At 63.3% G+C, this 52,512-nt stretch carries 47 protein-coding genes and 1 tRNA gene (1 of these 48 running past the window's edge); 20 read left to right on the plus strand and 28 right to left on the minus strand.

Annotated features, from left to right (window positions below; translation table 11 throughout):
* The 4 genes from hisG to NKI52_RS11770 all read right to left on the minus strand — a co-directional run.
* A protein-coding gene (hisG, locus tag NKI52_RS11755) for an ATP phosphoribosyltransferase (protein ID WP_352698052.1) crosses the window boundary here: on the minus strand, positions 1–104 show its beginning. Its footprint begins 598 nt before the window's first position; the window shows 104 of its 702 coding nt (coding positions 1–104); it begins with the start codon at positions 102–104; its stop codon lies off the left edge, out of view.
* On the minus strand, positions 101–1,219 hold the full coding sequence (locus tag NKI52_RS11760) for an ATP phosphoribosyltransferase regulatory subunit (RefSeq protein WP_352698054.1): 1,119 nt from the start codon (positions 1,217–1,219) through the stop codon (positions 101–103). Before NKI52_RS11760 ends, hisG begins: the two co-directional genes overlap by 4 nt.
* 168 nt (positions 1,220–1,387) lie before the next feature.
* On the minus strand, positions 1,388–2,947 hold the full coding sequence (gene hisS, locus NKI52_RS11765; RefSeq protein ID WP_352698056.1) for a histidine--tRNA ligase: 1,560 nt from the start codon (positions 2,945–2,947) through the stop codon (positions 1,388–1,390).
* Between the two features lie 247 nt (positions 2,948–3,194).
* Positions 3,195–3,830 (minus strand): DNA-3-methyladenine glycosylase I, encoded by a 636-nt coding sequence (locus tag NKI52_RS11770; protein ID WP_352698058.1) that lies wholly within the window; start codon positions 3,828–3,830, stop codon positions 3,195–3,197.
* 222 nt (positions 3,831–4,052) lie between these two features.
* Here NKI52_RS11770 and NKI52_RS11775 point away from each other — a divergent pair, with 222 nt between their 5' ends.
* Both NKI52_RS11775 and NKI52_RS11780 read left to right on the plus strand, forming a co-directional pair.
* A complete protein-coding gene (locus NKI52_RS11775) occupies positions 4,053–4,787 on the plus strand; it encodes a L,D-transpeptidase (RefSeq protein ID WP_352625629.1) in 735 nt (244 codons plus the stop codon).
* Between the two features lie 267 nt (positions 4,788–5,054).
* Positions 5,055–5,975 (plus strand): bifunctional 5,10-methylenetetrahydrofolate dehydrogenase/5,10-methenyltetrahydrofolate cyclohydrolase, encoded by a 921-nt coding sequence (locus NKI52_RS11780; protein WP_352698060.1) that lies wholly within the window; start codon positions 5,055–5,057, stop codon positions 5,973–5,975.
* Between the two features lie 166 nt (positions 5,976–6,141).
* On the opposite strand, the gene glcF is transcribed toward NKI52_RS11780, so the two are convergent.
* The 5 genes from glcF to NKI52_RS11805 form a co-directional block, all read right to left on the minus strand.
* Positions 6,142–7,470, minus strand: a complete 1,329-nt coding sequence (gene glcF / locus NKI52_RS11785) for a glycolate oxidase subunit GlcF (protein ID WP_352698061.1) — start codon at positions 7,468–7,470, stop codon at positions 6,142–6,144.
* Positions 7,471–7,538: 68 nt separating this feature from the next.
* Positions 7,539–7,922, minus strand: a complete 384-nt coding sequence (locus NKI52_RS11790; RefSeq protein ID WP_352577553.1) for a DUF4870 family protein — start codon at positions 7,920–7,922, stop codon at positions 7,539–7,541.
* Entirely contained in the window at positions 7,919–9,175 is a 1,257-nt protein-coding gene (locus tag NKI52_RS11795; RefSeq protein ID WP_352589310.1) for an FAD-binding protein, read from the minus strand. The genes NKI52_RS11790 and NKI52_RS11795 overlap by 4 nt, the downstream gene beginning before the upstream one ends.
* A 224-nt stretch (positions 9,176–9,399) precedes the next feature.
* Positions 9,400–10,896, minus strand: a complete 1,497-nt coding sequence (locus NKI52_RS11800) for an FAD-linked oxidase C-terminal domain-containing protein (protein WP_352589307.1) — start codon at positions 10,894–10,896, stop codon at positions 9,400–9,402.
* A gap of 136 nt (positions 10,897–11,032) precedes the next feature.
* Entirely contained in the window at positions 11,033–12,367 is a 1,335-nt protein-coding gene (locus tag NKI52_RS11805) for a DUF3422 family protein (RefSeq protein ID WP_352571607.1), read from the minus strand.
* A gap of 313 nt (positions 12,368–12,680) precedes the next feature.
* Here NKI52_RS11805 and NKI52_RS11810 point away from each other — a divergent pair, with 313 nt between their 5' ends.
* From NKI52_RS11810 to NKI52_RS11820, 3 genes are read left to right on the plus strand one after another with little or no spacing between them, the layout of a single operon-like run.
* Positions 12,681–13,484, plus strand: coding sequence for a FadR/GntR family transcriptional regulator (locus tag NKI52_RS11810; protein WP_352571608.1), 804 nt, complete (start codon positions 12,681–12,683; stop codon positions 13,482–13,484).
* A gap of 56 nt (positions 13,485–13,540) precedes the next feature.
* Positions 13,541–14,677 carry an alpha-hydroxy acid oxidase gene (locus NKI52_RS11815; protein WP_352571609.1) on the plus strand — a complete coding sequence of 379 codons (1,137 nt, stop codon included), beginning with the start codon at positions 13,541–13,543 and terminating at the stop codon, positions 14,675–14,677.
* A gap of 38 nt (positions 14,678–14,715) precedes the next feature.
* Positions 14,716–15,486 carry a metallophosphoesterase gene (locus tag NKI52_RS11820; RefSeq protein ID WP_352624704.1) on the plus strand — a complete coding sequence of 257 codons (771 nt, stop codon included), beginning with the start codon at positions 14,716–14,718 and terminating at the stop codon, positions 15,484–15,486.
* A gap of 28 nt (positions 15,487–15,514) precedes the next feature.
* On the opposite strand, the gene NKI52_RS11825 is transcribed toward NKI52_RS11820, so the two are convergent.
* Positions 15,515–15,646: a hypothetical protein gene (locus NKI52_RS11825; RefSeq protein WP_280952144.1), complete on the minus strand. Its 132-nt coding sequence runs from the start codon at positions 15,644–15,646 to the stop codon at positions 15,515–15,517.
* Positions 15,647–15,942: 296 nt separating this feature from the next.
* Positions 15,943–16,641 carry a type 1 glutamine amidotransferase gene (locus NKI52_RS11830; RefSeq protein WP_023680463.1) on the minus strand — a complete coding sequence of 233 codons (699 nt, stop codon included), beginning with the start codon at positions 16,639–16,641 and terminating at the stop codon, positions 15,943–15,945.
* 74 nt (positions 16,642–16,715) lie between these two features.
* Between NKI52_RS11830 and NKI52_RS11835 the strand changes: the two genes are divergently transcribed.
* The 4 genes from NKI52_RS11835 to NKI52_RS11850 all read left to right on the plus strand — a co-directional run bounded on the left by NKI52_RS11835 (position 16,716) and on the right by NKI52_RS11850 (position 20,851).
* Complete coding sequence (locus NKI52_RS11835) at positions 16,716–17,363, plus strand: hypothetical protein (protein ID WP_023680464.1); 648 nt, start codon at positions 16,716–16,718, stop codon at positions 17,361–17,363.
* Between the two features lie 32 nt (positions 17,364–17,395).
* Entirely contained in the window at positions 17,396–18,130 is a 735-nt protein-coding gene (locus tag NKI52_RS11840) for a 16S rRNA (uracil(1498)-N(3))-methyltransferase (protein ID WP_023680465.1), read from the plus strand.
* 186 nt (positions 18,131–18,316) lie between these two features.
* Entirely contained in the window at positions 18,317–19,690 is a 1,374-nt protein-coding gene (locus tag NKI52_RS11845; protein ID WP_023680466.1) for a glutamate--cysteine ligase, read from the plus strand.
* A 102-nt stretch (positions 19,691–19,792) separates the two neighbouring features.
* Positions 19,793–20,851, plus strand: a complete 1,059-nt coding sequence (locus NKI52_RS11850) for a DUF937 domain-containing protein (protein WP_352571612.1) — start codon at positions 19,793–19,795, stop codon at positions 20,849–20,851.
* A gap of 175 nt (positions 20,852–21,026) precedes the next feature.
* On the opposite strand, the gene NKI52_RS11855 is transcribed toward NKI52_RS11850, so the two are convergent.
* Positions 21,027–21,317 carry a DUF1127 domain-containing protein gene (locus tag NKI52_RS11855; protein ID WP_352571613.1) on the minus strand — a complete coding sequence of 97 codons (291 nt, stop codon included), beginning with the start codon at positions 21,315–21,317 and terminating at the stop codon, positions 21,027–21,029.
* Between the two features lie 178 nt (positions 21,318–21,495).
* On the opposite strand from NKI52_RS11855, the gene NKI52_RS11860 reads away from it, so the two are divergent.
* The 3 genes from NKI52_RS11860 to NKI52_RS11870 all read left to right on the plus strand — a co-directional run bounded on the left by NKI52_RS11860 (position 21,496) and on the right by NKI52_RS11870 (position 25,223).
* The gene (locus NKI52_RS11860) at positions 21,496–22,452 is read left to right on the plus strand and encodes a LysR substrate-binding domain-containing protein (protein WP_023680469.1); all 957 of its coding nucleotides are present in this window, start codon (positions 21,496–21,498) and stop codon (positions 22,450–22,452) included.
* 70 nt (positions 22,453–22,522) lie between these two features.
* Positions 22,523–24,088, plus strand: a complete 1,566-nt coding sequence (gene xseA, locus NKI52_RS11865; protein ID WP_352457093.1) for an exodeoxyribonuclease VII large subunit — start codon at positions 22,523–22,525, stop codon at positions 24,086–24,088.
* Positions 24,089–24,095: 7 nt separating this feature from the next.
* Positions 24,096–25,223 carry a DmpA family aminopeptidase gene (locus tag NKI52_RS11870; RefSeq protein WP_352698063.1) on the plus strand — a complete coding sequence of 376 codons (1,128 nt, stop codon included), beginning with the start codon at positions 24,096–24,098 and terminating at the stop codon, positions 25,221–25,223.
* A gap of 61 nt (positions 25,224–25,284) precedes the next feature.
* Here NKI52_RS11870 and NKI52_RS11875 read toward each other — a convergent pair whose 3' ends face one another.
* The 4 genes from NKI52_RS11875 to NKI52_RS11890 form a co-directional block, all read right to left on the minus strand.
* Positions 25,285–25,539: a DUF768 domain-containing protein gene (locus NKI52_RS11875; RefSeq protein ID WP_023677464.1), complete on the minus strand. Its 255-nt coding sequence runs from the start codon at positions 25,537–25,539 to the stop codon at positions 25,285–25,287.
* Positions 25,540–26,049: 510 nt separating this feature from the next.
* On the minus strand, positions 26,050–26,394 hold the full coding sequence (locus NKI52_RS11880; protein ID WP_352577548.1) for an Atu4866 domain-containing protein: 345 nt from the start codon (positions 26,392–26,394) through the stop codon (positions 26,050–26,052).
* Positions 26,394–27,122 (minus strand): SDR family oxidoreductase, encoded by a 729-nt coding sequence (locus tag NKI52_RS11885; protein ID WP_352698065.1) that lies wholly within the window; start codon positions 27,120–27,122, stop codon positions 26,394–26,396. The genes NKI52_RS11880 and NKI52_RS11885 overlap by 1 nt, the downstream gene beginning before the upstream one ends.
* A 94-nt stretch (positions 27,123–27,216) precedes the next feature.
* Positions 27,217–27,969, minus strand: coding sequence for an SDR family NAD(P)-dependent oxidoreductase (locus tag NKI52_RS11890; RefSeq protein WP_352634648.1), 753 nt, complete (start codon positions 27,967–27,969; stop codon positions 27,217–27,219).
* 125 nt (positions 27,970–28,094) lie between these two features.
* Between NKI52_RS11890 and NKI52_RS11895 the strand changes: the two genes are divergently transcribed.
* Complete coding sequence (locus tag NKI52_RS11895) at positions 28,095–29,015, plus strand: LysR family transcriptional regulator (protein WP_352698067.1); 921 nt, start codon at positions 28,095–28,097, stop codon at positions 29,013–29,015.
* A gap of 61 nt (positions 29,016–29,076) precedes the next feature.
* On the opposite strand, the gene NKI52_RS11900 is transcribed toward NKI52_RS11895, so the two are convergent.
* Together NKI52_RS11900 and NKI52_RS11905 are read right to left on the minus strand one after the other, a co-directional pair.
* Positions 29,077–29,153: transfer RNA gene (locus NKI52_RS11900), tRNA-His, on the minus strand.
* Between the two features lie 339 nt (positions 29,154–29,492).
* Positions 29,493–29,951 (minus strand): phasin, encoded by a 459-nt coding sequence (locus NKI52_RS11905; RefSeq protein ID WP_254819298.1) that lies wholly within the window; start codon positions 29,949–29,951, stop codon positions 29,493–29,495.
* Between the two features lie 253 nt (positions 29,952–30,204).
* On the opposite strand from NKI52_RS11905, the gene NKI52_RS11910 reads away from it, so the two are divergent.
* Positions 30,205–33,951 carry a PAS domain S-box protein gene (locus tag NKI52_RS11910; RefSeq protein ID WP_352698069.1) on the plus strand — a complete coding sequence of 1,249 codons (3,747 nt, stop codon included), beginning with the start codon at positions 30,205–30,207 and terminating at the stop codon, positions 33,949–33,951.
* Between the two features lie 281 nt (positions 33,952–34,232).
* Here the strand turns inward: NKI52_RS11910 and NKI52_RS11915 are convergent, their stop codons facing one another.
* Positions 34,233–36,191, minus strand: a complete 1,959-nt coding sequence (locus NKI52_RS11915; protein ID WP_352698071.1) for an acetoacetate--CoA ligase — start codon at positions 36,189–36,191, stop codon at positions 34,233–34,235.
* A gap of 283 nt (positions 36,192–36,474) precedes the next feature.
* Between NKI52_RS11915 and NKI52_RS11920 the strand changes: the two genes are divergently transcribed.
* The gene (locus NKI52_RS11920) at positions 36,475–38,325 is read left to right on the plus strand and encodes an AsmA family protein (RefSeq protein WP_352571621.1); all 1,851 of its coding nucleotides are present in this window, start codon (positions 36,475–36,477) and stop codon (positions 38,323–38,325) included.
* A gap of 7 nt (positions 38,326–38,332) precedes the next feature.
* On the opposite strand, the gene NKI52_RS11925 is transcribed toward NKI52_RS11920, so the two are convergent.
* The 7 genes from NKI52_RS11925 to NKI52_RS11955 form a co-directional block, all read right to left on the minus strand.
* Positions 38,333–39,151 (minus strand): ABC transporter permease, encoded by an 819-nt coding sequence (locus NKI52_RS11925; RefSeq protein WP_023677454.1) that lies wholly within the window; start codon positions 39,149–39,151, stop codon positions 38,333–38,335.
* Positions 39,148–40,116 (minus strand): ABC transporter permease subunit, encoded by a 969-nt coding sequence (locus NKI52_RS11930; RefSeq protein ID WP_031211982.1) that lies wholly within the window; start codon positions 40,114–40,116, stop codon positions 39,148–39,150. Before NKI52_RS11930 ends, NKI52_RS11925 begins: the two co-directional genes overlap by 4 nt.
* Before the next feature lie 9 nt (positions 40,117–40,125).
* A complete protein-coding gene (locus NKI52_RS11935; RefSeq protein WP_023677452.1) occupies positions 40,126–41,265 on the minus strand; it encodes an ABC transporter ATP-binding protein in 1,140 nt (379 codons plus the stop codon).
* Between the two features lie 72 nt (positions 41,266–41,337).
* Positions 41,338–42,435 (minus strand): polyamine ABC transporter substrate-binding protein, encoded by a 1,098-nt coding sequence (locus NKI52_RS11940; RefSeq protein ID WP_023677451.1) that lies wholly within the window; start codon positions 42,433–42,435, stop codon positions 41,338–41,340.
* Positions 42,436–42,787: 352 nt separating this feature from the next.
* Entirely contained in the window at positions 42,788–43,741 is a 954-nt protein-coding gene (locus NKI52_RS11945; protein ID WP_023677450.1) for a DMT family transporter, read from the minus strand.
* Between the two features lie 182 nt (positions 43,742–43,923).
* Positions 43,924–44,901: a DUF2167 domain-containing protein gene (locus NKI52_RS11950; protein WP_156937360.1), complete on the minus strand. Its 978-nt coding sequence runs from the start codon at positions 44,899–44,901 to the stop codon at positions 43,924–43,926.
* A gap of 117 nt (positions 44,902–45,018) precedes the next feature.
* Entirely contained in the window at positions 45,019–46,470 is a 1,452-nt protein-coding gene (locus NKI52_RS11955) for a helix-turn-helix domain-containing protein (RefSeq protein WP_023677448.1), read from the minus strand.
* Between the two features lie 238 nt (positions 46,471–46,708).
* On the opposite strand from NKI52_RS11955, the gene aceA reads away from it, so the two are divergent.
* Both aceA and NKI52_RS11965 read left to right on the plus strand, forming a co-directional pair.
* The gene (gene aceA, locus NKI52_RS11960; RefSeq protein WP_023677447.1) at positions 46,709–47,998 is read left to right on the plus strand and encodes an isocitrate lyase; all 1,290 of its coding nucleotides are present in this window, start codon (positions 46,709–46,711) and stop codon (positions 47,996–47,998) included.
* A 70-nt stretch (positions 47,999–48,068) separates the two neighbouring features.
* Positions 48,069–48,323, plus strand: a complete 255-nt coding sequence (locus NKI52_RS11965; protein ID WP_023677446.1) for an SMc00767 family acetate metabolism repressor — start codon at positions 48,069–48,071, stop codon at positions 48,321–48,323.
* A 53-nt stretch (positions 48,324–48,376) separates the two neighbouring features.
* On the opposite strand, the gene NKI52_RS11970 is transcribed toward NKI52_RS11965, so the two are convergent.
* Positions 48,377–48,838: a RidA family protein gene (locus NKI52_RS11970; protein WP_023677445.1), complete on the minus strand. Its 462-nt coding sequence runs from the start codon at positions 48,836–48,838 to the stop codon at positions 48,377–48,379.
* A 430-nt stretch (positions 48,839–49,268) separates the two neighbouring features.
* Here NKI52_RS11970 and NKI52_RS11975 point away from each other — a divergent pair, with 430 nt between their 5' ends.
* Positions 49,269–49,658 (plus strand): ANTAR domain-containing protein, encoded by a 390-nt coding sequence (locus NKI52_RS11975; protein ID WP_245274728.1) that lies wholly within the window; start codon positions 49,269–49,271, stop codon positions 49,656–49,658.
* A gap of 32 nt (positions 49,659–49,690) precedes the next feature.
* Here the strand turns inward: NKI52_RS11975 and NKI52_RS11980 are convergent, their stop codons facing one another.
* Entirely contained in the window at positions 49,691–50,407 is a 717-nt protein-coding gene (locus NKI52_RS11980) for an HAD family hydrolase (RefSeq protein ID WP_023677443.1), read from the minus strand.
* A gap of 168 nt (positions 50,408–50,575) precedes the next feature.
* Between NKI52_RS11980 and NKI52_RS11985 the strand changes: the two genes are divergently transcribed.
* On the plus strand, positions 50,576–52,009 hold the full coding sequence (locus NKI52_RS11985; RefSeq protein WP_023677442.1) for a glutamine synthetase family protein: 1,434 nt from the start codon (positions 50,576–50,578) through the stop codon (positions 52,007–52,009).
* A gap of 57 nt (positions 52,010–52,066) precedes the next feature.
* Positions 52,067–52,435 (plus strand): four helix bundle protein, encoded by a 369-nt coding sequence (locus NKI52_RS11990; RefSeq protein ID WP_352457075.1) that lies wholly within the window; start codon positions 52,067–52,069, stop codon positions 52,433–52,435.
* Positions 52,436–52,512: the final 77 nt, after the last annotated feature.

A 52,512-nucleotide genomic window follows, 5' to 3' on the forward strand; every position in this document is an offset into this window, starting at 1 on the left:
TTGCGCTCGTCGCCGGGCAGGCTGACGGCAAGCCCGGCCTTGGCCAGCACCTCCAGCGCCTGCTCCTTGAGCCGGCCTTTCGACGGGATCGCCAGCGTGATCATGGCGCCGTCTCCCGCAGCGCCTCGATGCGGTCGAGCCAGACGGAAAAACCGACGCCGGGGATCGGCGTTTTGGCGCCGAGCAGCGTCAGCAGCCGGTCGTAGCGGCCACCACCGGCGAGCGGCCGGTCGCCATCCGGCGCCGCGATCTCGAAGACGAGGCCGGTGTAGTAATCGAGCGGCCGGCCGAAGGCGGCGTCGTAGCTGATTTCAGACATCGGCAGGCCGAGGCTTGCGATGGCCGCGGCGCGGGCTGCGAAATTCTCCAGCGCAGCCCCCAGTGAAAGCCCGGCATCGGCTGCAAAACGTTCGAGCGCTCCGGCGGCGTTGTCGAGCGGCACGTCGATCGCCAGGAAACTCTTTAGTGCCGCGAATGCCTCGTTCGACAGCCGTACGCTGCGCAGTTCGGCTTTCTCGATCAGGCGCCGCGCAATCTCGGACGGCGAACGCCCGGCCGTTGCCGACAGCCCAGCCTCTTCCATGCCGCCGGCGACATGCGCCGAAAGACCGTCGAGATCGCCGTCGAGGACAAGGGCGGCGGCCGCGCCGGCAAGCTGGCTGTTGCGCGGTGGATTGGCGAGGTCGGCAAGGGCTGCTTCCAGCATCGGCGCCGAGCCGAAGGCGCGGGCCAGCCGCATGCGCCAGCCGCGCGGCAGGCCAAGCGCTGCCAGCACCGCTTCGAAGATGGTCTGGTCGCCGAGCGTCACCGCCAGCTCCCGGCCGGGCAGCACCAGCGACAGCAGCGCATGCGCATCGGCCAGCGAGCGGGCGTCGGCCGCGGCCGTGTCGCGGTCGCCGAGATCCTCGATGCCGGCCTGGAAAAATTCGTTGCCGCCCTCCCGGCGCTGGCGAAACACCTCGCCGAGATAGGAATAGCGGCGCGGCGTGCCGGCCTGGCTGGCAATGTGGTCGAGGCAGACCGGAATGGTGAATTCCGGCCGCAGGCAAAGCGTCTGCCCGGTCTCGCTCTCGGTGAGAAAGATACGGCGCCGCAAATCCTCGCCGGCCATGTCGAGGAACGGATCGGCCGGCTGCAGCACAGCGACCTCGACCGCATGGGTGTTGCGCGCGGCGAAGAGCTTGGTGATGTCGGATGCGATGGCGGGGCGGGAGGTCATAAAACGCCACCTCCCCTTCTCCCCTTGCGGGAGAAGGTGGATTGGCGCGACGCGCCAAGACGGATGAGGGGTGCCGGAAGAAATGAGGCGTCGTTCCCTGGAACACCCCTCATCCGACCGAGCTTCGCTCGGCCACCTTCTCCCACAAGGGGAGAAGGAAGCGGCGCCCTACTTGCCACGCGCCCGCTCCTCGGCCTGCGCCGTCAGTATCTTCTTCACTTCGGCAACCAGCTCACTCTCCGCCACGGTCACCTGCGCCGGTCGTGCGGCGCGCCATTCGGCGTTGTCGGCGATCTCGGCCGACATTTTCGCGCCTTCGATCAGGTCCTTGATCTGCACCTCGCCCTTGGCGCGCTCGTCGCCGCCCTGGATGACAGCGACCGGGCTGCCGCGACGGTCGGCATATTTCAGCTGCGCCTTCATGCCTGCGCCGCCGAGATACATTTCCGAGCGGATGCCGGCGGCGCGCAGCTCGGCCACCATCTTCTGGTAGCGGCCGAGGCTTTCCGTATCCTTGTCCATGGTCAGCACGACGACCGGCGCGATGACATCGGAAGTATCGAGCTTGCCGAGGTTCTTCAGCGCCGTCATCAGTCGCGAGACGCCGATCGAAAAACCGGTCGCCGGCACCGGCTCGCCACGAAAGCGCGAGACGAGACCGTCATAACGTCCGCCGCCGCCGACCGAACCGAAGCGCACGATCTGGCCGTCCTCATTGGGGATTTCGGCCAGCAGCTCGGCCTCGTAGACCGGGCCGGTGTAATATTCGAGGCCACGCACGACGGAGGGGTCGATGCGGATGCGATCCTCACCGTAGCCGCTTTGCGCGACCATGGTTCTTATCTGCTCCAGCTCTGCAAGACCCTCAACAAACGAGGCATTCGTTATGCCGAGATGTTCGAGTTTCCTTTCCTCGACAAGATTGCTGAGCCCTGGGGTGATAGATCCCAGTGTCTGGACAATTTGTTCGGGATCATGCTGCGCCATGACCGTGAAATAGCTGATCACAACATCGATTTGCGCGTTACCCAGCCCGGCGCCCTTGGTAAAATCACCGCTCTCGTCCTTGCGCCCGGCGCCCAAAAGCAGGCGCACGCCCCCGACGCCCAGCTTGTCCAGCTTGTCGATCGCCCGCAGCACCTGCAGCCGGCGGCCAGCGTTCTCGTCGCCGCCGAGGCCGATCGCCTCGAGCACACCGTCGAGCACCTTGCGATTGTTGACGCGGACGACGTAGTCGCCGCGCTTGATGCCGAGCGCCTCCATCACATCGGCCATCATCATCGCCATCTCGGCATCGGCCGCGACACCCGGCGTGCCGACCGTGTCGGCGTCGAACTGCATGAACTGGCGGAAGCGGCCGGGGCCGGGCTTCTCGTTGCGGAACACCCAGCCGGAGCGATAGCTGCGATAGGGTTTCGGCAGGCGCTCAAAATTCTCGGCGACAAAGCGCGCCATCGGCGCGGTCAGGTCGTAGCGCAGCGACAGCCACTGGTCGTCATCATCCTGGAACGAGAACACGCCCTCGTTCGGCCGGTCCTGGTCGGGCAGGAATTTTCCGAGCGCATCGGTGTATTCGATCAGCGGCTGGTCGACCGGCTCGAAACCGTAGAGCTCAAAGACCGAGCGGATCGTCGCCATCATCTTCTCGACGGCGCGCAGATCGTCGGCGCCGCGGTCGACAAAGCCGCGCGGCAGCCGCGCTTTCATCTTTTCGGATTTGTCGGCCATGGGATGGGTACTTTGCTATGTAAACGGTGACTTATTTCGGGTCGGCGTGTCCTACCGATGCAGCCCGGAGAAGGCAAGGGTTTGTGCTTCTCCCTGCTCCCCTTGTGGGAGAAGGTGGCCGAGCGAAGCTCGGTCGGATGAGGGGTGTTCCAGCTTGGCAAAACCGCACTTCGTCCAGCACCCCTCAACCGTCTTGGCGCTGCGCGCCAATCCACCTTCTCCCACAAGGGGAGAAGGAAAGGGGCGCTCACTGCGGCCGCTTGAACGCTTTCCGTTCCGCCTCGACCGGCTCGCGGCAGACGCAGCCCTCGAGATGGTCGTTGACCAGCCCCATCGCCTGCATGAAGGCGTAGACGGTGGTCGGGCCGACAAAGCTCCAGCCGCGCTTCTTCAGCTCTTTCGAAATGCGGACCGAGACGGCCGTCGTCGGATTGGCGCGCAAATGCGCGAGGTCGACGATCTCGGGCCGCTCGTCGGGGCCGGGTTCGAACTTCCAGAACCAGGCGGCCAGCGAGCCGGCCTCGTCGATGAGTTCGCGGGCGCGCTTGGCGTTGTTGATGGTCGAAACGATCTTGCCGCGGTGACGGATGATGCCGGCATTGCCGAGCAGGCGCTCGACATCGGCGTCGGTGAAGGCGGCGATCTTGTCGACATCGAAGCCGGCAAACGCCTCGCGGAAATTGTCGCGCTTGCGCAATATGGTCAGCCAGGACAGGCCCGACTGAAAACCTTCGAGGCAGATCTTCTCGAACAGGCGGCGGTCGTCGGCGACCGGCCGGCCCCATTCGTGGTCGTGGTAGTGCAGATAATCCGGCAGGTTGCCGTGCCAGAAGCAGCGGGCGATGCCGTCGGGACCGGCAAGCAGACCTGTCTTTTCATCCATGGCGGAATTCCGTTCGTGTCTTGGCGTTAACGCGTTTTGACGCAGCCTTTACCGCGGCTTTACCAGATTCCTGAACCGGGCGGTAACCACACCAAAAGCTTTACTGACAGATCGGCATTTTACGCATTCCGATTCATGTTTCGGTTGCCGCTTCGCGCCCAATGTCGGCGAAATCGGGGAGGCTTTGCACCCCGGCATGCTCGACGATCAAGGTGCGTTGCGATGAAGACATTCTTGTTCCCACTGTTCGGCGCCGCGGCCGTGCTTGCGGCCGGTGCCGCGAATGCCAACGACCGCTATGCCGAGAGGCCGCCGGTGGTGGTCAGCCCAGATCTTTCGGCGCCTTGGGTGCTGCAGCTCGGCCATGCGCCGGGCATCGTGCGGCAGAGCCGGCAAGAGGCGCAGCCGCAACGGCGCTACCGGCGGCTGGCCGAACCCGATCAGCTGCGCACCGCAGCGGTGCAGGCGCCGGCCAAGCGCATGGTGATGCGGCCGCAGATCGATCCCCTCTATTTGCCGCAGGAAGTCGCTTATGACGGCCCGCAGAAGCCGGGCACGATCGTCATCGATACGCGAGAGAATTTCCTCTATCTGGTCGGGAAGAACGGTAAGGCGCGGCGTTATGGCGTCGGCACCGGCAAGCCGGGCTTCGAATGGTCCGGCACCCACAAGATCACCAACAAGCGCGTCTGGCCGGATTGGCGGCCCCCGGCCGTGATGATCGCCCGCGAAGCCGCCAAGGGCCGTTATCTGCCGACCTATCTCGCCGGCGGCATGGAAAACCCGCTCGGCGCACGCGCGCTCTATCTCGGCTCGACCGAGTACCGTATCCACGGCACCAATCAGCCCTGGACGATCGGCGGCGCGGTGTCGTCGGGCTGCATCCGCATGCGCAACGAGGACGTGGTCGACCTTTACGAGCGGGTCAATGTTGGCACGACGGTTGTAGTGATGTAATCTGCGGTTGACCTCACCGATGATTCTGCTCAGAAGCGTCGGGAGCATTGAATAACGGGGGACGGGCCGTGTGGGGATGCGGCCAGTCACGAAAGGGCAGCGCGGCAAGCCGTGCTGCCCTTTCTGTTTCCGCCAACGCCAGCAAGAATTGACGGGAAGATTTTGCCGGCACGTCGCGCGACCGGCATGGCGGTTCGCTTTTCGCGCTGCCTTTTCGCGGTTGCTTTGCTATGTGGCGGCTAAAATCCAGATAAAGGCCCCATCCCGATGTCCCTTTCCGATGACAGCCGCTATCTCAGAGGCGGCCCGGTTGCCCAACGCATCATCGCCGGCGTGCGCGAGGACGCGGCGATCGCCACCGCCGAAGGCTTTCCGCCCAAGCTGGTGTCGGTCACCGTCGGCGATACCGCCGCGGTCGACGTCTATGTCCGCAACCAGCGCGCCAAGGCCGGGTTGGCCGGCATCGGCTTCGAGGAAAGGCGCTTTCGCGCCGACATCACCGCCGGCGAGCTGGAAGCGGCAATCCACGGGCTTAACGCCGACCCGCGCGTCACCGGCATCATCATCCAGCGGCCGGTGCCGGTGCACATTCCGATCAAGACGCTGCAGGCGGCGGTGCATCCGCTCAAGGATGTCGAGGGCATGCATCCGGCCTCGATCGGCAACATCGTCTACAACCAGCTCGACCTGGCGCCCTGCACCGCCGCCGCTTCGGTCGAACTGCTCAGGGAAACCGGCCTCGACCTCAAGGGGCTCGAGGTGGTGGTCGTCGGCCATTCCGAGATCGTCGGCAAGCCGATCGCGTTCCTTTTGATGAGCGAAGGCGCGACGGTGACCGTCTGTCACCACATGACGCGTTCGGTGGCGGCACACGCACGCCGCGCCGACGCACTGTTCGTCGCGGTCGGCAAACCGCGGCTGATCAAGGCCGACATGGTCAAGCCGGGCGCTGCCGTCATCGACATCGGTATCAATTCGGAGATCGGGCCGGACGGCGAAAGCCGCATCGTCGGCGACGTCGACACCGAAAGCGTCAGGCATGTCGCGTCGTGGATCACGCCGGTGCCGGGCGGCGTCGGCCCGATCACCGTGGCGATCCTGCTGCGCAACACGATGGTAGCGCTCAGCCGCCAGCGCGCCCGCTACCAGGCGACTTATGGCGTAGTTGACAGGCTCGCGGCGGAATAAAGACCCGCAGGCGCCAAGCCCCCTCACCCAGCCTCCGCTTCGCTCGGCTGACCTCTCCCCGAGGGGAGAGGAGATCGCCAGCGTTGGTGCCACCCTCTTCTCCCCAGCGGGGAGAAGGTGGACGCGAAGCGGCCGGATGAGGGGCCTGACGCCCACGACCATCCTGTTACTCAGCCGCAACCAGCTTTTCTTCCGGAACGCCTTCCGGCTTCGGCCCGCCATAGGCCCAGGCGAGCAGCTTTATCGTATGCACCACCGGCAGCTTGGCGGCAGAAGCGATCTGGGTGATGCAGCCGATATTGCCGGTGGCGACGATTTCAGCACCGGTCGCCTCGATATTCCTGACCTTGCGGTCGCGCAACGTCGCCGAAATCTCGGGCTGCAGGATGTTGTAGGTGCCGGCGGAACCGCAGCACAAATGCCCTTCGCGCGGCTCGCGCACGACGAAGCCGGCTCTGGCCAGAAGCTCCTTCGGCTGGCGGGTGATCTTCTGGCCGTGCTGCATCGAGCAGGCTGAGTGATAGGCGACGATGGTGCCCGGCTTGCGGACCGGCTCGGGCAGGTCGAGGCTTGCCAGATATTCGGTGATGTCCCTGGCCAGCGCCGAGACGCGCGCGGCCTTGTCGGCATAGGCCGGATCGAGACGCAGCATGAAGCCGTAATCCTTGATGGTGGTGCCGCACCCGGATGCGGTGATGACGATGGCGTCGAGTCCGCCCTGCTCGACGGCGCGCGTCCAGGCGTCGACGTTCCGTCGGGCCGACGCCAAGGCAGCGTCCTCGCGCCCCATATGATGCACCAGCGCGCCGCAGCAGCCCTCGCCCTCGGGCACCACGACCTCAACGCCAAGCCGGGTCAGCAGCGAAATCGTCGTGTCGTTGATGCCGGGATCGAGCACGGATTGCGCGCAGCCGGTGAGGATGGCGACGCGGCCATTTTTCTTCGCGCCCTGCCCGGCATGGACGCCCGGCGAGGCCATCGGCGAGACTGCCGGGACCGACGCCGGGGCCAGCTTCAACATCGCACCCAAAGGCTTCAATGCCTGGATTTTCTCAAACAGGCCGGCGAATGGCTGGCCGAGCTTCGCCAGCTTGAGCGCCGCGCGGAAACGCGAGGGATAGGGCAGCACGAAGGCCAGCATGGCGCGTGTCAGGCGATCGGCCAGCGGACGCTTGTAGGTCTCCTCGATATGGACGCGGGCGTGGTCGACCAGATGCATGTAGTTGACGCCCGACGGGCAGGTGGTCATGCAGGCGAGGCAGGACAGGCAGCGGTCGATATGGGTGACGATCTGCTTGTCGGCCGGCCGGCCGTTTTCCAGCATGTCCTTGATCAGATAAATCCGGCCGCGCGGCGAATCCAGTTCGTTGCCGAGCGTCACATAGGTCGGGCAGGTGGCGGTGCAGAAGCCGCAATGCACACATTTGCGCAGGATCTTCTCCGATTCCGCGACATGCGGATCGGCGAGCTGGGCAGCTGAGAAATTGGTCTGCACGTAAACGAATCCCTACCGTTTGAGCATGATCTTTTCCCAAAACCGGTACCCACTTTTGGGGATCATGCTCATAATCCCAGAAACCAGCTTTCCGGGTTCTTGACCGGCTCGCCGCGCTGCAGCGCCTGCAGGCCGAGAATGCAGCGGGCGATGAACCAGACCGCGACGGCAACCATCAGCACGACACCGATGACCACGATCATCAGCAGCGCCGAGATCAGTGCATAGAGCAGGCCGATCCAGAAGGTGCGGATCAGGAATGTGTAATGGCTCTCGACGAAGCCGCCGGCCTTGCCGCGATTGATATAGGCCAGGACGACGCCGACAATACCGCTGACGCCGATGGCCAGGCCGGCGAGATAGAGGATGTAGATGACCAGCGCGTTGGTCGGGCCGGGCTCCAGCCAGCGGTCGGTCTGGCGTGACGTACCGTTTTGGCCTGGATCGCTCATTGTGCTCCTCCCTCGGTTGCCGGCGCGAGAGTAGCAGAGCTTGCGCCCGGCGCCATACGGCCGGGATTGAGGATATTCTTCGGGTCGAATTCGGCCTTCAGCCGCGCCGACAGTGCTGCCAGCGGTGGCGCCTGCGGCTCGAACACCGGCACGGCGGCGCGATGTGCAGGGATTGCGCGCACCAGCGTCGCATGGCCGCCGCCATGTCTTCTGATCAGGCCGCGCAACAGGCCAGCCTCGGGATCGTCCTGCTGCATGCGCAGCCAGATCAGCCCGCCCTGCCAATCGTAGAAGGCATCGACCGGGGCCTGCATGCGCAGCGCCAGCACCATCTGGTGGCCCCGCGACGGCGCCATCGAGACGCGCCACACCGGCCTTTCGCTGCCATCGGCGAACGGCGCGCAGTCGCGGACATCGCGCCAGACCGAGTACGAGACCGAACCGGAAATCTCCTGCAGCGGCCCAGCGTTTTTCAGCAGGTCTTTCAGCGCGGCAATGCGGTAAGCGACCGACGGGCCGAAGCCCTCGATGCGCAGCAGCGTCGCGGCATCGCTGCCGAGACTGCCGCCAGCGACCCTAGCTGCGACCCGTTCGGGAAGATGGGCAGCACTCGACACTTCGGCGCTGGAACCCAGCGCCAGCGCCATGGCGGCGGCGGCGTGATCGTCGAGCAGGCCGCGGATGGCAAGCGTGACTTCGGTCTCGGCAGCAGGCAGCACCTTGAAGGTGACGTCGGTGAGCACCGCCAGCGTGCCCCAGCTGTTGGCCATCAGCTTGGACAGATCGTAGCCGGTGACGTTCTTGACGACGCGGCCGCCGGACTTGAAGGCCTCGCCGCGCCCGGAAACGGCCGCTATGCCGAGGATATGGTCGCGCGCAGCACCCACCTTCAGCCGGCGCGGGCCGGAAAGGTTCGCGGCGAGTGCGCCGCCGATCGTGCCTCGCGCTGGCTCACCGCCGAGCAGCGGGCCGTAATCCATCGGTTCGAAGGCAAGTTGCTGGCCGTTTTCGGCAAGCAGGCTTTCGATTTCGGCCAGCGGCGTGCCGGCTTTTGCCGACAGCACCAGTTCGGCCGGCTCGTAAAGCATGACGCCGGAGAGTTTGGAAAGGTCGAACGTATGCTCGCCCTGCTGCGGCCGGCCGATACCGCGCTTGGAGCCGTGGCCGAGGATTTCCAGCGGTGCGTCTTCCGCCGCGGCCCAGGCGACGGTGGAGAGGACTTCGGCTGCGGTGGTGGGGACGAAGGTGGTCATGAGGCGGATGCGCCAATGGCAAATGCAAAGACGTCGCGTTCCTTCGCGCCCCCCTCTGTCCTGCCGGACATCTCCCCCTCAAGGGGGGAGATCGGACGTCGCGTCTGGCTTCGCCAATCGTCAATATTGAAAGAAGGCTGAGGCGTGCAAGCTGCCAATCTCCCCCCTTGAGGGGGAGATGTCCGGCAGGACAGAGGGGGGTGTTCAAGCGCCAACATACCCACTCAAAACCTCGGAATGTCCGGAAACGCCACTTGCCCGCGATGCACGTGCATCCGCCCGAGCTCGGCGCATCGCCTCAATTGCGGGAAGACCTTGCCGGGATTCAAAAGATGGTTGGGGTCGAAGGCGCATTTGACGCGCATCTGCTGGTCGAGGTCGATCTGGTTGAACATTTCCGGCATCAGGTCGCGCTTCTCGACGCCGACCCCGTGCTCGCCGGTCAGCACGCCACCGACCTTGACGCAGAGCCGCAATATGTCGGCGCCGAAACTCTCCGCCTTGTCGAGTTCGCCCGGCACGTTGGCGTCATAGAGGATGAGCGGGTGCAGATTGCCGTCGCCGGCGTGGAAGACATTGGCGACGCCGAGCCCGTATTTCTCCGACAGCTCGCGCATGCCGGCGAGCACGCGCGGCAGTTCCTTGCGCGGGATGGTGCCGTCCATGCAGTAGTAGTCGGGCGAGATGCGGCCGACCGCCGGGAAAGCCGCCTTGCGGCCGGCCCAGAAGCTCAGCCGCTCCTGCTCCGATTGCGAAATGCGGCATATGGTCGAGCCGTTCCTATAGGCGATGGCTTCGACCAGGCCGATCAGGTGATCGACCTCGACACCCGGCCCGTCCAGCTCGACGATCAGCAGCGCCTCGACATCCAAGGGATAGCCGGCCTGGACGAAATCCTCGGCGGCGTGGATGGCCGGACGGTCCATCATCTCCATGCCGCCCGGAATGATGCCGGCGCCGATGATGTCGGCAACGCATTGGCCGGCCTGCTCGCTGGTCGGGAAACCGATCAGCAGGGCACGCGCCGTCTCCGGCTTTTTCAGGATGCGTACGGTGACCTCGGTTACGACGCCGAGCAGTCCTTCGGAGCCGGTCATGACGCCGAGCAGGTCGTAGCCTTCCGCGTCGAGATGGCTGCCGCCGAGGCGCACCACCTCGCCATTCATCAGCACCATCTCGATGCCGAGCACATTGTTGGCGGTGAGACCGTATTTCAGGCAGTGCACGCCGCCGGAATTTTCCGCGACATTGCCGCCGATCGAGCAGGCGATCTGGGAGGATGGATCGGGGGCGTAATAAAAACCCTCCTGCTCGACGGCGGTGGTGATGCCGAGATTGGTGACGCCGGGCTGGGCGACGACGACGCGGTTCTGAAAATCGATCTCGAGGATGCGGTTGAAGCGGCTCATTACCAGCAGCACCGCGTCTTCGAGCGGCAGCGCACCGCCGGAGAGCGAGGTGCCGGAGCCGCGTGGCACGACGCGGATGTTGCGGTCGCTGCAATATTTCAGCACCCGCGAGACCTGCGCCACGGTCTGCGGCAGCACCACGACCAGCGGCAATTGCCGGTAGGCGGTGAGCCCGTCGCTCTCGAAGGCGCGCATGGCATTGGCGGCGTCGACGACGCCCTCGCCCGGCACCATGATGCGCATATCGGCGACGATCTCGTCGCGCCGGCGCATCGTGGCGTCGTCTGGTTTCGGCATGGCAAGGCCGGACATCGACAGCCTCCTTCGATCGACTGGTAAAAATCTTTTACCAGCGACGGTGGTCGCTTGCAAATGCCGCGTTGGCCGGGATGAGAGGCCTATGGCCGAGACTGCCTTCCGCAGCGGCAATCTGCCGCTGCGCCCCACACTACTCGCCCGGCTGCTTGCCTGGTTCGGAGTGCATGCGGCGGACGCGGCGCACGCCCCACCAGACGAGCACGATGGCGAGCGGCACCGAGGCGGCGGTGACCATTTCCGGCGCGAAGGCATGGCCGAAGATCGAGGCGCCCTTGGCGACGTAGCCGATGAGGCCGACGACATAGTAGGAGACGGCGGCGACCGAGAGCCCCTCCACCGTCTGCTGCAGCCGCAATTGCAGGCGGGCGCGATTGTTCATCGATGCCAAAAGATCGCGGTTCTGCTTCTCGACCTCGACGTCGACCCAGGTGCGCAGCAGTGTGGTGGCACGGGTGAGCTTCGTCGACAGGTTGGCCTGACGCTCCTCGACCGAACGGCAGGTACGCATCGCCGGCGCCACGCGGCGCTGCAGAAAACCGCCCCAGGTGTCGTAGCCGGGCACCGCCTCTTCGTCGAGCGCCTCCAGCCGTTCGCGCACGATGCCGTCATAGGCGCGGCTGGCGCCGAAGCGGTAGAGGCTGGAGGCGGCATCGGCCTCCAACTCGGCGGCCAGTTCGGTCAAGTCGGCAAGTAGCGTCTGGCTGTCGCGGGTCTCGGCGACCTTCATTTCCAACGTGGTCTGGGCCAGCCTGTCTTCGATGCGGCGGGCGCGACCGGACAGCGTCAGGGCCAGCGGCAGCCCAAGCATGGCCAGCGTGCGGTAGGTCTCGATGTCGATCAGCCGCTGCGACAGTGCCCCGGTGCGCGCCGGGGTCAGGCCGCGGTCGAGCACCAGCATGCGGGTCAAGCCGTCGCCATCCTGACGGAAATCGGTGACGATGGCCGCGTTGCCGCGCTCGACCAGCGAATAGCACAGGCTGGTCGGGTCGAAGCCGGCGATCAGTTTTTCGTTCGCCGGCGTCCATTTGCGGATCTCCAGCCTGATGCCGGAAATCACCGTGCCCGGCGGCGAAAACCCGTTGCCGAAGGGTGTGTCTTCTTGCCCCCTGCCGTTTTCGGCGAGCGGGCCTTCCCAGAGATAGGTCGAGAATTCCGTGTGGCGTTCCCAACGCAGCGAGCCCTTGCCCCATTTCATCGCGTGGTGGCGGGCGTGAGGGTCGGGCGCGGCGATGCCGAGGCGTCGCGACAATTCGGAAAGCACGGCCTGATCGATCCCGGATCCAGCTTCGGTCATGAAGGAAAGCTGCACCAGCACGCGCGGTTTTTCGACCAGCGGCTGCGGCCGGGCGTGGACCTCGCCGAGCGCGCCCGGCCGACCTTCATGCGCCGGAAAGCCCATGACGGTGCCGCCCACGGCTTTGGCGCGCAGCTGGAATTCGAGGTTGGAAGGGTCGGCGTCTGGCACGGCTGGTCCCCCGGGCTTCTGTGAGCCCTTTGGCAATGATGTCCCTCTAGAGCGGTCCATCGTTTCACGGAAACGGCGAACCGCTCTATCTCTTTGATTCTGCGCAATTCCGGACGGAAAACCGTTTCACACTTTTCCTGGTTGCTCTAGAGGCAATCTCCAGAGGGCGCAAACAGCCAGTTTAGCTCAAGCTGATATGAAGCCGCGGCTGTGAAACGGACCCGGCCCCGGCGAATTGGATAAATAATTTGACCAGTTGGCGACGCTGGCTTTATCTTGCGCGCGACATCGGTTCAACCCCCAGGCATCCCGTTTGAGCGACATTTTCTCCCGGATCGAGCATTCGCGCACCGCCGACGAGGTGGTGCAGCAGATCGAGAGCCTGATCCTCGAAGGCGTCCTGCGCACCGGCGACCGGCTGCCGGGCGAGCGCGAACTGGCGCGCCAGTTCGAGGTGTCGCGGCCGATCCTGCGCGATGCCTTGAAAGCCTTGGAAGGGCGCGGGCTGTTGACGACACGGCCAGGCGGCGGCACCCATGTCGCCGATGTCATCGGCCAGCTGTTCACCAAGCCGGTGACCGACCTGATCTCGATGCATCGCAAGGCGGTGACCGACTATCTGGAGTACCGCCGCGAGATCGAGGCGGTGGCGGCGGAATATGCGGCGCGCCGTGCCACATCGGACGATCTGGCGCTGCTCGACCGCATCATGGCACGTATGGACGAGGCGCACCGGACCGGCAATTTCGACGACGAGGCGGAAATCGACGTCGAGTTCCACCACGCGATCTGCGAATGCGCGCACAACATCATCCTGCTGCACACGCTGCGCTCCTGTTATCGGCTGCTGTCGGAAGGCGTGTTCCAGAACCGGCGGCTGGTGTTCAACGTGCCGGGCGCGCGCGAGACGCTGCTTTCGCAGCACCGGGCAATCTACACGGCGGTCAAGGCCGGCGATCCGGCTGCGGCGCGGCAGGCGGCGATGGACCACATCTCCTACGTCGAACGATCGATGGCCGAGGCCGAGCGCAGCGGCGACTGGCAGCGCGTGTCGCGGCTGAGGCTCAGGCAGCGCTCCGAGCCCGGTGGCGGTGAGCCGGCAAGAAAACAGCCGTAGGCACCGCCCAGAAAATTCAACGACGAACCAGCGAAGAACCAGCGGAAAAAAGATCCATGAGCAGCATTCTCACCATCGCCGACCTCAAGGACCTGGCGCGCCGCCGCGTGCCGAAGATGTTCTTCGACTACGCCGATTCCGGCGCCTGGACCGAAAGCACCTACCGGGCCAACGAAGAGGACTTCCAGAAGATCAAGTTCCGCCAGCGCGTGCTGGTCGACATGGACAATCGCTCGCTGGAATCGACCATGATCGGCGAGAAGGTGGCGATGCCGGTGGCGCTGGCGCCGACCGGCATGACCGGCATGCAGCATCCGGACGGCGAGATGCTGGCGGCGCAGGCTGCGGAGGAATTCGGCGTGCCGTTCACGCTGTCGACGATGAGCATCTGCTCGATCGAGGATGTCGCGTCGGTGACCAGGAAGCCATTCTGGTTCCAGCTCTATGTGCTGCGCGACAAGGATTTCGTCTTCGATCTGATCGACCGTGCAAAAGCGGCGAAATGCTCGGCGCTGGTGCTGACGCTCGACCTGCAGATCCTAGGCCAGCGCCACAAGGATATCCGCAACGGGCTTTCGGCGCCGCCGCGGATGACGCCGAAGCACATCTGGCAGATGGCGACCAGGCCGCGCTGGTGCGTCGGCATGGCCGGGACAAAGCGCCGGAGCTTCCGCAACATCGTCGGCCATGCCAAGGGCGTCGGCGACCTCGCCTCGCTGTCGTCGTGGACGAAGGAGCAGTTCGATCCGCACCTGTCGTGGAAGGACGTCGCCTGGATCAAGGAGCGCTGGGGCGGCAAGCTGATCCTGAAAGGCATACTCGACAAGGACGACGCGCTGATGGCGGCCAGGACGGGTGCCGATGCGATTATCGTTTCCAACCATGGCGGCCGCCAGCTCGACGGCGCCTCGTCGTCGATCATGGCGCTCGAAGAGATCGCCGACGCCGTCGGCGACACGATGGAGGTGCATATGGACGGCGGCATCCGCTCCGGCCAGGACGTGCTCAAGGCGCTGTGCCTCGGCGCCAAGGGCACCTATATCGGACGGCCTTTCCTGTACGGCCTCGGCGCGCTCGGCAAGGAAGGGGTTACCAAGGCGCTGGAAATCATCCGCAAGGAGATGGACATAACGCTGGCGCTGTGCGGAAAGCGCCTGGTCACCGACATGGGCAAGGATCAGCTTCGGCGCTAAAGTCCCGTGACGGCATGATCATGGAGGCGACGCAGGCATTGACGGAGCCCGGCATCAGTTTCTACGAGGCGCGCGGACCGCAAGGCATGCGCCTTTACGCGATCGGCGATGTGCACGGCCGGCTCGATTTGCTGACCGCCATGCACCGGCGGATCGAGGCGGAGCTCAGTCAAAGACCGTCGGCCGATTGGCGCGTGATCCATCTCGGCGACTATGTCGACCGGGGCCCGGACTCCAGGGGCGTCATCGATTTCTTGATCGACGCGCAAAGACGCGATCGGCGTCACCTGATGCTGGCCGGAAATCATGATCTCGGCTTCCTCGATTTTCTCGATGTCCCCGATCCGGACGGGCTGTTCATGCGCTATGGCGGCATCCAGACGGCGCTATCCTATGGCGTGTCGCTCGGTGGGGGCAGCGCCTGGTTTGGCCGGGCCGATGCGGCATTGCGGCAAGGCCACGCCGCACTGGTCGAGGCGGTGCCGCAGAACCATGTCGAGTTCCTGCGCTCGCTGCCCTTTTCGGTGACCTTCGGCGACTTCTTCTTCTGCCATGCCGGCATCCGGCCCGGCGTTGCGCTGGAAAGCCAGAGCCGGCAGGACCTGATCTGGATCCGCGAGGTCTTCCACGACCACGCCGGTCTTCATCCCAAGATCGTGGTGCACGGCCATACGCCGGTGCCCAAACCCGAGATCACCGGCAACCGCGTCAACGTCGACACCCTCGCCTGGCAATCGGGAAACCTCACCGCGCTCGTGGTAGACGGCGCTGACAAGCATATCCTGACAGTGACGGGTGAGCGGGCGTAGGTAAGGCGTGGAGTTATGTGCAGAGGGTCTAGCGAAGCGCGGCGGTGACGCCGTAGCCGTCAACGGCATTGTGGTTGTTGGCTGCGTCGGCGGAATAAATGCCGAGGCCGCACAAGACGATGGCCGACAACATGGCAAAGGACAAAAAGGCTGCTTTCACGGACGTCATCTCTTGTTGAGCTTTCTGCATCTATGCACGAGCGGGTTACCAATGCGTTGAAACGCGAAATACGTCGCAAATGTCTGACGGTTTCGCGCTTCTAGGCATGTTCTGTATCGGCGGTGTGTCGCGCGGGTCACAGGAAAGGTTCATCGCGGTTGCACGCAAGATGCAGAGCGGGCGCCTTTTAGGCTGGCGGACAGACACAGGCCAAGGATGAAACGCGTTATCCCCGGCGGATTTGCCGCCGCGTGCCAAATATGCAACGTCGCCAAATACGCTGACTATATGAGCCGTCAGATCGTCGCCACCCAGGCGCGGGCGATGGCCAGGCCGGCGGCATCGGCTTGCGGTCCGTTGCGGGCCATTTCATCGTCGAGCCGGCCCGCCCATTCAGGATGCCGCTCGGCGATCAGCGGTGCGAAGGAGGTGCTCCAGTCGCGCACCATCGGACTGTCGGCCTCGAAATGGAACTGGAAGCCGTAGACGGCGCGGCCGATACGGAACGCCTGGTTCTCGGCGACGGCATTGCCGGCCAGCCGCACGGCAGTCTTAGGCAAGACAAAGGTGTCGTCGTGCCATTCGAAGATCGGGAATTTTGCGGGCAAAGCGGCGAGCACCGGATCGGCCTGCGCCGCCGCGGTGAGCGCGACCTCGTGCCAGCCGAACTCCGACGCGCCGCCGATCTGGTTCTCGCCGCCAAAGGCGCGCGTGACCAACTGGCTGCCGAGGCAGATACCAAGCACCGCGCGATCCCTCTCGGCAAAGTCGCGCGTCAGGTCGAGCAGGCCCGGAAAATAAGGACAGAGCTCGTCGTCCAGCGCATTCTGGGCGCCGCCGAGCACTACCATGGCGTCATGCCCGCCGCTATCTTGCGGCAGCGCGTCGCCGCAGTAGGGACGGCGCAGGTCGATATCGACGCCCGCCTCGACAAGGGCCGCGCCGATCTGGCCAAGGCCCTCATTGTCGAAGTTCTGGACAACCAAGACCCGCATCGAAACCTGCTGACATGAAATTGATGCAACGAGCGATATCATGGCGCCAGCATTGCAGCCAACAGGGAACGCCTATGCCACTGCAAAACCGGGTCGACCCGTTCGGCGCCATCCATGCCGTGCCGGAGCGCGGCCTGTTCATGGGCAATCGCGGCATCATTCACGACCCCGAGACGAGAACGCTGTTGAAGAAGCGCTGGGCGCTGCAAGCCTGGATCATCTGCGTCTGCGAATTCCATAACGTGCGGCGCGAGCCGATGGGGCGCAACCGGGCTGGCGGCAAGGCCGGCTGGACCGAACTGTTTTTCCTCGACGAGGTGACGGCACTTGCCGCCGGGCACCGGCCCTGCTTCTTCTGCCGGCGCGAGCGGGCCAGGGATTTTGTCCGGCGTTTCGGCGACGCCTTCGGCATTGCCGAGCCACGCGCGCCGCAACTCGACAAGCGCCTGCACAAGGAGCGCGTGGCATCGGGCGGGCGGGCGCCGAGACTGGAACCGGAAGCGCTTGCGGACTTGCCGGACGGCACGATGATCTCGTCAGGAAACAGGGCGTACGTCCTGTTTGACGGCGCCGCGCTGCCCTGGAGTTTCGGCGGTTATGGCGAACCGGTGGGGTTCGGCGGTTTTACCGACAGTCCAATCCGCCTGCTCACGCCAGCGACAACTGTTTCGGTGCTGCAGAAAGGCTACGAGCCTGTCTGGCATCCTTCCGCCGAGGCTTGACGCCGAGGGTGACGTTGCCGCATTCCTCGGCGATGCGCGCCAATTACAAGATGCAGCGGCTGTTCGTGCCGGACGGGCTTGGACCGGACATCGAGTTCGACATCGGCCCGCAGCAGAGCCATTATCTCTCGCACGTGCTGCGGCTCGGCGAAGGCGCCGAAATTCTGGTCTTCAACGGCCGCGACGGCGAATGGTCGGCGGCGATCGCGGCAAAATCGAAGAAGGCGTTGCGCCTGAAGTTGCTGGCATTGCAGCGGCCGCAGCCGCCGTTGCCCGATCTCGTCTACTGTTTCGCGCCGCTGAAGCAGGGGCGGCTCGACTACCTCGTGCAAAAGGCGGTCGAGATGGGCGCTGGCATCCTGCAGCCGGTCATCACCCAGCATACGCAGGTGGCAAAGCCCGGCATCGAGCGCCTGCGCGCCAATGTCGTCGAGGCGGCCGAACAATGCGGCATATTGGCGGTGCCGGAGCTGCGCGAAGCGGAAAAATTCGAGCGCCTGCTCAGCAACTGGGACCGTGAGCGGCGGCTGATCTTCTGCGACGAGGATGCATCGACCAACAGTCCCCTGCCGGCATTGCAGGCGGTGCGGGAGAACAAGCTCGGCCTGCTGGTCGGGCCGGAGGGCGGCTTTTCCGACGAGGAGCGCAGGATGCTGAGAGCCCTGCCCTTCGTTACCGCCATTCCGCTTGGGCCGCGCATCCTGCGGGCGGACACGGCGGCCGTAGCGGCACTGGCGCTGATCCAGGCGACAATCGGGGATTGGTGATCAATTCCAGTTACCCTCTGGCTCAGGATTTTTCGCTTGATCGGCTACTGACATTTCGTCCATCTAGCGCCGGCAGTGGCCGCGCGTCCTTTCGGGCGCGCAAAGGACGCTGTAACATATTGATTGGGCACATGATCCTTTCCGAAAATCGAAGCCGGTTTTCGGGGCCATGTGCGGAGGGCTATTATGGCGCGCGATACTACCGATTTCCGGCCGATCGAAGGCGTCGACGAACTCGTCGAGCACCTGGCCGAAGGCAACAAGCCGCGCGACAAATGGCGCATCGGCACCGAGCACGAGAAATTCCCGTTCTATGTTGACGGCAATGCCCCGGTGCCCTACGGCGGCGAGCGCGGCATCCGCGCCATCCTCGAAGGCATGCAGGACAAACTCGGCTGGGACCCGATCATGGATGCCGGCCGCATCATCGGACTGGTCGAGCCGACCGGCCAAGGCGCGATCTCGCTGGAGCCCGGCGGCCAGTTCGAACTGTCCGGCGCGCCGCTGGAGACGATCCACCAGACCTGCCGCGAAGGCAATGCGCATCTGGCGCAGGTGCGCGAGATCGCCGAACCGATGGGCATTCGTTTTCTCGGCCTTGGCGGCAGCCCGAAATGGTCGCTGGCCGAGACGCCGAAGATGCCGAAATCGCGCTACGAGATCATGACCCGCTACATGCCCAAGGTCGGCACCAAAGGTCTCGACATGATGTACCGGACCTGCACGATCCAGGTGAACCTCGACTTCGAAAGCGAAGCCGACATGCGCCGCAAGATGCAAGTGTCGCTGAAATTGCAGCCGCTGTCGACGGCGCTGTTTGCCAACTCGCCCTTCACCGAAAGCCGGCCGAACGGCTTGCAGAGCTGGCGCGGCGAGATCTGGCGCGACACCGACAATCAGCGCTCCGGCCTGCTCGAATTCTGCTTCTCGCCCGATTTCGGCTTTGCCGATTATGTCGAATGGGCGCTCGACGTGCCGATGTATTTCGTCATCCGCGACGGCCAGTACCATGACATGACGCACATCACCTTCCGCCAGTTCATGGCGGGCGCCGCCCGCAACGAACTGCCGGACGGGCTCCCGACGATGGGCGACTGGGCGAACCATCTGTCGACGCTGTTCCCGGACGTGCGGTTGAAGCGCTTTCTCGAAATGCGCGGCGCCGATGGCGGGCCGTGGCGGCGCATCTGCGCGCTGCCGGCCTTCTGGGTCGGGCTGCTCTATGATGCGGCTGCGCTCGACGCGGCCGAGGCGCTGACCTCGAGCTGGAGTTATGACGAGGTGCTGGCGATGCGCAACGCGGTGCCCGAACAGGGCATTTCGGCGCCCTTCCGCAACACGACACTGCGCGAGATAGCCCGCGACGTGCTCGTCATCTCGCGCATGGGACTGAAGAACCGCGGCCGCAAGAACCGCGACGGCTATGACGAGACCTCGTTCCTCAACACGCTGGACGAGGTCGTCGCGCGTGGCACCACCAGCGCCGAAGAGATGCTCTCGGCCTACCACACACGCTGGGGCGGCTCGATCGAGCCGGTGTTCATGGAATACGCGTATTAACGCTTCGCTATCCGCTTGGCCGATGGTCCGGCAAATTCGCTTCAATCAGTGATGGAAACGAATTAGGCTTCTCCAACGAGGATTTTCCCGGAGGAGAAAACAATGCCTTCCTTGTTCGATATTCTGGCACAGGCCCAGAACGGCAACGGCATGCAGGCGCTGGCCCAGCAGTTCGGGCTTTCGCAGCAGCAGACGCAGGCGGCGGTCGCGGCGCTGCTGCCGGCCTTTTCGCAGGGGCTGAAGCGCAACACGGCGGACCCTTATGGGCTCGGCTCCTTCATGACGGCGATGGCCAGCGGCCAGCACGCCAAATATTTCGAGGATGCAAGCCGGGCCTTCTCGCCGCAGGGCCTCGATGAAGGCAAGGGCATTCTCGGCCATTTGTTCGGCTCGAAGGACCTGTCGCGGGCCGTCGCCAGCCAGGCCGCGCAGGCGAGCGGCGTCAGCCAGCAGGTCCTGCAGCAGATGCTGCCGGCAATCGCCTCGATGATGATGGGCGGGCTATTCAAGCAGACCACCGACCAGCTAGGCGGGCAGATGCATGCGGCAGGCGGTGGCGGCAATCCGCTTGGCGAGCTCATCGAGCAGATGATGCGGCAGGCTGGCGGCGGCAGCCAGGCACCGACCCCTCAGCCTGCAGGCCCCACGGATAACCCGCTCGGCAAGGTGCTGCAGGATATGTTCGGCGGGCAGCAGCCGCAACAGACGCAGAGCCCTTACGGCGACAACCCGCTGGGCAAGGTGTTGCAGGACATGTTCGGCGGCGGGCAGCAGCCACAAAGCCAGCCGCAGCAGACACAGAACCCTTATGGTGACAATCCGCTCGGCAAGGTGCTGCAGGATATGTTCGGCGGCGGTGCACCACAGCCACAGCAGCCGCAGAACCAACCCCAGCAGACACAGAACCCTTATGGTGACAATCCGCTCGGCAAGGTGCTGCAGGACATGTTCGGCGGTGGCGCACAACAGTCTCAGCCGCGTCAGGCGCCGCAGCAACCCCAGGCGCCGCAGCCGCAGGCCAATCCGAGCGGCAGGCCGAGAAATCCGTTTGACGACCTGTTCGGCAAGATGTTCGAGACAGGCGCCCAGCAGCGCGACGACTACCAGAAAGGCATGGAGTCGATCTTCGACCAGTTCAAGCAGGGCATGGGCCGGCGGTAGACCAGACACCGGCAATCAATCATCAGTGCCGCCCAAAAAAGAAAGCCCGGTCCTGGGAGGACCGGGCAGCGCGCAGGCTGGCCGGGGGGATCCGGCAGGGAGTGGGGAGCCTGCGTAACTTAGTGGCGTCGTGCCTCAAAAAGGTTCAACGCGCCCGAACGGCGAAACCACGCGATCACACCACCTTGCGGGCAATATCCTCGATCGTTTCGGCGCGCTCGACCGCGATGACGCGAAGCCTTTCTGTCGGATCGCGGCCAAAGGGTACACCGACAGCGACGTGCAGGTCGGCGCGGGTCAGGCCGATGTCGGCGAGCTCGGCATCCGACATCTCGCCGAGGCGATAAAAGGCGCGGCGGTTTCTCCAGGCGCGGTAAACATTGGCAGCGGCATTGGCCACGCGCGTCGCAACGGCCGGACGCGAGGTGATGCGCGAGGTCTCGGTAGCGAAATCAAACGTAGCCATGTCGGTCTCCTTCACATTCGAACGGGCGAAACCGGTCGATCGGGCGCTGGCGACAGCGGCCGTTCCGGCTTCGATTCACATGCCTTCATGTGGACAATCGGAATTTGCCATGGCCCGATTGATTAATCCAACGAATGTTTCTAATCTTTAGCATCAGCATCAATGATGGATTAGGCCAATGAAAGCGCCGCTCGATCTCGATCAGTTGCAGACCTTCATCTCGATTGTCGACACCGGCAGCTTTACCCGCGCGGCGGAAGCGGTGCATCGCACCCAGTCTGCGGTGTCGATGCAGATGCGGCGGCTGGAGGAACGGATCGGCAAGCCGCTGTTCGAAAAAGACGGCCGCACCAACAGGCTGACCGAGGAAGGCGACAGACTGCTCTCCTACGCAAGGCGGCTGCTCTATCTCAACAAGGAAACACTGGCCGCCTTCGACGACCGCCGGCTCGAAGGCACCATCCGCATCGGCACGCCGGACGATTATGCCGATCGCTTCCTGCCAGAGATCATGGCGCGGTTTGCCCGTTCCAACCCGCATGTCGAACTGACCGTTATCTGCGAACCGACGCCGGGACTGGTCGAACACATCAAGCGCGGCAATCTCGACCTGGCGCTGGTGACGCACAACGACGCGCGCGGCCAGTCGGAAGTGGTGCGGCGCGAACCGCTGCTGTGGGTTACCTCGGCCAACCATGCGACGCATGAGCAGCCGATCCTGCCGATGGCCTTCGGCCGGCCGAACTGCATCTGGCGGCGGGCCGCCGCCGACGTGCTCGATCAGCAGAGCCGCGACTATCGCATCCTGTTCACCAGCTTCTCTGCCACCGTCATCGCCGCCGCGGTGCTTTCCGGTCTGGCGATCTCGGTGCTGCCGGAATGCGCGCTGCGGCCCGGCATGCGGGTGCTGGGCGAGGCCGACGGTTTCGGCGCCCTGCCCGATTGCCGCATCGGTATCATGCGCGGTCAGACCTCGCGGCCGGAGATCGTCGACGCGCTTGCGCGCCACATTTCGGAGAGCCTCGACAATATTTCCGTGCCACTCGGCGAGGAGACCGGCACGTTCGATTTCGCCGCCCTCGCCTTCGCCAAGATGAAGCGGACCAAGCCGAACCAGATCCTGCCGGGCTGGTGATCGCGCGTTTGGGGCGGACATCGAACACGGCCGCCTTGACGCCGGCCAGCAATCGTCCCCCAATCGGCCGATGAGCGACGCAGCATCCGAATCACGCACCAACGCCACCGAATATACGGTGAGCGAGATTTCCGGCGCGCTGAAGCGTACGGTCGAGGACGTCTTCGGCAATGTACGGGTGCGCGGCGAGATTTCCGGCTATCGCGGACCGCATTCCTCCGGCCATGCCTATTTCTGCCTGAAGGACGATCGCGCGCGGCTCGACGCCGTGGTGTGGAAGACCACGATGAGCCGGCTGAAATTCCGTCCAGAGGAAGGCATGGAGGTGATCGCCACCGGCCGGCTCACCACCTATCCCGGAAAGTCGAACTACCAGATCGTTATCGACAATCTCGAGCCGGCCGGTGCCGGTGCGCTGATGGCGCTGCTGGACGAGCGCAAGCGCCGGCTGCAGGCCGAAGGCCTGTTCGACGCGGCGCGCAAGCGCAGGCTGCCGTTCATGCCGTGCGTCATCGGCGTCGTCACCTCGCCGACAGGCGCCGTCATCCGCGACATCATCCACCGCATCAAGGACCGGTTTCCGCTGCACGTGCTGGTCTGGCCGGTGCGGGTGCAGGGCGAGACGGCGGGTGCGGAAGTGACCGCTGCCGTCAACGGCTTCAACGCACTGCCATGGGACGGCGCCATCGCGCGGCCCGATCTGTTGATCGTGGCGCGCGGCGGCGGCAGCCTGGAGGATCTGTGGGGGTTCAACGACGAAGCGCTTGCCCGGGCCGTCGCCGCTTCGGGCATTCCGGTGATTTCCGCGGTCGGCCACGAGACCGACTGGACATTGATCGATCTGGCGGCGGATGTGCGGGCGCCGACGCCGACAGGCGCCGCCGAGATCGCCGTGCCGGTCAAGGTCGACCTCGAAGCGACGCTTGCCGGCCTTGGCGCGCGGTTGAAGACCGCACTGTCGCGCAATTTCGAACGCAAGCGGCAGGCGGCACGCGCGGCCGCCCGTGCGCTGCCCTCGCCCGACCAGTTGCTGGCGCTGCCGCGGCGGCGCTTCGACGAGGCGACGAGCCGGCTCGGCCGGGCGCTGTCGGTCAGCGTCGAGCGCAAGCGAGCCAGGCTTCTGGGGCAGCGGCTGACGCCGGCGACTTTGTCGCGGCGCATGAACGAAGCCCGCACTCTGACCCGCCGCGACCTCGCCCGTGCGCAAGCGGCTTTCTTCGCCATCGTGCGCGAGCGTCGGGCGCGGTTTTCGCGCACGGCGACCAGACTGTCACCGGCGCCGATCGCAAGACGGCAGAAACTGCAAGGCGATGCCCTGCTGGCACTGACGCGGCGGCAGGACCAGGCGATTTCGCGGCGGCTGGACCGTCTGCGTGGAAAACTGACGCAGGCCGACCGGCTGCTGGCGACGCTCTCGCACAAGGCCGTGCTGGCGCGAGGCTTCGCGCTGGTCAAGGATGCGGACGGCGCGGTGGTCAAGCACGCGGCAGAAGTTGTGTCGGGGATGGCGCTTTCGCTGGAGTTCGCCGACGGCACCGCCGATGCAGTCGCCATCAGTGGCACGGCGCGGCCGAAGACGGTTGCCAAGCCCGCGGCCAAGCTCAAGGCGCCGGGCGGCCAAGGTTCGCTTTTCTGAGGAAAAAATGACCGACCCGCATCTTGCGACGCCCTCGGGCAAACTGCGCGCCCGCGCCTTCGCGATCCCATTCGATGGCACGCCAGGCCGCTTCAATGCCATCACCGATGTGCCCGGCGTGACGGTCGGCTATACCACGCTGATCTCAGGGGATGGGCCGCTCGTCGTCGGCAAGGGTCCGGTACGCACCGGCGTGACCGCGATCCTGCCACGGCCCAGAGACGAGTTGGCCGTCCCGGCGTTTGCCGGGATGTTCAGCGCCAATGGCAATGGCGAACTGACCGGCTCGCATCTGATAGAGGAGCTCGGAGCGTTCAATCTTCCCATCACCATCACCAACACGCATTCCTGCGGCGTCAGCCGCGACGCAACGCTGCGCTGGATGCAGACGGTGCTGCCGCAATCGCTCGACAGCGCCTGGGCGCTGCCGGTGGCGGGCGAGACTTACGACGGCTTCCTGAACGATATCAACGGCCACCATGTGAGCTTCGAGCACGTGTTTTCCGCGCTCGAAACGGCTGATAGCGGGCCGATCGAAGAGGGCAGCGTCGGCGGCGGCACAGGCATGATCACCTTCGGCTTCAAGGCAGGGTCCGGCACATCCTCGCGCAGCGTCGACTGGAATGGAAAGCGTTTAACGATCGGCTGCTTCGTCCAGTCGAATTTCGGTGCACGGCGAAACCTCGTGATCCGTGGCATCAGAGCCGGAGCGGAACTCGCCGATCCGGCGGCCCGGGACAACACGCCGCGAGCGGAGAAGAGCTCGATCATCGCGATCGTCGCCACCGATGCGCCATTCATGCCGCATCAGTTGAAACGGCTGGCGAAACGCGTGCCGCTCGGCGTGGCGCTAACCGGCGGCTATGGATACAATTCGTCCGGCGATATCTTTCTGGCCTTCAGCACGGCCAATCCCGACGCGGCGCGCGGCGCGGCCGGCAAGCTGGTCAGCGCCGGCTACATACCGGATGCCGATATCAACCCGTTCTTCGACGCCGTCGTTCAGAGCGTGGAGGAAGCAATCCTCAACGCGCTGGTCGCCAATGAAGACATGACCGGGCGCGACGGCAATTTCGTGCCGGCGTTGCCGAAAACATGGCTTAAGGAGAGATTTGGCAGAGCTGCGCGGCGATAAGACCGCGCAACTGCATCAGACAGGCAATGTTCGCCCGGCAGGTTTTGCCGGAGGCGGTCCGTCAGCCGGCAGGCTTGTTGGAATTCCGCTCGTCCTGGTCGGCCTCGGCCGCCTCTTCGAGCCTCGAAGCAATGAGCTCCTGAATGTCGCCGACCTCTTCCTGGATATCCTCCAGGGGTATGCCGGCCTCGGCAGCCTTGGCCGCACATTCCCTGGCGAGGGTCTCGGCCTGCTTCTCGATTCTGGCTGGCGAGGGCTGGCAGTGGACTTTTTCGCCAATCCACCCGCGCAAGAACTCGATCGCGTGTTCACTCATACTGCTGTTTCCCTAGCGGCTATGCCGGTTGGTAATCATAAACGTCGGCATCTTCGAAAAGATGCGTGCTGCCATTCGAGCCGAGTCGGCTTCGCCCGGCAAGCCGAACTTGTCCGAGGTCCACAGAGCTGAAGGGAATGGAGGGTTCAAGGAGCACGTTCTAGTTCTTGAGGACTGATTCTCTCGACGAAACTCGTTCGACCCGCGCTATTGTTTCTATTTGCTTTTTTTCGATTTTCAAGCCGTTTTAGATCACAATAGATGTCACAATGACTAGCACATTTACCGCGCTCTCGCCGGCACCATGTAAGAGGCGAGCCGTCAAAGCCGCCGCTATATAGTGACAACCATTTGCAATGTCGACTCTGCTCGCGATCCTGCTTCTTTCCGCCGCGCTTGCGTGAAGATATGTGGTGTGACGGGCCTTGCAGTGCAAGCTGCCGAGCGTCTCATGCAAGGCATGCAATAGCGTCTTGTGGAATCCTGAAGTGCTTGTCTCAGGGTGGCTCTCTACCGCCGGCGGTAAAGGATCATGCCGGCATGATAGAGGACGCCTTCGACGAACTCACCATCCGCGGTGAAGCCCGTATCGTCCCAGTATTCTATGTGGTTGCCGTGCACTTCATAGCGTCCCCGGTAGGCGCTTTCGCGGTCACCGCGCGCTTCGTCATAACGGCCGTTCGGCAGGAGTTCGTGCCTGATATGGCGATCCTCGGTGACCCACATTCCGACATAGGGATGATCTTGGTGCGTCATTGGTTCTTCCGCGAGGATTGGAGTTGAAGGAAGGGTCAGGCCGGTTGGAGCTACAGCAACGGCAATACGCGTAAGCACTGCGGCCAAAGTGGATCGCATCAATGCGCCGCCTTCGTCGGACGCACGACGATCTCGTTGACGTCGACATCGTCGGGCTGTTCGATTGCGTAGCGCACTGCCCTGGCGATGGCATCGGGTTGCAGGGCAATAGCACGCCAGGTTTTCATGGCGGCGGCAGCGGCTTCGTCGGAGATCGTGTTCGCCAGCTCGCTTTCCACCACGCCAGGATGAATGCAGGTTACGCGGATATCGTCACTCTCCTGGCGGAGCCCATCGGCAATCGCGCGGACAGCGTATTTCGTTGCGCAATAGACGGCGGCCGTGGGCGAGACGGCCAGTGCGCCGATGGAACCGATATTGATGATGTGACCGGAGCCGCGTGCCGTCATCTCGGGCAGAACCGCCGCGACGCCGTACAGAACACCCTTGATGTTGACGTCCACCATCAGCTCCCACTCGTCGACCTTCATGGCTGCCATGGCTGACAGCGGCATGACGCCGGCATTGTTGACGATGACATCGACCTGGCCCCATTCGGCCCGGGCTGCGTCGGCGAATGCTGCGACATCCGCCCTCCTGGTGACGTCGAGCGCTCGCACGCGAACCGTTCCACCAGCTGCCTCGATTTCGGCCGCAAGCGCTTCAAGGCGGTCGGTGCGGCGTGCGCCGAGCATCAGCTTCGCACCTGCCGCGCCAAGCTCGCGGGCAATGCCAGCGCCGATGCCGCTGGAGGCACCGGTGATCAGAACAACTCTGTTCATCGTCATCGAGATGATCCTTTTGGTTCTATGATTATTTTCACGATGTGAAGGGATTGGGTGCGGGTGAGCTCCCGCGGCGCGCCGGCCCTATTTGGGGGGCTCACTGGGCGGTGTAGCCGCCATCGACCAGAAGCAAGGCCCCGGTGATGAAGCTGGATGCCGGCGAGGCAAGAAAGGCGATGGCCTCGGCAACTTCTTGCGGCTGGCCGATCCGGCCGATTGGATGCGCGCCGCCGAAGCTGCGCAGCATCTCCCGGCCATTCTCCACCACGCCTTCCATGATGTCGGTTTCGATCACGCCAGGGGCAACGGCGTTGCAGCGAATGCCCATGCGCCCGTATTCGATCGCGATCACCTTGGTCAGCTGTGCGACAGCCGCCTTGGAGGAGGCATAGGCCGCCTGCGTCTCGAAGGCCGCGACGGCCGAGATCGACGAGACATTGACGATCGCGCCGCTACCGCCGGCGGCCATCAATTCCACTGCGGCACGGGCAGTGACGAAGCTGCCGCGCGCGTTGATCTGCAGGATGCGGTCATAGTCGTCGACCGAGGTCTCAGTCAGTCGTTTGTTGAGCGTGCGACCGGCATTGTTCACGACGATGTCGAGTCGACCGAAGCGCTTCGCGGCGAGTTCGACCGAGCGTCTGGCCAGATCCTCGTCGGCGACATCGCCGACCAGGGTCGCCACATCCTCGGCTTCCAATTCGCGTACGCTGTCGCTGAGATCGCTTGCCACGATCCGGGCGCCCCGCGCCCGCAGCAGTTCCGCCGCGCAGCGGCCGATGCCGCGTGCCGCGCCGGTCACGAGGGCGACTTTTCCATCCAGGTCCCAGGAGGAAGGGAGTGATGTCATGGGATATCTCCTTGTTGGTCGGCTTCGGCTTGGATCAGGAGGATCAAGCCTTCTTGCCGTTGCGACAGAGATAGAGCCATGGCATTGTCGCGATAACCCGCCTGCCGTTAACCTCGATGGTAAGTTTGACTAACCAATGGGACATCGATCTCAATGCAATTGCCGTCTTCGTCGCCGTGGCCGAGGAACGCAATTTTCGCGCTGCGGCAGACCGGTTGGGCGTGACGCGCTCAGCGGTCAGCCAGAGCATCCTCAGGCTTGAACAGCGCCTTGGCATCGCATTGCTGCAGCGCACGACACGCAGCGTCAACCTGACCGAAGCGGGCGAGCGCCTGCTGGCGAGCGTCGCACCGGCGATCGCCGACGTGAACGCGGCAATCGAAGCCACCACGGAGTTTCTGGACCGCCCGCGCGGCCGCCTGCGGATCGTGGTTTCGTCGATCGCAGAGGCCTTTCTGTCAGGACCGTTGCTGGCGTCCTTTGCAGAAAGGTTTCCCGAGGTGCATCTGGATATTGTGGTCACCGACGAGGAATTCGACATCGTTGCCGAAGGCTATGATGCGGGAGTGAGGCTCGGCGAAGTGATCGAGCAGGACATGATTGCCGTGCCGGTATCGGGCGATCAGCGACAGATGGCCGTCTGCGCCCCGCGCTATCTCGAAAAGTTCGGAGCACCCGCCCATCCGCGCGAGCTTGTGGCTCATCGATGTATCGGCTGGCGGCCGGCGCCGGGAGTTTCGCCCTATCGGTGGGAGTTCGGCGAGGACGGGCGCGAGTTCGACGTGGCGGTTGCGCCCGAGATCACAACCAACGACATGTGGCTGATGATCCGGCTGGCCGTTGCAGGCGCCGGAATCACGTTCGGCATGGCCGATACATTCCGCCCCTGGCTCGACCGCGGCGAGCTCGTGCCAATCCTCGACGGCTATTTTCCGCCGTTTGCGGGTTTCTATCTCTATTTCCCAAGCCGACGGAATATCGCGCCGAAGCTGAGAGCCCTCGTGGATCACCTGCGCGGCGCGCGTCAGGCGCGGGACCGTGGGTGAGCGCTACGGGATCGTAGTGAACGCTCGGCGCTATTGGTCAGAAACCTGGCTGAAAGCTGAATGGTACCGTTGGCTGGGATCGAACCAGCGACCTCCGGATCCACAATCCGGCGCTCTAACCATCTGAGCTACAACGGCACGTTTGCCTGAGCGGGATCGAGATGAAACGTTCGGGACCCGCTCTGTCGTTCGGCGATGCGTCCATACGGGCTATCGGAGTTTAATTCAAGGCTTTTGGCAAGGCAAAAGCTCGCTCCGGCATCGCGTCATTTTCCGCCGGACAAAAGAAAAGGCCGGCGGGAGGAGGTGCCGGCCTTTTCCTGTTACGAGCCAGCGGGAGGAGGTGCTGGCTGGTCACCCCGGTGAGCAGAGGGAGGAGGTTCCACCCGCCGGGTATTCACTTAAACCACTATATCGCACATCTATTTGTCTGACGAAATGCGACCTTTTGATGCATCGTCAAACTGTGCGCAAATATTAGGCGATCTTGATTTCTTTCACGGCCTTCTCGAAGGCGGTCTTGATCGGCTTGGATACGTCCTCGGCCGCCTTGGCAGCAACCGCCTGGAAGTCCTTAGCCTGCTCGACGGTCATTTCGACGCGCTTGCGCAGGAAAGCGGTCTGCAACTCGACGACTTCCGACAGCGACTTGGCGCCGATCAGCGCTTCGAAATGCGAGAAGCCGGCTTCGGCATTAGCGCGCAGGGCGGCGATGGTCTTGAGCGACAGGTCGCTGGAAACGGACTTGGCGGTCTCGTAGGTCGACTCCAGAGCCTTCTGGGTCTCCTCGGCGCCGGTCTTCAGCTTGGCATAGGCCTCTTTCGACTGCTCAACGCCCTTTTCGGCGAAGGCACGGATCTGGTCGGTGGCCTTCGAAGCGTCGAAGCTCGGGAATTCAACGTTTTCGATCGTTTCAGCGGTCTTGGTCCTGGACATTTTCCATCCTTTTCAGCGGCAGCGGCTTTGACAAAATGCCGTCTCGTTCATCTATCATGGCAATATAAAGGCAAATTTTGTGCATTGCAACATGTTTGTTGCATCGCACCATAAAATATTTGGTTCGCGGCGTTAACCACGCGCCTAGAGATTCCGCTGGTTGCACGCTATGACTTGTGGACCTTCGCGCCGTCGGCTTTTATTAACAAAGCGTTAACCGCAAATTGCCCGCTCTGTGAGGGTCGCCAAGCGCATGCCGGCTGAAAACTACTCCTTCCTCGATGTCGCCGTGCTCGACGCGGTCCGCCTGCGCTTCGCCGCAGGCGACGCGATCGCTATTCTGTCGGCAGATCTCGAGCAGGTGATCTGGGCCAACGGCCCCGGCGCAGCGGTATTCGGCTATCCCGACATCGGCGCGATCATCGGCGCCTCGGCAGGTTTGCCGCTGATCGCCAGGCGCCAGATCATGGCAACCAGCGGTTTTCCGCAGATCGGCCGCGACCGTGCCATCACGGTCCGGCTGGCGACTGGCCTGACCAGCCGCGCCGTCGGCTTCCTGGCCAGCGCGGTGACCATGCCCGATGGCGAGGAAGCAATCATGCTGGCGCTGCCGGCGGCGCAGACCGGCTCGCGAAGCGCCGCCGAGATCGCCGACCGCGCCATCGGTGGCTTTGCGGAAGACGGCCACTACATCGCCTTTGTCGATGCCAAGGGCAATATCGACGCCGCATCGGACGGCTTTTCGGCGCTCGGCATCCGGCCTGAGACGCTGGCCGCGCTTGTCGCCGACGTGGCGAACGAGAGCGACCGCATCGTCAAGCGCCTGGTTCCGGGTGGGTCCAGCTCCTATCCCGCGGGCCTTGCCCGGCTGACGGAAGAGCGGCACCTGCTGGTGGTGATCGACGAGGACCGGCTTGACGGCGAGGCCCCCGATGGCGAGCGCGCCGGCGGGGAAACCGAGGCGGCAGCGGCACTGAGAGGTGGCGATCTTCCCCAGCCAACGGATCAGGACAACGAGCAGCCGATCGCCAGCACCGGCGCGGCGGAGATCGACCTTGCAGCGATGCAAGGCACCTCGGCATCGGCGGAGCACGAACCTGCCGACGCGGCCGGCGATCACCGCACGGCTGGCGAAACGCCGACGCAGCATGACCATTGGTACTTCAATGCCGGCGACGACGCGCAGGTCCCGCCCGGGGCAGCTGCGTCCGGCAAAGTCGAGACCAGCCCGGACGCTTCGCAGGCCGGCGCGGATACTTCGCCGGAAAGCGCCGCAAAAGCCACCAAAGCCGCATCGCCGGCCGAACACCGCGCTTCGGCGATCGATCGCACCGCCGCGCCCATGCGTTTCGTCTGGCGTACCGACGCGGAGGGCCATTTCAGCGCCCTTTCGCCGGAATTTGCCGAGCTCGTCGGCAAGCCTGCCGCCGACGTGATCGGCCGCCGCTTCGAGGATGTTTCGGCCGCCTATGGCCTCGATGCTTCTGGCGAGATTGCCGGCCTGCTCGAACGGCGCGACACCTGGTCCGGCCGCTCCGTGCTGTGGCCGGTCGCCGGCACCGATCTGAAGATACCCGTCGATCTGGCGGCGCTCCCGGTTTACAGCCGCAGCCGCGTTTTCGAAGGTTTTCGCGGTTTCGGCGTGGCCAGGAGCGGCGATGCGGTGGTCGATCCGGATGCCGTCGGCATGGCCCTTGTCGCCGAGGAGAAACCTGCCGCGACCATCGGGCCGAAAGCCGTCGAACCTCTCCCCGAGACACCTAAACCCGCCGATCCGTTCAGGGGCGAAGTGCCGGCATTGACCATCGTGCCAAAACCCGAGCGGCGCTTTGCCGACAAGGTGATCCGGCTGGCCGAGCACCGGCAGCCGGCCAACGACAAGGGCCTGTCGACGCTGGAACGCAGCGCGTTTCGCGAGATTGGCGAGCGTCTCAAGAAGGACAGCACCCCGGCCGAAAAACAGCCCAGCGCCGGAAAGCAGAAGCCGGTTGAGAAAGTCGAGGCAGCCGGCAAGGCCGACGAGCCAAAGCTGAAAGAAGCCGGCCCGACGGACAAGGGTGAGATGCCGGCACAAGGTCCGGAAAGCGGGGCGGCTGCCGCCGAACCGCCCGAGGCCGATGCCGAAGACCAGAAGGATCTTGCCCGGCTCGACGGCGAGCAGCCGGATGAGGTGGAAGCAGAGGCGCAAGCCGGCGAACCCGTCACACGCCCTGTTTCCGGATCGCTGCTCGACTATGCCGACCGCGAACCCAGCGATGAGGCGCAGGAAGGCGTTGAGCCCAGCACGAACCGTCGAACGATCGTCGCCGAAGCGCCGCGGGATGGCGACGACGACAGCATGACGGCCGAAGACTTCCGTGACGCCGAAGACAGCGAGGATTGGTCCGAGGACAGCGCAGCCGCAGCCGACGCTGCCGGCCAGGTGCCGCCCATCGCGCGGCCGCAGGCACCACCGCTCAAACTCGACGGCTTCGTGCCGTCGGCGTTTGCCGGAGAGGACAACAAGGGGCCGGATACCTCGATCCTCGGCAAGCTGCCAGTGCCGGTGCTTATCCATTCCGGCGACCAGCTGCATTACGCGAACGACGAATTCCTCGGCTTGACCGGCTATGCGACGCTCAATGCCCTGGACGAGGCCGGCGGGCTCGGCGCGCTGTTTGCCGACCCTTATGCCGACGACGGCAGTTCGGATGGCGGCGACCGCGCTCTGCGGCTGAAAACGCGCGAAGGTCAGGAGTTTCCGATCGATGCGATTTTACGCTCCGTGCCCTGGGGAAACGGCAAGGCGCTGATGCTGGTCGTACGTCGTTCCGGCGACGACGAGGCAGCAGCCATTCCACATGGCGCCGCCGAAGACCAAACGCAGCCGGATGTTTCCGAGCTCAAGGCACGCATTGCCGAAATGCGCACTATCATCGACACCGCCACCGACGGCGTCGTGCTGATCGGCCGTAACGGAACGATCCGTTCAATTAGCCGTCCGGCGGAAGCGCTGTTCGGCTTCGACAGCGACGAGGTGACCGGCAAACCGTTCGTCTCGCTGTTTGCGATCGAAAGCCAGCGCGCGGCGCGTGACTATCTCGAGGGGTTGTCGGAGCCCGGCGTTGCAAGCGTGATGAACGATGGCCGCGAGGTGATCGGGCGCGAGGCGCAGGGGCGTTTCATTCCGCTGTTCATGACCATCGGCAGGCTGCCCAACGACAGCGGCTTCTGTGCGGTGGTGCGCGATATCACCCAGTGGAAGCGGGCCGAAGAGGACTTGACCCAGGCGCGCGCGGTCGCCGAACGCGCTTCGTCGCAGAAGACCGATTTTCTGGCCCGCATCAGCCACGAGATCCGAACGCCGCTCAACGCCATAATCGGCTTTTCCGAGCTGATGGTCGACGAGAAATTCGGGCCGGTGGCCAATGACCGCTATCGCGACTATCTGCGCGACATCAACCGTTCGGGCAACCACGTGCTCGATCTGGTCAATGACCTGCTCGACATTTCGAAAATCGAGGCCGGCCAGCAGGAGATGGCCTATGAGGCGGTGTCGCTTAACGACACGCTTGCCGAAACCGTGGCGATGATGCAGCCGCAAGCCAACCGGGAACGCGTCATCATCCGCTCCAGCTTCGCCTCGCGGCTGCCGGAAGTGGTGGCCGATCTGCGCAGCGTGCGGCAGATCGCGCTCAACATCCTGTCGAACGCCGTCCGCTACACGCAGGCCGGCGGCCAGGTGATCGTGTCGACGGCTTACGAGATCTCCGGCGATGTCGTCATGCGCGTTCGCGATACCGGCATCGGCATGAGCCAGTCCGAGATCGAGCAGGCGCTGAAGCCGTTCAAGCAGATCAATGCGCTGAAGCGCGGCCGTGGCGACGGCACGGGTCTTGGGCTGCCGCTGACCAAGGCGATGGTCGAAGCGAACCGGGCCCGGTTCACCATCAACTCGACGCCCGGCGAGGGAACCCTTGTCGAAGTCGCCTTTCCCTCGACCCGAGTGCTCGCCGGTTAGCTATGGTTGCGCAAAGAAAAAAGGCGTCCAACAGGACGCCTTGAGAAATTGGAATTGCTGTCACAACGGGGCTTGAGCGAATCAGATCCTCTCGGGGCTAAGAGGAACGGGATTTCTCCCTCAAGTTACGCACGACTATTGATGCCGGGCCTTAACAAATCCTTACCGGCACGCCGGAAAATTTACCAATGTGTACCACTCATGAAATCTAGGTAAATTCCGAAGAGATAATTCGTTAACGATACCGGAGACCTCAAAACAGCTCCCACCTTGAACCCGGCTCAGTCGGCAAGCTGCGGCAGGTTGCGGAACAGCTCGAGCGCTTCGGGATTGGCGAGCGCTTCCTTGTTCTTGACGGCGCGGCCATGCACCACGTCGCGTACCGCGAGCTCGGTGATCTTGCCCGATTTGGTGCGCGGAATATCGCTGACGGCGACGATCTTGGCCGGCACGTGGCGCGGGCTCGCCCCGGTGCGGATTTTCGCGCGGATGCGTTTTTCCAGCTCGGCATCGAGCTCAACGCCGGCCGCCAGCCGCACGAACAGCACGACACGCACGTCATTGTCGAAATCCTGGCCGATGCACAGCGCTTCGAGGATTTCCGGCATCTGCTCGACCTGATTGTAGATCTCCGCCGTGCCGATCCTGACACCGCCCGGATTGAGCGTGGCGTCGGAACGGCCATGGATGATCAGGCCGCCATGGACGGTCCATTCGGCGAAATCGCCGTGGCACCAGACATCGTCGAAACGTTCGAAATAGGCGGCTTTGTATTTCCTGCCGTCAGGGTCGTTCCAGAAGCCGATCGGCATCGCCGGAAACGCCTTGGTGCAGACGAGCTCGCCCTTCTCCTGGCGGAGCGGGCGGCCGTCATCGTCCCAGACATCGACGGCAAGGCCGAGCCCGGGCCCTTGGATCTCGCCGGTCCATACCGGTTCGATCGGCACGCCGAGCACGAAGCAGGAGACGATATCGGTGCCGCCGGAAATCGAAGCCAGATGCACGTCCTTCTTGATGCCTTCATAGACGAAGCGGAAATCTTCCGGCGATAGCGGCGAGCCGGTCGATGAGATGGTGCGCACGCTGGAAAGATCATGCGTGTGGATCGGCTTCAGGCCGGCCTTGCGCACGGAATCGATGAATTTGGCCGAGGTGCCGAAATAGGTCATCTTTTCGGCATCGGCGAAGTCGAACAGCGCATTGCCGTCCGGGTAGAACGGCGAGCCGTCGTAGAGCAGCAAGGTGGCGCCCGATGCCAGGCCCGACACCAGCCAGTTCCACATCATCCAGCCGCAGGTGGTGAAGTAGAAGAAGCGGTCGCCGTCGAGCAGGCCGGCATGCAGCCGTTCTTCCTTGACGTGCTGGATCAGCGTTCCGCCGGCCGAATGGACAATGCATTTGGGAATGCCGGTCGTGCCCGATGAAAACAGGATGTACAGCGGATGCGAAAACGGCAGCCTTTCGTAGGCGACAGGCCTTGCGGCAAAGGGTGACAGCGCCTCTTCCAGCGCAGCCGCCTTGCCGATGGTCGCGGCGACGTCGAGCGAGGTGCCGAGATAGTCGACAATGAGGACTTTGCGGACGGTGGCGAGCTTGCCCGCCACGGCCGCGATCTTGTCGGCGACTTCGATCGCCTTGCCATTATACCAGTAGCCGTCCGGCGCGATGAACACGACAGGCTCGATCTGGCCGAACCGGTCGAGAACCCCCTGCTCGCCGAAATCTGGGGAGCAGGACGACCAGACCGCGCCGATCGAGGCGGCCGCCAGCATCGCAGCAACGGTCTCCGGCATGTTGGGCATCATCGCGGCGATGCGGTCGCCCTTCTTCACCTTGAGCGACAGGAAAAGCTGCTGCAGGCGCGAGGTCAGCGCATGCAGCTCGTTCCAGGACAGCCGCCGCTCGACCTTGTCCTCGCCGCGAAAGACGATTGCGTCGCCAAGCCCGGTTTTCTTGAGGAGATTCTCGGCGAAGTTCAGCTTTGCCTCAGGAAAGAAGGTCGCGCCGGGCATCTTGTTGCCATCGACCAGCATGCGTTCGCCCTTGTCGCCGACGATGCCACAAAAGTCCCAGACCAGGCTCCAGAAGGTCTCGCGATGATCGATCGACCAGCGATTCAGGTCGGCATAGGAGGAGAAAACCTTGCCGGCCATGTTCGCCGCGGCGTTCATGAAGGCGGTCATCGGCGCTGCGTCGATCTGCTCTTGCGTCGGGATCCAGAGCGGTGCGTCGTCAGCCATCATTGTTTCTCCTTAAAGCACGTCACGTTTGAAGAGATTCACGCGACGCGCTTTAAACTTTTGTCTTTATGCATGTCGTTTATCCCAAAACCGCTGCGCACTTTTGGGCGACATGCATTGGCATCGCTTATGCATATCGCGATGCAGCAGAGCAAGATTTTGTTGGACCGCGCCGGTCAGGGTGTGCGCAAATGCCATCGCCGGGCCATAAAGACTTGAAATGCGTCAGCCGTCGGTTACACCCGTCGGGCGATTTTGTCGGAATGGAAGCATACGGGGCGATATGCCATCACCTTTGATCCGACGCGGAATATGGGCGATCGGCGCAGCCGTCATCGTCATCGCGCTGGTTGTCGCAGCCTTGCCGTTGATCGCCTCGACCCGCATCGTACGCGACCGTATCGCGTGGGAAATGAGCGCGTGGAGCGGTTTCCGGGTCACCATCGACGGCGCGCCGCGTATCGAGGTGTGGCCGAATTTCCGGGCGATCCTGAGCGACGTGACGCTGTCGCAATGGACGGAGACGGATGCGCCGCCCGTGGTCGAGGCCGAACGGGTCGAGGTCGACCTCTCGGCGATGGCGGCGCTGCGTGGCGATGTGGTGTTTTCGACGGCGCGGCTGGTACGACCGACGATCCGGGTTCAGCGTACCGCGAGCGGGTTTTTCCTGCCTGCGATTCCCAGCGGTGGGCGCATTACGCGTTCGATCGATGCTGCCCGCGCGGTGATCAACACAAATCCCGCCAAGCCGGATCTCGGCAAGCTGCCGACAGATCCGTTCGGCACAGTCGAGTTCAGGGACGGCCGCGTAGTGGCTGCCATCGGCGGCAAGGACCAGGAGATATTGAGCAGCCTGAGCGGCCAGGCGAACTGGGCCGCGATGAACAGCAATGCGACGCTGTCGGCGACCGGGATATGGCGCGGCGAAAGTGTTGCCATCGACGCCGCATCGCCGAACCCGCTCGTGCTGTTCGGTGGCGGCACAGCACCGGCCACATTTTCCTTCAAGGCGGCACCGGCCAGTTTTTCGTTCGACGGCCGCGCCAGCATGTCGGAGAACGGCTATTTCGACGGCCAGGCAAAATTCGCCGCACCTTCGCTCCGACGCGTGCTCGAATGGTCGCAGGCCGGCATCGCGCCCGGTGCCGCAATCGGCTCGATCTCGGTTTCAAGCAAGATCACGGCGACGGCCGGGCGCGTCAAATTTGAAAACACGGCCCTGACCCTCGACAATAACCCCGGAATGGGTGCGCTGGACTTCACCTATGGTGAGGCACTGCCGGTGATCTCCGGCACACTTGCCTTCGATACGCTCGACCTCAGATCATTTCTCTCCGCCTTTACGCCGGTGCCATCCGCCGGCGGCACCGGCCCGGGCGAAATCGACACAAGCTTCGCCGACCGGATCAATCTCGATCTCAGGCTGTCGGCGGCGCATGCCACCGCCGGCGCCATCCAGCTTGCCGACGTCGCTGCCACTGCCCAGGTCAAGAACGGCCTTGCCGTCTTCGACATCTCGGATGCATCCGCCTTTGGCGGCAACGTCCAGAGCAGCGTCCGTTTCGACCGCAAGCCCGCCGGCACGGAAGTCGAGATCCGGCTGCTTGCTTCCGATATCGACGGCGGCGCTTTCGGCACCGCGGCCGGGATGACGCGGCTGGTGCCGATCGGCACTGGAACCGTTTCGGTCATCCTCAAGGGGCCTGGCAGAACCTGGGACTCGATTTTCGAAAACGCCAATGGCTCGCTGTCCGCGACGTTCGGCGCGGGTGCGCTGAGCCGGCTTAACCTGCCGGCGTTCCTCAAGCACACCGAACAGGGCGGATTCTTCGCGCTGGACGACGTCTCGGACGGAACGCTGCCGATCGACGGGGCCGAGCTCAAGGCGAGCGTTTCGAACGGCGTGGCGCGTATCGACAAGGCCGAGGTGAATTCCGCGCAATACAAGATCTGGCTTTCCGGCATCGCATCCTATGCCGGACGCGGGCTGGCGCTGTCCGGCGGCATCGTCCAGCCGAGCCAGGCTGCCACGCAGACGAATGGCCAGCCGCCCAAGCAGTCGTCGTTCTTCGTCGGCGGCACGTGGAGCACGCCGTTCATCTCGCCGATAAGCCGCGGCGTTTCGGGAGAGTAGCGAGCCTTCAACCTCGCTGCGCCGCCTGCTCGTCGCGCTGGCGCTGCACCTCGCGGCGTTTGTTTGCGAGCGAAGCGATGATCACGCCAACTGCGACGACCGCGATCAGGATGGTGCACGCTGCGTTGATTTCCGGCGTCACGCCAAGGCGGACCTGGCTGTAGATCTTCATCGGCAGCGTCGTGGCGCCGGGTCCCGAGGTGAAGCTGGCAATAACCAAATCATCGAGCGACAGCGTGAAGGCCAGCATCCAGCCGGAGACGATAGCCGGCATGATAACCGGCAGCGTGATCTGGAAGAAGGTCTTCACCGGTGGCGCACCGAGGTCCATCGCGGCCTCTTCCAGCGAACGATCGAACGTGATCAGGCGCGACTGAACCACCACCGCAACGAAGCACATGGTTAGCGTGGTGTGGGCAAGCGTCACCGTCAGAAAGCCGCGGTCGAGGCCGACGGCGACGAAGAGCAGCAGCAGCGACAGGCCGGTGATGACTTCCGGCATGACCAGCGGCGCAAACACCATGCCGGAAAACAGAAGCCGGCCGCGAAAGCGCGTGTAGCGTGTCAAGGTGAGCGCCGCCAGCGTGCCAAGCACGGTCGCCACGCTTGCCGAGATGACGCCGACGCGGGCCGTCACCCAGGTGGCGTCCATCAGACCCCGGTTGTGGAACAGCGACACGTACCATTTCGTCGAGAAGCCACCCCAGACGGTGACCAGCTTCGATTCGTTGAAAGAGAACACAACGAGCAGGACGATCGGCAGGTAAAGAAAGGCAAAGCCGAGCACGATCGAAATGATGTTGAAGCGGCTCCAGGTCGCGTTCATTGGTCCTGCTCCTGGGCGCGCGCCTGGGCTCGCTGGAAGAGCATGATCGGCACGATCAGCAGCAGCAGCAAGATGACGGCAACGGCGGACGACACCGGCCAGTCGCGGTTGGCGAAGAACTCGTTCCACAGCGTCCTGCCGATCATCAGCGTCTGCGAGCCGCCGAGCAGGTCGGGAATGACGAACTCGCCTACGGCTGGAATGAACACCAGCAGGCAGCCGGCGATGACGCCGGGCAGCGACAGCGGAAAGGTGATCTTCCAGAAGGCGCTGGTCGGCGGACAGCCGAGATCCTTGGCGGCCTCGATCAGCGTATGGTCCATTTTCTCCAAGGACGAATAGAGCGGCAGCACCATGAACGGCAGATAGGAGTAAACGATGCCGATGAAGATCGCCGTATAGGTGTTGAGGATGATCAGCGGCTGGCTGATGATGCCGGTGGCGAGCAGCAGCTGGTTGAGCAGGCCCTCGGGCTTGAGGATGCCGATCCAGGCGTAGACACGGATCAGGAACGAGGTCCAGAACGGCAGGATCACCAGCATCAGCAAGGTCGGGCGAATCGTCGCCGGGGCGCGCGCCATGCCATAGGCTATGGGATAGCCGACCAGCAATGTCAGGACCGTCGAGATGGCGGCGACGATGACGCTCGTCACATAGGCATTGAAGTAAAGCGCATCCTGCGTCAGCCAGGTATAGTTGTCGAAATTCAGCGCGCCGAATTCCGAGATAAACCCGGAAATGCCGCTGCGGAAATCGAGCACCGGCGTGTAGGGCGGCATGGCGATCGCAGTCTGCGACAGCGAAATCTTGAAGACGATGATGAAAGGCACGAGAAAGAAGAACAGCAGCCAGAGGTAGGGGACGATGATGACGAGCCGGCTAACGAAGGCCGCTCCCAGCCTGACCAAGCCGGATTTGCCGGCAGCGCTTGCCGGAGAGCTTGTTGCGGCGGTGACAGCGGACATGATCAGTCCCTACCGTGTCAGGACGACGCCGGCGTCGGGGCGGAAAGAAACCCAGGCGCGGTCGTTCCAGGTCAATGGGTCCTCGGTGAGGCGTGCCGCGTTCATGGTGCTCGCCCGCACCACCTGACCGTCGTCCAGCCTGACGTGATAGACGGTCATGTCGCCGAGATAGGCTATGTCGTAGACCTCGCCCTCGATGGCGTTGACGGCACCGGCCGGTTTCGTGGAGGACACCTTGATCTTCTCCGGCCTGATGGCGAAGGTGACGGATGTTCCGGCGGCGGCACTGCCGGCATTTTCGGTCCGGATGGTGATGCCGTTGCCGGCATCGATGCTCGCGCTGCCGGCCTCGCCAGCCGCGATCTTGCCGTCGAACATATTCACATTGCCGACGAAGCCGGCGACGAAGCGGGAACCCGGCGCCTCGTAGACCTCCGCCGGCGTCGCCACCTGCATCACCTCGCCCTTGTCGATGATGGCGATGCGGTCGGCCATCGTCATCGCCTCTTCCTGATCATGGGTGACGACGACGAAGGTGAGGCCGAGGTTCTGCTGCAGGTCCATCAGCTCGAACTGGGTTTCCTCGCGCAGCTTCTTGTCCAGCGCACCAAGCGGCTCGTCGAGCAGCAGGACTTTCGGCCGCTTGGCCACCGAGCGCGCGAGCGCGACGCGCTGGCGCTGGCCACCCGACAATTGGTGCGGTTTGCGCTTGGCGAACTGCTCGAGCTTGACCAGCTTCAGCATCTCGGCGACGCGCTTGTCGATGTCGGCCTTGGCCATGCCTTCCTGCTTGAGGCCGAAGGCGATGTTGTTCTCGACCGTCATGTGCGGAAACAAGGCGTAGGACTGGAACATCATGTTGACCGGCCGCCGGTAGGGCGGAATGCCGCGCAGGTCCTGGCCATCGAGCAGGATGCGGCCGGCGGTCGGCTCCTCGAAGCCGGCGAGCATCCTGAGCAGCGTCGATTTCCCGCAGCCTGAGGCCCCGAGCAAGGCAAAGAATTCGCGCTCGAAAATGGTCAGCGACAGGTTGTTGACCGCTGTGAACTCACCGAATTTCTTGGTGACGTTGTCGAACTGGATGTATGGCTTGGCGTTCGGATCGTTCCATGGCGCAAAATCCCTGCGGATGCTGCCAAGCGATTTCATGTCCCACTCCGTCCTGCTGCTTGCCCCATGAGAAAGCGGCCCGGCAACGGCTGCCGGGGCCTGGTCAGATTGCTATTGGCCGGTGACGATCTTGGTCCAGGTGCGAGTGATGATGCGCTGGGTCTTGGGATCGTAAGGCGATACGGTGTAGAGCTTCTGCAAGGTGGCTGCATCCGGATAGATCGCCGGATCTTCCAGGATCGCCTTGTCGATGAACTGCTGCGAAGCCTTGTTGCCGTTGGCATAGAGCACATAGTTCGACGATTTGGCGATCACTTCGGGCTTCATCATGTAGTTCAGGAACTCATGGGCTTCGGCGACATGCGGCGCATCGGCCGGGATCGCCATCTGGTCGAACCACATCTGGGCACCTTCCTTCGGCACGGAGTAGCCGATCTCGACGCCCTGCTTGGCTTCGTCGGCGCGGTTGCGGGCCTGGAAGACGTCACCCGACCAGCCGACCGCCAGGCAGATGTCGCCATTGGCAAGGGCGTTGATGTATTCGGAAGAGTGGAACTTGCGGATATAGGGCCGGACCTTCAGCAAGGTTTCTTCGGCCTTGGCAATCTCATCGGGCGACGTGCTGTTTGGATCGAGGCCCAGATATTTCAGTGCCGCCGGTATGATGTCGGCCGGCGAATCCAGCACATAGACGCCGCAGTCCTTCAATTTGGCCAGGCTTTCGGGATTGAAGAACACGTCCCAGCTGTCGATCTTGTCGGTGCCGAGCGCTGCCTGCACCTTCTTGATGTTGTAGCCGATGCCAACCGTACCCCACATGTAGTTGATCGAATATTCGTTGCCGCGATCATATTTGGCGGTCCGTTCCATGACCGTGTCCCACATATTTGAAATGTTCGGCAGTTTCGACTTGTCGAGCTTCTGGAACACACCCGCCTGGATCTGGCGTGCAAGGAAATTGCCGCTGGGCACGACGACATCGTAGCCGCTGCCGCCGGCGAGCAGTTTCGTTTCCAGGATCTCGTTGGAATCGAAAGTGTCGTAGACGACCTTGATGCCGGTTTCCTTGGTGAAGTCGTCGATGATCGAACTGTCGATATAGTCCGACCAGTTGAAGACGTTGACGACGCGATCCTCGGCATGCGCGCCCAAGGTGAAAACTGCCAGAAACGCCGAAGTCGCCGAAAGCCAGAGCGCTTTGCGGGTCATGCTATTCTCCTTTGATGAGTGTTCCGTCGCCAGCTCGTCGCGGCGTCCGCGCGGCTGGGCATTTGCTTCAAGGTATTGGGCTTGCAGGCAGGCGACAAGCGCGAATTGCCGGCGCCATTATCGTTCGGCGGCGAGCCGACAGCGAAGACCTGGCGTGGCGTTGGTGGTGTTCCGACGCCGTCGGAAGCTTTCGCTACGGCGCGGGCAGGGAGACGACGATATTGTCCGGCCTCGATGCGGCCGGCATGGAGACTTGGCAAGATACGCCTGTCTTGTTGTTGCCGTGATCGCAGCCTGCCCGCGCGGCTGCAACGTTGTCAATGGTTCATCTCGCTTTGACGCGCGCACTGCATCAATTAGGTGACGGCACACCGGTGACGCCCGCTCGCGCGGGCCGCGTCTGACGCTTGAACTCGAGCCCGATATGGACGAGCAGCGCGGTGACCACGACCGCACCGCCGACGATGGTGCGCGCCGACGGCACCTCGGAATGGATGAGCCAGACCCAGATCGGGCCAAGGATCGGTTCGAACGTGCCGAGCAGCGCCGCGACGGCGGCCGGAACAAGCCGGGCTCCGGTGGCGAAGAAGGCGAGACCGAGTCCCAGATTGATCACGCCAAAGGCAAAGAGGAAGCCCATATCGTGACTGGAGACGCCCAGCGCCGACGCCTGCGATGCCGCAAAGGCGGCCGCCAGCATCGTGCCGAGGCAGGTCGCTGGCGTCATGCGCACATGGGCAAAGCGGCGCGTGATGACGGTGGCGATCGAGAACATGACAGCGATGAGCAGCGCCAGCCCGTCGCCGATCGGCGACACCGCGCCATCGAGCGATTCCGACACCATGATGGCGACGCCGACAATGACGGCGGCGATCGCCACCCAGGTCGCCACCGCCACCCGTTCGCGAAACAGCGCCCAGGCAAACAGCGCCGCCAGAAGCGGCACGCCGGCCTGCATCAACAGGATGTTGGCGACCGTGGTATAGGCAAGCGCCACGACGAAAGAGGTCGACGCCGTGGCGAAGCAGAACGCCACCGCAAGGCCGGCCAGGCCCATGCCGCGAAACAGCTTCAGCGTGCCACGCCAGCCGTCGCGCCAGACCATGAAGCAGAGCAGGAAGGCGGCGGCCCAGACCGAGCGCCAGAACACCACCGTCCAGCTGTCGGCGTTGTCGATGAAGCGCGCAATGCTGCCGCCGAAGCTCCACATCAACGCCGACAGGAATACCAGCAGGAAGCCGACGCGTTCCCCTTGCGGCGACACGATCGGCGAAGCGGCAACCGGAGATGATGCGGTATCGGTCATGGGTACGACTGTCGGCGAATTCGGAGCAGCACGATGTGCAATGGACGACAGAGACGTGCCTAATTCGCGTAACGCAAAGCAGAAGGCCGGGCGTGATCCAGTTCGATGTTCCGTTTGGCGCACTGATGAGGGCGCCTCGCCCCTCGCCCGGCGATGATCCGAGGCGACCTGTCGATGATGCGTTACGAGGTGCTCTTGTTGCCGCGGATAAAACGCCAGAGACCGGCCAGCGGAATCAGCAGGAGCAGGCCAAACTTTTTCAGCGCGATCAGCGCCACGAGCAAAAAACCTGCTTTCGCCGCCAGCTTGCCGGCAATCAGGCCACCGACGCCAATCGCCGCAACCGTATCGACGCCCGGCACGAAATCGGCGTATGTCTTGCCGGTATTGAAGTCCGCGAGGCCAAGCACTTCATCCAGGCTTTGCCTTATCTCCGGCAATTGTTCCACCGTCGCGATATAGCTCATCACGAAGACGCCCTCCCTGCCAAGGAAACGGACGTCGTAGTTGAGCGTATGGGCGGCATCGTTGCCAAATTGCAGCTCCTTGGCCCAGTGCAGGCGCTTGTGGGCCGCATCATAAACGGGCGGCGACGCCCAGCCGATCAGCGTAATGGGCGCATAGCCATCCTTTACCCTCTGATCGTTGCCGGACAGAGTGTCTGACTGCATGTTGCGCAGCAGTTCATTGTAATCGATGGACGCGGCGTCGCTGTCGTCGACGTAACCGATCTTTTCCCAGCGCAGCTCTATCCCCCAATTGTTGTCGGCAATGGGATCATGGGAGACTGGAAAGATCATGCCGAGGGCATCGGAACCAGAGTCGGGCGGATTGCCCCAGGCTTCGGTGAGGACGGAGAGCGTGTCCTTCTTGTCCAGAAAATAGAACTTGTCCTTGAGGTCGAGATGGATGCCTTCGGCAAGATTTATCGCGCCGGTCTTCGGATCGATCTTGTCCAGGAACGCCTTGCCGGCATCATTGTAGTGTTGATAGGAATTGAAGAAATCCGAGGACTTTTCAGCCAATGCGGGATCGGCCGAAAACGCGAGCGCCAAGCCAAGCCAAAAAACTGTCCTGCCCATCATTGATCCCCCGACCGTTGCGCAGTTCTTTTTTTGATACCGTACCGTCAATGCTGAATCAATATTCGGCTGAATCAATATTTTGGCTGAACCAATATTTTGGCCGGCAACCGCGAACCAGCTTACTGGTTGCCGCCGCAGGAACAGATGAGGTCCTTTGGTCGAAGATTCAGCCGCAATATTGCTGGAGCCGAATCACTGGAAATCGAACGCCGACAGTCCCGTGACCATCTCGTCGAGGCCGAGCGGGCGTGTAACGGGTGGCTCGGCGCGGGCGAGGCAGCCGATGCGTTCGCACAGCCGGCAGGCAGGGCCGACCGGCGTCGCCAGCGCAGCGGCGCTCTGTCCGGTCTTGCCGATGGCGGCCGGCCCCGGCAATGCCGCTCCATAGACGACCTCGTCGCGAAAACCGATGTCGCAGCCGAGCAGCAGCGCGGTGCGCCGCGGGCGCTCGGCAAACGAGCCCTGCGGCCCTTCGAGCGTGCGGGCCATGCAGAGGAACGCCGCGCCGTCGGGCATTTCCACTGCCTCGACCAGGATCTGGCCGGGCTGGGCGAAGGCGGCATGGACCGGCAGCTTCGGACAGCCGCCGCCGAAGCGGCTTTGCGGAAAGCCGTGGCTGCCCGCCTTGCGGAACCGATTGCCGGCACTGTCGACCTCGAGCATGAAGAACGGCACACCCGACGCACCCGGCCGCTGCAGCGTGGTCAGCCGGTTCGCCGCCTGCTCGAAGGAAACGCCGAAGCGCGACCGCAACATGTCTATATCGTAGCGGGTGCGGACCGCAGCGGCGTGAAAAGGCTGATAGGGCATCATCAGAGCGTGCGCGGCATAGCGGCCGAGCTCGAAACGCGCCAGCCGGCGGGCTTCGTCCGTGGTCAGCTTCAGCGCCTGGATCTCGGCGGCGACAGCGACGCTCATGCGGATCAGGCAGGCCTCCATAGCCACCTCGCGCAGCTGATCGAATGGCGACAGGCGCTCGGACAGGAACAGGCGTTGCGAGTGACGGTCATAGCGACGCCGCCAGTTGGGCATGGTAGCGACCGGCAGTACCTTAACGACGATGCCGAATTCACGCCGCAGCCAAACCTTCAACGCACTGAACAGATCGTCGCCAGGATCGAGCACCGACGTGAATGCCTCGGCTTCCTCTTCGAGCGCGGCAAAATGGTTCGGCCGGCGTTCGAAAATCTCATGCACCTCGTCGATCGGCAGCCGGGCACCGGAGAGTGCGGTGGCCTTGCCCTCACGCGCGAGCAGCTCGTTGAGATCCGACAATCGCTCGGCCTGCTCGCGATAGGCGCGAAACAGTTTTATCACAGCGGCGGAAGCGTTGGGCGCCGCCTCGGCAAGCTCGATGAGTTCCTGGTCGCCCGGCAGTTCGCCGGCCAGCAACGGATCTGAAAACACTTCCTTCAAATCGGCGACCGATCCCCGCGCCTCGCCCTGCAGTTCGTGCGGGTCAACCTTGTAGACGGATGCCAGCCTCAGGATCAGTTGCACCGTCAGCGGCCGCTGGTTGCGCTCGATGAGATTGAGATAGGACGGCGAGATGCCGAGCCCTTCGGCCATCGCCGTCTGGGTCAGCCCCTTGGCGTTGCGGATGCGACGAATGCGCGGCCCGGCAAAGATTTTGTGGTCGGCCAATCGAGTTTCCTTGACAGAAATTTACATCCGCCGATGGCATGGCTGCCTTTACAATCATGACAGATTTACAGCTCTCATCAGTCAAACACAACACAGGTTTTCCCTTATTTTATGACTGATCAGGAGGTTTACCTCGCTTGCGTCGTGCCGACGTGTAAATGGTGTCACACATATGGCGCACATATTTTCCCTCTGCGACGCCTTCCTAAACCGGCATCAAAACCGCCTGGAGTGATCAATGACCGACTTTTACAACCTCGTCCCGTCGGCGCCGCAAGGCCGCTTTGATGGCATCGAAAGGCCCTATTCGCCGGACGACGTGAAGCGGCTGCGCGGCTCGGTGCAGATCCGGCAGAGCCTCGCCGAAATGGGGGCAAACCGGCTGTGGCAGCTCATCCATGAAGAGGATTTCGTCAACGCGCTGGGTGCCATGTCGGGCAACCAGGCGATGCAGCAGGTGCGGGCCGGGCTGAAAGCGATCTATCTGTCAGGATGGCAGGTCGCCGCCGATGCCAACACCGCTTCCGCCATGTACCCGGACCAGTCGCTTTATCCCGCAAATGCCGCGCCCGAACTGGTCAAGCGCATAAACCGCACCTTACAGCGCGCCGACCAGATCGAGACTTCGGAAGGCAACGGGCTGTCGGTCGACACCTGGTTCGCGCCGATCGTCGCCGACGCGGAAGCCGGCTTCGGCGGGCCGCTCAACGCCTTCGAGATCATGAAGGCGTTCATCGAGGCGGGTGCGGCCGGCGTCCATTACGAGGACCAGCTGGCTTCGGAAAAGAAATGCGGTCATCTCGGCGGCAAGGTACTGATCCCGACCGCCGCACACATCCGCAACCTCAACGCCGCGCGGCTTGCCGCCGACGTCATGGGCACGCCGACGCTGGTCGTGGCGCGCACCGACGCTGAAGCGGCAAAGCTCTTGACCTCCGACATCGACGAATGCGACCGGCCCTTCGTCGATTATGGCGCCGGCCGCACGGCGGAGGGCTTCTACCATGTCAGCAACGGCATCGAGCCCTGCATCGCCCGCGCCGTCGCCTATGCGCCCTATGCGGACCTGATCTGGTGCGAGACTTCCAAGCCCGATCTGGCGCAGGCCAGGACGTTTGCCGAGGGTGTGCGCAAGCACCATCCGGGCAAGCTGCTTGCCTATAATTGCTCGCCGTCTTTCAACTGGAAGAAGAATCTCGACGACGCGACGATTGCGAACTTCCAGAAGGAACTCGGCGCCATGGGTTACAAGTTCCAGTTCATTACGCTGGCAGGTTTCCACCAGCTCAACTTCGGCATGTTCGAGCTCGCCCGCGGCTACAAGGAGCGGCAGATGGCCGCCTATTCGGAACTGCAGCAGGCGGAATTCGCCGCGGAAGCCAATGGCTATACCGCCAGCAAGCACCAGCGCGAGGTCGGCACCGGCTATTTCGATGCCGTCTCGATGGCGATCACCGGTGGCCAGTCTTCGACCACGGCCATGCAGGGATCGACCGAGCGCGCCCAATTCAGGCCGGCGGCGGAATAGCAGACAAACAGAGGGAACGCCCAAACGGGCATGGCAACACAACAGTCATGGCAACACAGGGAGAAGACCAATGGCTTCGATAAGCCGCGTCAAGGAACGGGCCGAAGAGCAGGCCACCAGCATGAATGTCGACCAGCAGGCGACCATCCGCATGCTGGCGAACGATCTGCACAGGCTCAATCAGTCGGTGATGAAGGCGGTCGAGGCAGGCGTCTCGGTCGAACTGGTGCGCTCGGCACGACACCATGGCGGCGACGGCAACTGGGGCGATCTGCTGATCCCGGTCATCGTCACACAGCGGAGCCACGACAGACAAACTCGATAGCACCGCGCCTCTTTTGAGCGCATGCTATCGCACCTTGCAGGCCGCGGCTTTGCCTAATCCGGCAGAGCCGCTAATGCAACGATTTCAATGACAAGATCAGGCTGCGCAAGCGCTGCAACGCCAATAACTTCCGAGGGCGGCGGGTTGTTGTAGCTGCAGTGCTTCGGGCAGTGCACGGCAAAGAATTCGTCCAAGACGTCCAAGCGAAAATTGGGCGAGCTCAGCACGCCGCCATCTGGAAATGGCCCCTTAACAAAGAAGGTCAGCCGGATGAGATGCTCGAGCGCACTGCCAAGCTCCTCCAGATCTGATTTGATATTGGTGAGAATTGCGCGCCACTGTGCCGCTGCATCGCCAATGGCGGCGCCGCCGCTTTTGCCGATCGGATCGTAGTCCTCGGCCGTCGCGGTGTTTCCGGAAAGGTAGATAAACCCCTTTGCGCCGGTAACGATCGTACCCTTTCCCCATGGCATCAACCGGCCATTTTTGAATTTCTTGTGAGTCACGAGTTCCATCGTCATCTCCCGTCGGTCAAAGAGACGTGCTTAGCCAACGAGGAAGGGTAGTTCGGCGAGGCGATACGACAAGCTCGCGACAGGCCTGACTCGCCTTCGTCCAACCTTACGTCAACCCGGCTACGGCTGCGAGTTGGTGCGTTCGCGCTGCAAAGCCAAACTTAGCTGAGCCTGCCCGGTTGTGGTGGCAACTTCTTCTTCGGGCGGCGGCAAAGAAAAGCACTTAATTTTAATTTTAATGTTTCTTGCGATATTCTCCTGATACGCCATTTGAGCTTGACATGAGCAGTGATCTCACGCCAATTACCTCTCGAGTTTCAACCCTGCATTGAAACATTGAACAACGGCCTGCCCCGCCATGTGCCCAGCGAATCGCGATATCGAGACTGCAAAACAGCTGCCTTTCGTTAGCCGGGACATGGAGACGCGGATGCTCCCGGATTTCTCGCGGGTGCTGGTGGTCGGAAAATCACCGATCAACCGCGTCGTGGTTTCAAAAATCGTGGAGCGGTCCGGCCTCAAACCGATCTCGGAAACTCCCGAAACCGCGGCAAAGGCCTTGCACGCGCTGATTCCCGGGACTGTCGTTCTCGACGGCGGTGCGGAGAATGGGGACTGCGACGCCTTGCTGTCGGGTATCGATGCACTGCGAAGGGCGTCAGGCAGATCGCTTCCGTCGGTGATCCTGCTTTCAGTCAAGACCGGCACGCCGGAGAGCCTGGGCCTGTCCAGCGTCATCGATGCAGTGGTCGTCAAGCCGATCACCACCGAACGGCTGCAGCCGGTGATCGACCGGCTGATCGCAATTAGCCGCAATTGACGCCTACCGTGATGCCTCGGCTGCAGACCTGATCAATCAATCTCGCCGATACGCTCGATCAAGCCCGGCAGTTCACCGAGATTGGCTATCTGGCGAAAGCGTGGTGCCGAGACCGGCGGCTCGACATGTTCCAGCACCCAGGTCAGATCATGCGGAACGTGGATGCCCCAACTGCCGGCTTCGATGGCCGGCACGACGTCCGATTTGAGCGAGTTGCCGACCATCATACCCTTTTCCGGGCCGTCGCCGTGGCGGCTGAAGATGCGGCTATAGGTGGCCGCGCTCTTGTCGCTGACGATCTCGACGGCATCAAACAGCTCGCCCAGCCCGGATTGCGCGAGCTTGCGTTCCTGGTCGAACAGGTCGCCCTTGGTGATCAGCACCAGGCGGTAGGCGCCGGCCAGCTTTTCCACGGTTTCGCGCGCATGCGGAAGCGGCTCGATCGGATGGCTGAGCATCTCGCGGCCCGCGGCGAGAATTTCGGCGATAGTCGAGGCCCGCACCTGGCCGTTGGTGACCTCAATCGCCGTCTCGATCATCGACAGCGTGAACCCCTTGATGCCGAAGCCGTAGACCGCGAGGTTGCGCTTCTCGGCCTCCAGCAATCTTGCTGAAATCCGGTCCTCCTCGGCGTGATCGGCGAGCAGTGCGGCAAAGCGCTTCTCGGTCACGCGGAAGAACTGTTCGTTCTGCCACAACGTGTCATCGGCGTCGAAGCCGATCGTCGTCAGTTTGCGGCTGTGTTGCATGGGGACCATTAATTGCAGCGTTGCGGGAGGCCGACCCTAGACCAGGAGGCTTTTATCCGGAAGTCGTTGTGTTCCCCCGGTTAATCGAGGCGGACGCCAGCCGGCTCCCCTTCCCTTTCGTCGCCGGCAACGGCTATACTCCACAATCTGCAACAAATCTGGTGATTGATGCCGCCTGCAAAAAAGGAAGTCCGTCCGTCGAGCCGCGGAGGACGCGCCCGCACGCCTGCCTTCGTGAAAAACCAACGTGGCGTCAAGAACTGGAAGGAAGTCAGCGCCTGGCTGGAATGGCGCGGCATCGAAGATATCGAATGCATCACACCCGACCAGGCCGGGGTTGCGCGCGGCAAGATGATGCCATCGAAGAAGTTCACCTCCAACACCTCGCTGGCGCTGCCTTCGGCGGTGTTCATGACAACGATTTCCGGCGGCTATCCGGAGGACGGCAACGGCTTCCACTATCCGGAGGACGACGGCGACCTCAAGCTGATGCCTGACCTCTCGACGCTGACGGTGGTGCCGTGGGAGGAGGACCCTACCGCGGCGGTTATCTGCGACCTCGTCCACCAGGACGGCCGCTCGGTCGAGTTCACGCCGCGCAACGTGCTGAAGCGCGTGCTTGCCGCCTATGACAAGCGTGGGCTGAGGCCGGTCGTGGCACCCGAGATCGAGTTCTACCTGGTGCGCAAGAACCCCGATCCGGACTATCCGCTGACCCCGCCAGTAGGTCGATCGGGGCGGCCGATCGGCGGCGGCGCCGGCTATTCGATTGCCGGGGTTAACGAATTCGACGAATTGATCGACGACATCTACCATTTCTCCGAAAGCCAGGGCCTGGAGATCGACACGCTGATCCACGAGGAGGGCGCCGGCCAGCTCGAAATCAATCTGCGTCACGGCGATCCGATCGAGCTCGCCGACCAGGTGTTCATGTTCAAGCGAACCATCCGCGAGGCGGCGCTCAAGCACGAGATCTACGCCACGTTTATGGCCAAGCCGATCCAAGGGCAGCCCGGTTCGGCCATGCATATCCATCAGTCGATCATCGACAAGAAGACCGGCAAGAACGTCTTTTCGGCGGAGGACGGCTCGGAGACCGACGCCTTCTTCCACTTCATCGGCGGCATGCAGAAACATGTGCCCAACGCGCTGGTAATGTTTGCACCCTATGTCAATTCCTACCGGCGGCTGACGCAGTCGGCCTCGGCGCCGGTCAACAACAAATGGGGCTACGACAACCGTACCACGGCCTTCCGTGTGCCCCGCTCCGACCCGGCGGCGCGGCGCGTCGAAAACCGCATCCCCTCCTCCGACGCCAACCCCTATCTGGCGCTGGCGGCATCGCTTGCCTGCGGACTGATCGGCATGACCAACAAGATCAAGGCCGAGCCGCCGGTTCTGACGACCGCCAACGAGGACCAGATCGACCTGCCGCGCAGCCTGCTCGAAGCCGTCGACCTGTTCGAGGCAGACGAAGAACTCGGCGCGCTGCTCGGCAAGTCATTTGCCGCCACCTATGCGGCGATCAAGCGAGCGGAATTCGAGACCTTCATGGAAGTGATCAGCCCGTGGGAGAGGGAGTATTTGCTGCTGAATGTGTAGTAGGGGAGTAGGGGAGTAGGGGAGTAGGGGAGTAGGGGAGTAGGGGAGTAGGGACGAATGGCTGAGAAAACGGGTTCCTACAAGGATTTGATAGTCTGGCAGCAGGCGATGGACCTTGCTGTGGCCGTTTACGGCGCGACGAAATCATGGCCCAAGGAAGAACTTTATGGACTGACCAGCCAAGTACGGCGCGCTGCAAGCTCGGTGCCATCGAACATTGCGGAGGGATATGGCAGAGAGATCCGAGGTTCCTATCAACAATTTCTCCGTATCGCTCAAGGATCATTGAAGGAACTGGAAACTCAGCTTCTGATCGCCGAGCGTACCGGCATCGCGCCGAAGGCGACGGCGGCTTCATTGTTGGCGAGTACCGAAAGCGTTGGGAAGCTTCTTCGCCTCCTGATCCGCAAACTGTCACCCGACTAGCCCCCCTACTCCCCTACTCCCTACTCCCCTACTCCCCTACTCCCCTACTCCCCTACTCCCCTACTCCCCTACTCCCC

The organism is Mesorhizobium sp. M0590 (genome assembly GCF_040320905.1).
Taxonomy (GTDB): domain Bacteria; phylum Pseudomonadota; class Alphaproteobacteria; order Rhizobiales; family Rhizobiaceae; genus Mesorhizobium.

Coding starts and splice junctions, on each gene's coding strand:
- NKI52_RS11760 (WP_352698054.1), bottom strand. CDS start 1,219: ATGACCTCCCGCCCCGCCATCGCATCCGACATCACCAAGCTCTTCGCC.
- hisS (WP_352698056.1), bottom strand. CDS start 2,947: ATGGCCGACAAATCCGAAAAGATGAAAGCGCGGCTGCCGCGCGGCTTT.
- NKI52_RS11770 (WP_352698058.1), bottom strand. CDS start 3,830: ATGGATGAAAAGACAGGTCTGCTTGCCGGTCCCGACGGCATCGCCCGC.
- NKI52_RS11775 (WP_352625629.1), top strand. CDS start 4,053: ATGAAGACATTCTTGTTCCCACTGTTCGGCGCCGCGGCCGTGCTTGCG.
- NKI52_RS11780 (WP_352698060.1), top strand. CDS start 5,055: ATGTCCCTTTCCGATGACAGCCGCTATCTCAGAGGCGGCCCGGTTGCC.
- NKI52_RS11790 (WP_352577553.1), bottom strand. CDS start 7,922: ATGAGCGATCCAGGCCAAAACGGTACGTCACGCCAGACCGACCGCTGG.
- NKI52_RS11795 (WP_352589310.1), bottom strand. CDS start 9,175: ATGACCACCTTCGTCCCCACCACCGCAGCCGAAGTCCTCTCCACCGTC.
- NKI52_RS11800 (WP_352589307.1), bottom strand. CDS start 10,896: ATGTCCGGCCTTGCCATGCCGAAACCAGACGACGCCACGATGCGCCGG.
- NKI52_RS11815 (WP_352571609.1), top strand. CDS start 13,541: ATGAGCAGCATTCTCACCATCGCCGACCTCAAGGACCTGGCGCGCCGC.
- NKI52_RS11830 (WP_023680463.1), bottom strand. CDS start 16,641: ATGCGGGTCTTGGTTGTCCAGAACTTCGACAATGAGGGCCTTGGCCAG.
- NKI52_RS11835 (WP_023680464.1), top strand. CDS start 16,716: ATGCCACTGCAAAACCGGGTCGACCCGTTCGGCGCCATCCATGCCGTG.
- NKI52_RS11840 (WP_023680465.1), top strand. CDS start 17,396: ATGCGCGCCAATTACAAGATGCAGCGGCTGTTCGTGCCGGACGGGCTT.
- NKI52_RS11845 (WP_023680466.1), top strand. CDS start 18,317: ATGGCGCGCGATACTACCGATTTCCGGCCGATCGAAGGCGTCGACGAA.
- NKI52_RS11850 (WP_352571612.1), top strand. CDS start 19,793: ATGCCTTCCTTGTTCGATATTCTGGCACAGGCCCAGAACGGCAACGGC.
- NKI52_RS11855 (WP_352571613.1), bottom strand. CDS start 21,317: ATGGCTACGTTTGATTTCGCTACCGAGACCTCGCGCATCACCTCGCGT.
- NKI52_RS11860 (WP_023680469.1), top strand. CDS start 21,496: ATGAAAGCGCCGCTCGATCTCGATCAGTTGCAGACCTTCATCTCGATT.
- xseA (WP_352457093.1), top strand. CDS start 22,523: ATGAGCGACGCAGCATCCGAATCACGCACCAACGCCACCGAATATACG.
- NKI52_RS11870 (WP_352698063.1), top strand. CDS start 24,096: ATGACCGACCCGCATCTTGCGACGCCCTCGGGCAAACTGCGCGCCCGC.
- NKI52_RS11875 (WP_023677464.1), bottom strand. CDS start 25,539: ATGAGTGAACACGCGATCGAGTTCTTGCGCGGGTGGATTGGCGAAAAA.
- NKI52_RS11880 (WP_352577548.1), bottom strand. CDS start 26,394: ATGCGATCCACTTTGGCCGCAGTGCTTACGCGTATTGCCGTTGCTGTA.
- NKI52_RS11885 (WP_352698065.1), bottom strand. CDS start 27,122: ATGACGATGAACAGAGTTGTTCTGATCACCGGTGCCTCCAGCGGCATC.
- NKI52_RS11890 (WP_352634648.1), bottom strand. CDS start 27,969: ATGACATCACTCCCTTCCTCCTGGGACCTGGATGGAAAAGTCGCCCTC.
- NKI52_RS11905 (WP_254819298.1), bottom strand. CDS start 29,951: ATGTCCAGGACCAAGACCGCTGAAACGATCGAAAACGTTGAATTCCCG.
- NKI52_RS11910 (WP_352698069.1), top strand. CDS start 30,205: ATGCCGGCTGAAAACTACTCCTTCCTCGATGTCGCCGTGCTCGACGCG.
- NKI52_RS11915 (WP_352698071.1), bottom strand. CDS start 36,191: ATGGCTGACGACGCACCGCTCTGGATCCCGACGCAAGAGCAGATCGAC.
- NKI52_RS11920 (WP_352571621.1), top strand. CDS start 36,475: ATGCCATCACCTTTGATCCGACGCGGAATATGGGCGATCGGCGCAGCC.
- NKI52_RS11925 (WP_023677454.1), bottom strand. CDS start 39,151: ATGAACGCGACCTGGAGCCGCTTCAACATCATTTCGATCGTGCTCGGC.
- NKI52_RS11930 (WP_031211982.1), bottom strand. CDS start 40,116: ATGTCCGCTGTCACCGCCGCAACAAGCTCTCCGGCAAGCGCTGCCGGC.
- NKI52_RS11935 (WP_023677452.1), bottom strand. CDS start 41,265: ATGAAATCGCTTGGCAGCATCCGCAGGGATTTTGCGCCATGGAACGAT.
- NKI52_RS11940 (WP_023677451.1), bottom strand. CDS start 42,435: ATGACCCGCAAAGCGCTCTGGCTTTCGGCGACTTCGGCGTTTCTGGCA.
- NKI52_RS11945 (WP_023677450.1), bottom strand. CDS start 43,741: ATGACCGATACCGCATCATCTCCGGTTGCCGCTTCGCCGATCGTGTCG.
- aceA (WP_023677447.1), top strand. CDS start 46,709: ATGACCGACTTTTACAACCTCGTCCCGTCGGCGCCGCAAGGCCGCTTT.
- NKI52_RS11965 (WP_023677446.1), top strand. CDS start 48,069: ATGGCTTCGATAAGCCGCGTCAAGGAACGGGCCGAAGAGCAGGCCACC.
- NKI52_RS11970 (WP_023677445.1), bottom strand. CDS start 48,838: ATGGAACTCGTGACTCACAAGAAATTCAAAAATGGCCGGTTGATGCCA.
- NKI52_RS11975 (WP_245274728.1), top strand. CDS start 49,269: ATGCTCCCGGATTTCTCGCGGGTGCTGGTGGTCGGAAAATCACCGATC.
- NKI52_RS11980 (WP_023677443.1), bottom strand. CDS start 50,407: ATGCAACACAGCCGCAAACTGACGACGATCGGCTTCGACGCCGATGAC.
- NKI52_RS11985 (WP_023677442.1), top strand. CDS start 50,576: ATGCCGCCTGCAAAAAAGGAAGTCCGTCCGTCGAGCCGCGGAGGACGC.
- NKI52_RS11990 (WP_352457075.1), top strand. CDS start 52,067: ATGGCTGAGAAAACGGGTTCCTACAAGGATTTGATAGTCTGGCAGCAG.